This is a genomic window from Pseudooceanicola sp. DL12, assembly GCF_056270665.1.
In genome coordinates this window covers 1437427-1492734 of sequence record NZ_CM149884.1, presented here as the reverse complement: position 1 = coordinate 1492734, position 55308 = coordinate 1437427, and the positions used below count along the sequence as shown (strand labels likewise).

Annotated in this window: 56 protein-coding genes (2 of these 56 cut by a window edge); 32 read left to right on the top strand and 24 right to left on the bottom strand. The window is 63.8% G+C overall.

Features of this window, described 5'->3' with window-relative positions; all coding sequences use genetic code 11:
• Positions 1-454, bottom strand: the start of a protein-coding gene (locus AC0WR5_RS06980; RefSeq protein ID WP_475867828.1) for a carboxyl transferase domain-containing protein. It extends 1151 nt beyond the left edge of the window; 454 of the gene's 1605 nt are visible here — the first part of the coding sequence; the start codon lies at positions 452-454; its stop codon lies off the left edge, out of view.
• Positions 455-650: 196 nt separating this feature from the next.
• On the opposite strand from AC0WR5_RS06980, the gene AC0WR5_RS06975 reads away from it, so the two are divergent.
• Entirely contained in the window at positions 651-1253 is a 603-nt protein-coding gene (locus tag AC0WR5_RS06975; protein ID WP_475867827.1) for an OmpW/AlkL family protein, read from the top strand.
• Positions 1254-1348: 95 nt separating this feature from the next.
• Here AC0WR5_RS06975 and AC0WR5_RS06970 read toward each other — a convergent pair whose 3' ends face one another.
• Both AC0WR5_RS06970 and AC0WR5_RS06965 read right to left on the bottom strand, forming a co-directional pair.
• Positions 1349-2908, bottom strand: a complete 1560-nt coding sequence (locus AC0WR5_RS06970) for an AMP-binding protein (protein ID WP_475867826.1) — start codon at positions 2906-2908, stop codon at positions 1349-1351.
• 10 nt (positions 2909-2918) lie between these two features.
• Positions 2919-4082, bottom strand: a complete 1164-nt coding sequence (locus AC0WR5_RS06965) for an isovaleryl-CoA dehydrogenase (protein ID WP_475867825.1) — start codon at positions 4080-4082, stop codon at positions 2919-2921.
• A 153-nt stretch (positions 4083-4235) separates the two neighbouring features.
• Here AC0WR5_RS06965 and AC0WR5_RS06960 point away from each other — a divergent pair, with 153 nt between their 5' ends.
• Complete coding sequence (locus AC0WR5_RS06960) at positions 4236-4715, top strand: pyridoxamine 5'-phosphate oxidase family protein (protein WP_475867824.1); 480 nt, start codon at positions 4236-4238, stop codon at positions 4713-4715.
• 14 nt (positions 4716-4729) lie between these two features.
• A complete protein-coding gene (locus AC0WR5_RS06955; RefSeq protein WP_475867823.1) occupies positions 4730-5188 on the top strand; it encodes a CreA family protein in 459 nt (152 codons plus the stop codon).
• Positions 5189-5204: 16 nt separating this feature from the next.
• Here AC0WR5_RS06955 and AC0WR5_RS06950 read toward each other — a convergent pair whose 3' ends face one another.
• Positions 5205-6401, bottom strand: coding sequence for a DegT/DnrJ/EryC1/StrS family aminotransferase (locus AC0WR5_RS06950; protein WP_475867822.1), 1197 nt, complete (start codon positions 6399-6401; stop codon positions 5205-5207).
• A gap of 57 nt (positions 6402-6458) precedes the next feature.
• Complete coding sequence (locus AC0WR5_RS06945) at positions 6459-7121, bottom strand: HAD-IIIA family hydrolase (RefSeq protein ID WP_475867821.1); 663 nt, start codon at positions 7119-7121, stop codon at positions 6459-6461.
• A gap of 185 nt (positions 7122-7306) precedes the next feature.
• Between AC0WR5_RS06945 and glmU the strand changes: the two genes are divergently transcribed.
• Genes glmU through AC0WR5_RS06925 form a run of 4 tightly spaced genes read left to right on the top strand, consistent with a single transcriptional unit; the run spans position 7307 to position 11767 of the window.
• Positions 7307-8662, top strand: coding sequence for a bifunctional UDP-N-acetylglucosamine diphosphorylase/glucosamine-1-phosphate N-acetyltransferase GlmU (gene glmU, locus AC0WR5_RS06940; RefSeq protein WP_475867820.1), 1356 nt, complete (start codon positions 7307-7309; stop codon positions 8660-8662).
• 1 nt (position 8663) lies between these two features.
• A complete protein-coding gene (gene glmS, locus AC0WR5_RS06935) occupies positions 8664-10487 on the top strand; it encodes a glutamine--fructose-6-phosphate transaminase (isomerizing) (RefSeq protein WP_475867819.1) in 1824 nt (607 codons plus the stop codon).
• Positions 10488-10517: 30 nt separating this feature from the next.
• Entirely contained in the window at positions 10518-11081 is a 564-nt protein-coding gene (locus AC0WR5_RS06930; RefSeq protein WP_475867818.1) for a pyridoxamine 5'-phosphate oxidase family protein, read from the top strand.
• Complete coding sequence (locus tag AC0WR5_RS06925) at positions 11078-11767, top strand: DNA alkylation repair protein (protein WP_475867817.1); 690 nt, start codon at positions 11078-11080, stop codon at positions 11765-11767. Before AC0WR5_RS06930 ends, AC0WR5_RS06925 begins: the two co-directional genes overlap by 4 nt.
• A 16-nt stretch (positions 11768-11783) precedes the next feature.
• Here AC0WR5_RS06925 and AC0WR5_RS06920 read toward each other — a convergent pair whose 3' ends face one another.
• A complete protein-coding gene (locus AC0WR5_RS06920) occupies positions 11784-12191 on the bottom strand; it encodes a hypothetical protein (RefSeq protein ID WP_475867816.1) in 408 nt (135 codons plus the stop codon).
• An 84-nt stretch (positions 12192-12275) separates the two neighbouring features.
• Here AC0WR5_RS06920 and moaA point away from each other — a divergent pair, with 84 nt between their 5' ends.
• The 3 genes from moaA to AC0WR5_RS06905 are packed head-to-tail and all read left to right on the top strand — an operon-like array spanning position 12276 to position 15715.
• Positions 12276-13283 carry a GTP 3',8-cyclase MoaA gene (gene moaA / locus AC0WR5_RS06915; RefSeq protein WP_475867815.1) on the top strand — a complete coding sequence of 336 codons (1008 nt, stop codon included), beginning with the start codon at positions 12276-12278 and terminating at the stop codon, positions 13281-13283.
• 1 nt (position 13284) lies between these two features.
• Complete coding sequence (locus AC0WR5_RS06910; protein ID WP_475867814.1) at positions 13285-14601, top strand: 3-deoxy-D-manno-octulosonic acid transferase; 1317 nt, start codon at positions 13285-13287, stop codon at positions 14599-14601.
• 40 nt (positions 14602-14641) lie between these two features.
• Positions 14642-15715: a glycosyltransferase family 4 protein gene (locus AC0WR5_RS06905; RefSeq protein WP_475867813.1), complete on the top strand. Its 1074-nt coding sequence runs from the start codon at positions 14642-14644 to the stop codon at positions 15713-15715.
• A gap of 46 nt (positions 15716-15761) precedes the next feature.
• Here AC0WR5_RS06905 and AC0WR5_RS06900 read toward each other — a convergent pair whose 3' ends face one another.
• The 3 genes from AC0WR5_RS06900 to AC0WR5_RS06890 form a co-directional block, all read right to left on the bottom strand.
• A complete protein-coding gene (locus tag AC0WR5_RS06900) occupies positions 15762-16928 on the bottom strand; it encodes a M20 aminoacylase family protein (RefSeq protein WP_475868919.1) in 1167 nt (388 codons plus the stop codon).
• Between the two features lie 4 nt (positions 16929-16932).
• Positions 16933-18099 (bottom strand): acetylornithine deacetylase, encoded by a 1167-nt coding sequence (argE, locus tag AC0WR5_RS06895; protein ID WP_475867812.1) that lies wholly within the window; start codon positions 18097-18099, stop codon positions 16933-16935.
• An 85-nt stretch (positions 18100-18184) separates the two neighbouring features.
• Positions 18185-20020, bottom strand: a complete 1836-nt coding sequence (locus tag AC0WR5_RS06890) for an ABC transporter ATP-binding protein (protein WP_475867811.1) — start codon at positions 20018-20020, stop codon at positions 18185-18187.
• Between the two features lie 255 nt (positions 20021-20275).
• On the opposite strand from AC0WR5_RS06890, the gene AC0WR5_RS06885 reads away from it, so the two are divergent.
• The 8 genes from AC0WR5_RS06885 (at position 20276) to AC0WR5_RS06850 (ending at position 26466) form a co-directional block, all read left to right on the top strand.
• A complete protein-coding gene (locus tag AC0WR5_RS06885; protein ID WP_475867810.1) occupies positions 20276-21982 on the top strand; it encodes a peptide ABC transporter substrate-binding protein in 1707 nt (568 codons plus the stop codon).
• A 92-nt stretch (positions 21983-22074) separates the two neighbouring features.
• On the top strand, positions 22075-23097 hold the full coding sequence (locus AC0WR5_RS06880; RefSeq protein WP_475867809.1) for an ABC transporter permease: 1023 nt from the start codon (positions 22075-22077) through the stop codon (positions 23095-23097).
• Positions 23090-24073 carry an ABC transporter permease gene (locus AC0WR5_RS06875; protein WP_475867808.1) on the top strand — a complete coding sequence of 328 codons (984 nt, stop codon included), beginning with the start codon at positions 23090-23092 and terminating at the stop codon, positions 24071-24073. Before AC0WR5_RS06880 ends, AC0WR5_RS06875 begins: the two co-directional genes overlap by 8 nt.
• A 154-nt stretch (positions 24074-24227) precedes the next feature.
• A complete protein-coding gene (locus AC0WR5_RS06870; RefSeq protein WP_475867807.1) occupies positions 24228-24650 on the top strand; it encodes an EF-hand domain-containing protein in 423 nt (140 codons plus the stop codon).
• A gap of 52 nt (positions 24651-24702) precedes the next feature.
• Positions 24703-24999 (top strand): hypothetical protein, encoded by a 297-nt coding sequence (locus tag AC0WR5_RS06865; protein ID WP_475867806.1) that lies wholly within the window; start codon positions 24703-24705, stop codon positions 24997-24999.
• Positions 25000-25110: 111 nt separating this feature from the next.
• Positions 25111-25716 (top strand): sigma-70 family RNA polymerase sigma factor, encoded by a 606-nt coding sequence (locus tag AC0WR5_RS06860; RefSeq protein ID WP_475867805.1) that lies wholly within the window; start codon positions 25111-25113, stop codon positions 25714-25716.
• Positions 25700-26074, top strand: a complete 375-nt coding sequence (locus AC0WR5_RS06855; protein WP_475867804.1) for a hypothetical protein — start codon at positions 25700-25702, stop codon at positions 26072-26074. Before AC0WR5_RS06860 ends, AC0WR5_RS06855 begins: the two co-directional genes overlap by 17 nt.
• A complete protein-coding gene (locus tag AC0WR5_RS06850; protein WP_475867803.1) occupies positions 26071-26466 on the top strand; it encodes a hypothetical protein in 396 nt (131 codons plus the stop codon). Before AC0WR5_RS06855 ends, AC0WR5_RS06850 begins: the two co-directional genes overlap by 4 nt.
• A gap of 58 nt (positions 26467-26524) precedes the next feature.
• Here AC0WR5_RS06850 and AC0WR5_RS06845 read toward each other — a convergent pair whose 3' ends face one another.
• The 6 genes from AC0WR5_RS06845 to AC0WR5_RS06820 form a co-directional block, all read right to left on the bottom strand.
• Positions 26525-26893 (bottom strand): DUF3422 family protein, encoded by a 369-nt coding sequence (locus AC0WR5_RS06845; protein WP_475867802.1) that lies wholly within the window; start codon positions 26891-26893, stop codon positions 26525-26527.
• A 16-nt stretch (positions 26894-26909) separates the two neighbouring features.
• Positions 26910-27245, bottom strand: a complete 336-nt coding sequence (locus tag AC0WR5_RS06840) for a DUF3422 family protein (protein WP_475868917.1) — start codon at positions 27243-27245, stop codon at positions 26910-26912.
• Entirely contained in the window at positions 27220-27801 is a 582-nt protein-coding gene (locus AC0WR5_RS06835; RefSeq protein WP_475867801.1) for a DUF3422 family protein, read from the bottom strand. Before AC0WR5_RS06835 ends, AC0WR5_RS06840 begins: the two co-directional genes overlap by 26 nt.
• Before the next feature lie 146 nt (positions 27802-27947).
• On the bottom strand, positions 27948-29381 hold the full coding sequence (locus AC0WR5_RS06830) for an NAD(P)(+) transhydrogenase (Re/Si-specific) subunit beta (protein WP_475867800.1): 1434 nt from the start codon (positions 29379-29381) through the stop codon (positions 27948-27950).
• A gap of 13 nt (positions 29382-29394) precedes the next feature.
• The gene (locus AC0WR5_RS06825; RefSeq protein WP_475867799.1) at positions 29395-30969 is read right to left on the bottom strand and encodes a Re/Si-specific NAD(P)(+) transhydrogenase subunit alpha; all 1575 of its coding nucleotides are present in this window, start codon (positions 30967-30969) and stop codon (positions 29395-29397) included.
• Between the two features lie 132 nt (positions 30970-31101).
• Entirely contained in the window at positions 31102-31584 is a 483-nt protein-coding gene (locus AC0WR5_RS06820; protein WP_475867798.1) for a methyltransferase family protein, read from the bottom strand.
• A gap of 188 nt (positions 31585-31772) precedes the next feature.
• Between AC0WR5_RS06820 and AC0WR5_RS06815 the strand changes: the two genes are divergently transcribed.
• Positions 31773-32525 (top strand): SDR family NAD(P)-dependent oxidoreductase, encoded by a 753-nt coding sequence (locus tag AC0WR5_RS06815; RefSeq protein ID WP_475867797.1) that lies wholly within the window; start codon positions 31773-31775, stop codon positions 32523-32525.
• Between the two features lie 17 nt (positions 32526-32542).
• Here the strand turns inward: AC0WR5_RS06815 and AC0WR5_RS06810 are convergent, their stop codons facing one another.
• Together AC0WR5_RS06810 and AC0WR5_RS06805 are read right to left on the bottom strand one after the other, a co-directional pair.
• Positions 32543-33322, bottom strand: a complete 780-nt coding sequence (locus tag AC0WR5_RS06810; protein ID WP_475867796.1) for a gamma-glutamyl-gamma-aminobutyrate hydrolase family protein — start codon at positions 33320-33322, stop codon at positions 32543-32545.
• A gap of 128 nt (positions 33323-33450) precedes the next feature.
• Positions 33451-33636 (bottom strand): hypothetical protein, encoded by a 186-nt coding sequence (locus AC0WR5_RS06805; protein WP_475867795.1) that lies wholly within the window; start codon positions 33634-33636, stop codon positions 33451-33453.
• A gap of 150 nt (positions 33637-33786) precedes the next feature.
• On the opposite strand from AC0WR5_RS06805, the gene pepN reads away from it, so the two are divergent.
• The 3 genes from pepN (at position 33787) to AC0WR5_RS06790 (ending at position 39576) form a co-directional block, all read left to right on the top strand.
• Positions 33787-36357: an aminopeptidase N gene (pepN, locus tag AC0WR5_RS06800; protein ID WP_475867794.1), complete on the top strand. Its 2571-nt coding sequence runs from the start codon at positions 33787-33789 to the stop codon at positions 36355-36357.
• 118 nt (positions 36358-36475) lie between these two features.
• The gene (gene gatB, locus AC0WR5_RS06795; RefSeq protein WP_475867793.1) at positions 36476-37990 is read left to right on the top strand and encodes an Asp-tRNA(Asn)/Glu-tRNA(Gln) amidotransferase subunit GatB; all 1515 of its coding nucleotides are present in this window, start codon (positions 36476-36478) and stop codon (positions 37988-37990) included.
• A gap of 479 nt (positions 37991-38469) precedes the next feature.
• Positions 38470-39576, top strand: a complete 1107-nt coding sequence (locus AC0WR5_RS06790) for a helix-turn-helix transcriptional regulator (RefSeq protein ID WP_475867792.1) — start codon at positions 38470-38472, stop codon at positions 39574-39576.
• A 35-nt stretch (positions 39577-39611) separates the two neighbouring features.
• Here the strand turns inward: AC0WR5_RS06790 and AC0WR5_RS06785 are convergent, their stop codons facing one another.
• On the bottom strand, positions 39612-41168 hold the full coding sequence (locus tag AC0WR5_RS06785; protein ID WP_475867791.1) for a phospholipase D family protein: 1557 nt from the start codon (positions 41166-41168) through the stop codon (positions 39612-39614).
• 168 nt (positions 41169-41336) lie between these two features.
• On the opposite strand from AC0WR5_RS06785, the gene AC0WR5_RS06780 reads away from it, so the two are divergent.
• Positions 41337-41813 carry a thioesterase family protein gene (locus tag AC0WR5_RS06780; protein WP_475867790.1) on the top strand — a complete coding sequence of 159 codons (477 nt, stop codon included), beginning with the start codon at positions 41337-41339 and terminating at the stop codon, positions 41811-41813.
• Between the two features lie 212 nt (positions 41814-42025).
• Positions 42026-42529 (top strand): DUF4177 domain-containing protein, encoded by a 504-nt coding sequence (locus tag AC0WR5_RS06775; RefSeq protein ID WP_475867789.1) that lies wholly within the window; start codon positions 42026-42028, stop codon positions 42527-42529.
• A gap of 147 nt (positions 42530-42676) precedes the next feature.
• On the opposite strand, the gene AC0WR5_RS06770 is transcribed toward AC0WR5_RS06775, so the two are convergent.
• The gene (locus AC0WR5_RS06770; protein ID WP_475867788.1) at positions 42677-42934 is read right to left on the bottom strand and encodes a BolA family protein; all 258 of its coding nucleotides are present in this window, start codon (positions 42932-42934) and stop codon (positions 42677-42679) included.
• Between the two features lie 76 nt (positions 42935-43010).
• On the opposite strand from AC0WR5_RS06770, the gene AC0WR5_RS06765 reads away from it, so the two are divergent.
• Both AC0WR5_RS06765 and AC0WR5_RS06760 read left to right on the top strand, forming a co-directional pair.
• Entirely contained in the window at positions 43011-43643 is a 633-nt protein-coding gene (locus tag AC0WR5_RS06765; RefSeq protein ID WP_475867787.1) for a DnaJ domain-containing protein, read from the top strand.
• A 120-nt stretch (positions 43644-43763) separates the two neighbouring features.
• Positions 43764-44369, top strand: a complete 606-nt coding sequence (locus tag AC0WR5_RS06760; protein WP_475867786.1) for a DJ-1/PfpI family protein — start codon at positions 43764-43766, stop codon at positions 44367-44369.
• 43 nt (positions 44370-44412) lie between these two features.
• Here AC0WR5_RS06760 and AC0WR5_RS06755 read toward each other — a convergent pair whose 3' ends face one another.
• From AC0WR5_RS06755 to AC0WR5_RS06745, 3 genes are all read right to left on the bottom strand, one after another.
• Positions 44413-44562: a hypothetical protein gene (locus tag AC0WR5_RS06755; protein ID WP_475867785.1), complete on the bottom strand. Its 150-nt coding sequence runs from the start codon at positions 44560-44562 to the stop codon at positions 44413-44415.
• 161 nt (positions 44563-44723) lie between these two features.
• The gene (locus AC0WR5_RS06750) at positions 44724-45437 is read right to left on the bottom strand and encodes an anti-sigma factor (RefSeq protein ID WP_475867784.1); all 714 of its coding nucleotides are present in this window, start codon (positions 45435-45437) and stop codon (positions 44724-44726) included.
• The gene (locus tag AC0WR5_RS06745) at positions 45434-45976 is read right to left on the bottom strand and encodes a sigma-70 family RNA polymerase sigma factor (RefSeq protein ID WP_475867783.1); all 543 of its coding nucleotides are present in this window, start codon (positions 45974-45976) and stop codon (positions 45434-45436) included. The genes AC0WR5_RS06750 and AC0WR5_RS06745 overlap by 4 nt, the downstream gene beginning before the upstream one ends.
• A gap of 196 nt (positions 45977-46172) precedes the next feature.
• On the opposite strand from AC0WR5_RS06745, the gene cobS reads away from it, so the two are divergent.
• From cobS to AC0WR5_RS06715, 6 genes are all read left to right on the top strand, one after another.
• Complete coding sequence (gene cobS / locus AC0WR5_RS06740) at positions 46173-47156, top strand: cobaltochelatase subunit CobS (protein WP_475867782.1); 984 nt, start codon at positions 46173-46175, stop codon at positions 47154-47156.
• Positions 47157-47340: 184 nt separating this feature from the next.
• Complete coding sequence (locus tag AC0WR5_RS06735) at positions 47341-47805, top strand: hypothetical protein (RefSeq protein ID WP_475867781.1); 465 nt, start codon at positions 47341-47343, stop codon at positions 47803-47805.
• 49 nt (positions 47806-47854) lie between these two features.
• Positions 47855-48292, top strand: coding sequence for a hypothetical protein (locus AC0WR5_RS06730; protein ID WP_475867780.1), 438 nt, complete (start codon positions 47855-47857; stop codon positions 48290-48292).
• A gap of 57 nt (positions 48293-48349) precedes the next feature.
• Positions 48350-50224, top strand: coding sequence for a cobaltochelatase subunit CobT (gene cobT, locus AC0WR5_RS06725; RefSeq protein ID WP_475868916.1), 1875 nt, complete (start codon positions 48350-48352; stop codon positions 50222-50224).
• On the top strand, positions 50224-52035 hold the full coding sequence (locus AC0WR5_RS06720) for an aminopeptidase P family protein (protein WP_475867779.1): 1812 nt from the start codon (positions 50224-50226) through the stop codon (positions 52033-52035). The genes cobT and AC0WR5_RS06720 overlap by 1 nt, the downstream gene beginning before the upstream one ends.
• Before the next feature lie 82 nt (positions 52036-52117).
• Entirely contained in the window at positions 52118-52459 is a 342-nt protein-coding gene (locus tag AC0WR5_RS06715) for a DUF427 domain-containing protein (protein WP_475867778.1), read from the top strand.
• Between the two features lie 60 nt (positions 52460-52519).
• Here AC0WR5_RS06715 and AC0WR5_RS06710 read toward each other — a convergent pair whose 3' ends face one another.
• Both AC0WR5_RS06710 and recN read right to left on the bottom strand, forming a co-directional pair.
• Positions 52520-54208, bottom strand: coding sequence for a chloride channel protein (locus AC0WR5_RS06710; protein ID WP_475867777.1), 1689 nt, complete (start codon positions 54206-54208; stop codon positions 52520-52522).
• Between the two features lie 317 nt (positions 54209-54525).
• Positions 54526-55308: the final stretch of a DNA repair protein RecN gene (gene recN, locus AC0WR5_RS06705; protein ID WP_475867776.1), read on the bottom strand. It continues 870 nt past the right edge of the window; the window shows 783 of its 1653 coding nt (coding positions 871-1653); its start codon lies beyond the right edge, outside the window — the gene reads right to left on this strand; the stop codon is at positions 54526-54528.

The window sequence follows — 55308 nt, the reverse complement described above, 5'->3', positions numbered from 1 at the left end:
GGTTCGGCAGGTTGGCGCCCCCGCTGTCCACCAGGTAGAGGCATGGCAGGTGGTTTTCCTCGGCGATCTCCTGCGCCCTTAGGTGTTTCTTTACGGAGATGGGATAGTAAGTTCCTCCCTTCACCGTGGCATCGTTGCAGACGATCATCACCTCCTGCCCGGCGACGCGCCCCACCCCGGCAATCACGCCACCACAGGGCGCCGCGTTGTCATAGAGGCCATGGCCCGCCGTCGCGCCGATCTCCAGGAACGGCGTGCCGGGATCGAGAAGGCCCGCAACCCGCTCGCGCGGCAGCATCTTGCCCCGCGACAGATGCCGCTCTCGCGCGGCCGCACCGCCGCCCGCGGCCGCAAGCTCGGCCGCCTCGCGCACCACCGAGAGCGCCTCGAGATGCGCCACGCGGTTGGCCTTGTAGCTGTCGGAGCCCGTCAGGGCCTGCGAGTGGATCTTCATCTGTCTTCAACCTCTTGCATCATGCGCCCACGGACGGGCGATGGCCTTCTGCCGGCATCCCTGCCCCGCGCCCTCGGGCACAGCGGCTTTGGGAAACCGATGTTTTATTTGCATCTTCAACACCTTGACGCAGATCAAGGCGCCGACTCGAACTTGGGTTCACAGGGTCGTGCATGTTCATTCGAAAGGCCCCAAAATGACTACCAAGACCCTCCTGATCACCGCTACCGCCCTTCTCGCCGTCACCGGCTCTGCGGCCATGGCGCAGTCGCAGGGTGATTTCACCGTCGGTCTCGGTGTCGGATACGTCGACCCGAAATCCGACAACGGCACCGTCGCCGGCTCCGAGCTGACGATCGGCGGCGATGCCCAGCCGACGCTGACCCTGGAATATTTCGTGACCGACACCCTCGGCATCGAACTTCTGGCCGCCACGCCCTTCACCCACGACATCAAGCTCGGCGGCACCAAGATCGGCACCGTCAAGGAACTGCCGCCGACCCTGTCGGTGAACTACCACATCAACACCGGCACCAAGTTCACGCCGCTGGTCGGCCTTGGCCTGAACTACACCACCGCGCTCGACGTGAATTCCGATGTCGGCCACCTGACTCTCGATGACAGCTGGGGCGTAGCCGCCCACCTGGGTGTCGACTATGCCGTCAGCGATACCGCTGCCATCCGGGCCGACGTGCGCTGGATCGACATCGACATGGACGCCAAGCTCGACGGCGCGGCCATCGGCACTGCCGAGGTCGACCCTTGGGTCTTCGGCATGTCCTACATCATGACCTTCTGAGGCCAGCCCCTCGAACCCTTGCGGAAGGCGCGCCACTGCGGCGCGCCTTTTTGCTGCGCCTTCAGCGGGATGCCCGGCAAAGCTCGGGCAATGCCTCAGCATGTTTCCCGCACTTCGGCTGCGGCCATGGCCTTCAGTTCCTTGCGGATAACCTTTCCCGTCACCGTCATCGGCAGCGCCTCGAGAAAGGTGATCTCGCGCGGATAGGAATAGGCCGAGAGGCGCGCCTGCACATGGCTTTGCAGGTCCCTGGCGCAGGCCGTCGCCCCCGGTTTCAGCACCACGTAGGCCTTCACGATCTCGGTCCTGAGCGGATCGGGCTTGCCCACCACGCCCACCGTCGCCACGTCGGGATGGGTCATCAGGCAGTCCTCGATCTCGGACGGGCCGATGCGGTAGCCGGCCGAGGTGATCACGTCATCCTCGCGGCCCAACAGGTGCAGGTAGCCCTCGCGGATCACGCCCCGGTCCCCGGTCACCAGCCAGTCGCCCCGGAACTTCTCGGCGGTAGCCACAGGGTTGTTCCAGTACTCCAGCATCATAGAGGCAGAGCCCCTGCGAAAGGCCACGTCGCCCTCGCCGTCGGTCACCTGCCCAGCCTCGTCGATCACCACCACGTCATGCCCCGGCGCCGGCCGCCCCGCCGCCCCCGGCTGCGCCGGATAGAGCACGTTGCATGCGGTGACCGTCATGTTGCACTCGGTCTGACCGTAGAACTCGTTGATCGTGACCCCCAGGGCCTCACGCCCCCAGGCCAGCATCTCTGCCCCCAGCGGCTCTCCGCCCGAGGCGACCGAGCGCAGCCCGCTGAGACCCCGGTTCTCGCTCTTCAGCATCCGCAGCGCGGTCGGCGGAAAAAACACGTTGCGCACATGGGCTTCGTCGATGATCCGCTGGCATTGCGCGGTGTCGAACTTGGCCATCCGCGCCGCCACCACCGGCACGCCCAGCGCCAGCCCCGGCATCAGCACATCGAAGAGCCCGCCGATCCAGGCCCAGTCCGCAGGGGTCCAGAGGCAATCGCCCTCCTGCCCCAGCAGGTCATGGCTCAGCTCGACCCCCGGCAGGTGCCCGATCAGCACCCGGTGCGCATGCAGCGCACCCTTGGGTTTGCCCGTGGTGCCGGAGGTATAGATAAGAAGGGCCGGTTCCTCGGCCCCCGTGTCGCAGGTCTCGAAACGCTCCCCTGAAAGGCTCTCGTCCTCCGGGATCAGCGCCTCGGTGCCCAGTGGCACCAGCATCGCCGCGCCTTCGGCATCCGTCACCGCAAGGGTCAGCCCGCTGTCCCCCACACGGCTGCGCAGGGCATCCTCGCGGAACAGCTTGAAAAGCGGCACGGAAATCGCGCCAAGCTTCCAGATCGCCACATGGGCCGCCGCGCACCAGGGATCCTGGCTGCGCAGCACGCCCACCCGGCCCCCAGGCGTCACGCCGCGCGCCTGCAGTGCATGGGCCAGACCGTCGGCCATGCGTCGCAGCTCCGCAAAGGAGATATCGCGCCGCGTGGCCCCGGTCATGTCGATGATGGCGGTGCGTCCCGGGTCGGTCTCGGCCCAGTCATCACAGGCCAGTGCCGCCATGTTCAGCCGCTCGGGGATCACCCAGGCAAATCCGGACATATCGCCACCCGCATGGGGTTTCATCAATGGTTCCATGACCGCCCCCCTATTGCATGGCGCCCATCAGCTCGCGGCCGATGAGCATGCGGCGGATCTCGGAGGTACCAGCCCCGATCTCCATCAGCTTGGCATCGCGGAAGATCCGCGCCACCGGGGCATCGTTCAGGAAGCCGGCTCCCCCCATGGCCTGCACCGCCTGGTGCGCCACCGCCATGCCCTCCTCGCTGGCATAGAGCACGCAGGCCGCCGCATCCTGCCGGGTCACCTCGCCCCGATCACAGGCCCGCGCCACCTCGTAGACATAGGCCCGTGCGCTGTTCATCTTGGTGTACATGTCGGCAATCTTGCCCTGCATCAGCTGAAAGTTCCCGATGCTCTGACCAAACTGCTTTCGCTCGACCATGTAGGGCATGACCTCGTCCAGGCAGGCCGCCATGATGCCGGTGCCGATCCCCGAGAGCACCACGCGCTCGTAGTCGAGCCCCGACATCAGCACCCGCACGCCCTTGCCCTCTTCGCCGAGGATGTTCTCGAAGGGCACCTCCACATCCTCGAAGATCAGCTCAGCAGTGTTAGAGCCCCGCATGCCCAGCTTGTCGAAATGCGGCGAGGTCGAGAAACCCTTCATCGACTTCTCGATCAGGAAGGCCGTGATACCTCGGCTGCCCGCCTCCGGATCGCTCTTGGCATAGACCACCAGCGTATCGGCGTCCGGCCCGTTAGTGATCCAGTATTTGTTTCCGTTCAGGATGAAGCGGTCGTTCTTCTTCTCCGCGCGCAGCTTCATGCTCACCACGTCGGACCCCGCACCCGGCTCGCTCATTGCAAGGGCGCCCACGTGATCGCCGGACACGAGACCCGGCAAGTACTTCTCCTTCTGCTCGGCGGTGCCGTTTAGACGGATCTGGTTGACGCAAAGATTGGAATGCGCGCCATAGGACAGGCTGACCGAGGCCGAGGCCCTTGCGATCTCCTCGACGGCGATCACATGCGCCAGGTACCCCATGCCGGTGCCGCCATAGTCCTCCTCGACGGTCAGGCCAAGCAGGCCCATCTCGCCCATCTCCTTCCAGAGAGCTGGCGGAAATTCGTTTGTGGTGTCTATTTCGGCCGCCATGGGCCGGACCCTTTCTTGGGCCCAGCGATGGACGGCATCCCGCAGCGCATTGATATCCTCACCCAGATCAAAGCGCATGGAAGCGGTAAACATCGGGCTCCTCCTTCCCGTTATTGAACGCTTGTTCATTACACTACGCACGGCGCCCCGCTCAGGTCAAGCGGGCTGAACGCGCATGTGACGGAACGGAACTCTGCCCCCCGGCAGCCGCGTTGGGTCACTAGAGAAACAAACCGGAGGACGATCATGAAAGATCTCGACACATCGCTCGAAACCGAATTCTGGTCGCGTCTGGGGCATGCCGGGGCTGGCATGCTCGGCGTGAAAGGCGACAGGATCCTGCCGATGACCGGCTTTGCCGACCGGAACGCGCGCTGCCTCTGGTTCATCACGGCCCAGGGGACGGACGCCGATGCCGCGGCGATCTCGAAGATCGAGACCGATTTCACGGTATCCGACGGCCATGCCCGCATTCACACCCGCATCCGGGGCCGCCTCTCCGAGGCTCGGGACCCTGCGAAGCTGGATGACCTGTGGAACGCTTTTGCCGGCAGCTGGTTTCCCGGGGGCCGCGACGATGCTACCGTGCGTCTGCTGCGCTTCGCCCCGATCGAGGCCGAGGTCTGGCTGACGGACGGCTCGGCCCGGTTCCTCTGGGACGTGGCGCGCTCGAGGGTAACCAACCGCACGCCCGAAGGCGGCGAACATGGAGTGATCCAGTTTTGAAGAGCTTTTCGGCGGTGCTGACCGCCTGTCTGATCGGTACCGCCCTGGCCCCTCTGCCCGCTTCGGCCAAGGAGGTTGGCAAGGTCGGTGTCGATTTTGTCGGCAATGACATCGTGATCGAGGCCATCCAGGATCCCGAGGTGCAGGGGGTGACCTGTCACATCGCCTATTTCGATCGCGGCCTTTTCGACCGCGTCACCAAGGGAAACTGGTTCGAGGACCCATCAAACGCCTCCATTGCCTGCCGTCAGACCGGGCCGATCGTCATCGGGGACATTGATCGCAGCGAGGACGGAGAGGACGTCTTCAAGACCTCGCGGTCGATCATCCTCAAGAGCCTGCGCGTAAAGCGCATCTTCGACGAGGAGAACCAGACGCTGATCTACCTGGCGCATGCCAACGAGATCACGAACGGTTCGGCAAAACTGGCAATCTCGACCGTACCGCTCTACCAGCCCCAGGCAGCTGAGTGATCAGCAGACGTCAGCCTCAGGGCTGCGCCTGGTAGACCGCACCGATTTCCGCGCGAATGATCCGCGCGATCAGGGCGCAATCCTCAAGCGAGAACGTCAGCGGAAGCCGCATGTCGAGTATGGCACGCAGGATCCTGTCCGATTTCGGAAGCGCCTCGTGCGGAGCATAGCGCCAGCTGTCGTAGCGGGAAGTATAGCCGTGCGGCTCGGCATCGCCGAACCATTTCAGTTCGACACCCCGCGCCGCGCATCGCCTCAGCACCTCCGCGATCCCCGTGACGTCCCAGTCCTTCAGCAGGAACTGGATCGAGGAGCCGACGAAGCTCTCTGCCTCGGGCCGCTCCACGATGGTCAATCCGGGCGTGCCGCGCAGGCCATCTTCCACGGTCCGGTAGCGCGCGTTCCACGCCTCGCACTGCGCGGCCAGCCGGCGCAGCTGCGGCCGCAGGATTGCCGCGCGCAGATTGTCCATCCGTCCGGAAATATTGGGCGTTTCGTATTTCACCTGGTCATAGGCAAAGGCTTCCGGACCCGCCAGGTGCCGGTCATAGAGCATGTAGCTGCCGGACAGGAGCGTCGCCCGCGCCGCCACCTCGTCGTCGTCGGTGATCAGCAGGCCTCCCTCACCGGAGTTCACATGCTTGTAGGTCTGTGTCGAAAAACACCCCACGCGCCCGTTCCGGCCGCTCGGCGTACCATTCCAGGCCGCCCCCATCGTGTGGGCACAATCCTCGATCACCGTGATGTCAGCGGCGGCACAGATCGCCATCAACTGATCCATGTCGCACAGGTGGCCACGCATGTGGCTGAGCAGCAGCACCCGCGCCTCGCCCATCTTTTCGCTCAGGTCATCCAGGTCGAGCACCAGGCCCTCGGTCACGTCGACATAGACAGGCAGCGCGCCAACGGCGGCAATCGCACCGGGTACAGGCGCCAAGGTAAAGGCGTTTGTCAGAACCCGGTCGCCGGGCTTCACCCCGATCGCCCGAAGCGCCGTTGAGATGGCGTGGCCTCCCGAAGCCACCGCCAAGGCAAAGCGCGCCCCGGTCATCGCCGCGAAATCCCGCTCCAGCAGCGCGGTTTCGCCGGGGTCGTCACCGGCGGTATTGTAGCGGTGCAGCCGACCCGTGCGCATCACGGCCACAGCGGCCTCTATGGCCTCCTCCGGGATCGGCTCCTGCTGGGTGAAAGTACCGGTGAAAACCTCTGTCATTCCGCATCCTTCGCCCGTGCCCGATTGGGCGTCAATCGCACAATCGCATCAGGCTCCTCAAAGGCCAAGAGACGCCACCACGGCTGGCAACTCGTCGAAATGCCGGATCAGCGCCTCGGGCTGCAGGGCAGCCATCTGATAGGCCGCAGGTCCGAACTCGACCAGGATCGACGGCACCCCGGCGGCGCGCGCCGTATTGCGGTCGGTGTCACTGTCGCCCACCAGGCAACACCGTGCCGGATCAGCCCCGGCGCGACGCGCAGCTTCCCGAAGCGGCTCGGGATCCGGTTTGCGAACGGGCAGCGTATCGGCCCCGATCAGGGCATCGAAGGTCTCGAGCACTGCCAGATCGCGCAGCAATTGCACCGCCAGCGCCTCGGGCTTATTGGTACAGATCGCCACCGCATGCCCCGTCCGTTTCAGTTCGATCACGGCTTCCATCGCACCGGGAAACAGCACTGTGCGTCGCGAAATGTCAGCCTCGTATGCCGCTAGCAGCAGCGGATATTGCCGGTCGATCTCCGCCTCATCCTCGCCGCGCCCCACCCGGCTCAGGCCGAGCCGCAGCATCGCCCTGCCGCCTCGAAGCGCGGTTCCGGCATCATCAGGGCCGAGCAGATCGGACAGGCCCATCCCGCGAAAACAGCTGTTGGCCGCTGCCAGCAGGTCACCGCTGGTGTCGGCCAATGTTCCATCCAGATCGAAAATCACCGCGCGCATGGTCCCTCCGGCAGGGTTCCGCTGCCATTGTTTCGGCCCGAAACCCAAGTTGATCCCGGCGCGACCACCCCGGCCTTGCGCCACCCCGTCATCCGGATAAAACGGGCGCACGCAAAGAACAATGGCCCAGGCAACGGTAAAACACCCGCGCGACGCCAAAATCAGAATGACCACACGGGGGCGGAATGAGCACGGCACTGATCATACTTGCAGCGGGCATGGGCACGCGGATGAATTCGGACCTGCCCAAGGTGCTGCATAAGATCGCCGGCGCACCGATGCTGGCGCACGCGATCCACTCGGGCCTGACTCTCGATCCATCCCGCGTGGTTGTCGTGGCCGGACATGGTGCCGAGATGGTCAAAGAGGCCACCGAAGAGGCAATGCCCTTCGCAGAGGTCGTTCTCCAGGAAGACCAGAAGGGTACAGCCCATGCAGTGGACCAGGCACGTGCAGCGCTTGCCGGCTTTTCCGGTGATGCCATCGTGCTCTACGGCGACACGCCCTTTATCCGGCCAGAAACACTAGAGGCTATGAAGAGCGCCCGTGCCCGTCACGATATCGTCGTGCTGGGCTTCGAGGCACGCGATCCCGGTCGCTATGGACGACTGGTAATGGACGGCCATAGTCTCGACCGGATCGTCGAGTTCAAGGATGCCTCAGAAGAGGAACGCAGGATCACCCTGTGCAATTCCGGTGTCATCTGCGCCGATGCCGAGGTGCTCTTCTCGCTGATCTCGGAGGTCGGCAACGAAAATGCGGCCGGGGAATACTACCTGACCGACATCGTGGGCCTGGCCCGAGCCCGCGGCCTCTCTGCCGGGGCCGTTACCTGCGACGAGGCCGAAACCATGGGCGTGAACAGCCGCGCCGAGCTGGCCGTTGCAGAAGCCGAGTTCCAGGCCCGCAAGCGCCTAGAGGCGATGGACGACGGCGTGACGCTGACAGCACCGGAAACGGTCTTCTTTGCCTGGGACACGGTGATCGGGCGCGACACGGTTATCGAGCCGAACGTGTTTTTCGGCCCCGAGGTCACGGTGGAAAGCGGCGCCCGGATCCGGGCCTTTTCGCATCTGGAAGGATGCCATGTCAGCCGTGGCGGGGCCATCGGGCCCTTTGCCCGCCTGCGCCCCGGCGCCGAGCTGGCCGAAGACGTGCATATCGGCAACTTCGTCGAGATCAAGAACGCCCAGATCGATCGTGGCGCCAAGGTCAACCATCTCAGCTACATCGGCGATGCCGAGGTGGGTGAGCAAACCAATATCGGCGCAGGCACCATCACCTGCAATTACGACGGCGTCATGAAGCACAAGACACGCATCGGTGCGCGGGCCTTCATCGGCTCCTCCACCATGCTGGTGGCGCCTGTCTCGGTCGGAGACGAGGCGATGACGGGGTCCGGCTCGGTGATCACTTCCGACGTGGAACCCGGCGCACTGGCCATCGCGCGCGCGCAGCAGGAGACCAAGCCCGGCATGGCACGGAAACTGATGGAAATGTTGAAGTTGAAAAAGGCCCGATTGGCCAAAGAGGCAGAGTAAAATGTGCGGTATCATCGGTTATCTGGGCAATCACGAGGCTTCTCCCTTCCTGGTCGAGGCACTGAAACGGCTTGAATATCGCGGCTATGACAGCGCCGGCATCGCAACGGTGAACGGCGGCACACTCGACCGGCGGCGTGCCGTGGGCAAGCTGGTGAACCTGTCCGATGTCCTCGTCCACACGCCGCTGCCCGGCAAGTCGGGCATCGGCCACACCCGATGGGCCACCCACGGCGAGCCTTCCGAAGTGAATGCGCACCCCCACCGGGTGGGCAAGGTAGCCGTGGTGCACAACGGCATCATCGAGAATTTCCGGGAACTGCGCCGCGAGCTTGCCGAAAAGGGCGCCTTGCCGGAGACGGAGACCGACACCGAAACCGTCGCGATGCTGACCGCGCTCTATCTGGAGGAAGGCCTGAAGCCCGTCGAGGCCGTGCGGAAGACTCTCGGCCGGCTGGAGGGGGCCTTTGCCCTGCTCTTCCTGTTCGACGGGGAGGACGACCTGATGATCGCCGCCCGCAAGGGGTCTCCCCTGGCTATCGGCCACGGGAACGGCGAGAACTTCGTGGGGTCCGATGCCCTGGCGCTCGCGCCCCTGACGGACAGGGTAACCTACCTCGAGGAGGGCGACTGGGCCGTCGTCACCCGCGAGAACGTCACCATTTTCGATGCTCAGGGTAACATCGCCAACCGCGAGATGCGCCGCGTTTCCCTCGACAGTGCGCGCGTCGACAAGGCCGGCCACAAACACTTCATGGCCAAGGAGATCGCCGAGCAGCCGCAAGTGATAGGCGAGGCCGTGAAACACTACCTCGGGCAATCGGGCAACACGATCTCCCTGCCCGGCGAGGGCCTCGACTTCACCGGTGTGGAGCGCCTCGTGATGGTCGCCTGCGGCACGGCATACTACGCCTGCCTGACCGCGAAGTACTGGTTCGAGCAGCTTGCAGGCATGCCCGTCGAGGTAGATGTGGCGTCCGAATTCCGGTATCGCGAGCCGCCAATCACACCGGGCACCGTGGCGCTTTTCGTCAGCCAGTCTGGTGAAACCGCGGACACGCTGGCCGCCCTGCGTTATTGCCGGGACAAGGCCGAAAAGATCGTCTCGGTCGTCAATGTCGCGGAGAGCTCCATCGCGCGTGAGAGCGATCTAGCCCTGCCGATCCTTGCCGGCACGGAAATCGGCGTCGCCTCGACCAAGGCATTCTCCTGCCAGTTGACAGTGCTGTTCATACTCGCGCTCGAGGCCGCGCGCCAGAAGGGACGCCTGGACGCAGACAAGGAAGAGAGCCTTGTCGCGGCCCTGCGCGGCCTGCCCGCCATCCTGGGACAGGCGCTCGACAGCAATGCGGTTGCGCAGACGCTCTCGGTCCAGCTGGCCGAGGCTCAGGACATTCTCTTCCTCGGGCGCGGCCTGATGTATCCCCTGGCGCTGGAAGGCGCGCTGAAGATGAAGGAAATCAGCTATATCCACGCAGAAGCCTATGCATCGGGCGAACTGAAACATGGCCCTATCGCGCTCATCGACAAGCATGTTCCAGTTGTTGTCATGGCACCGCGCGACGGGCTGTTCGACAAGACGGTGTCGAACATGCAGGAGGTCATGGCGCGGGGCGGAAAGGTCCTGCTGATCAGTGATCGTTCCGGGATCGAAGCGGCGCAGGACGGTGTCTGGAACACTATCGAGATGCCCCGCGTAGATCCGCTTATGACACCCATTCTCTATGCCCTTCCGGCGCAGTTGATGGCCTATCATACCGCTGTCGCAAAGGGGACGGACGTGGACCAGCCACGAAACCTCGCGAAATCAGTGACCGTCGAGTAGACTGCCGAGCAAGGGAACAGGGAGCGAGACATGGCAAAGCAGTTCGACCGGATCGACGAAGCGCATCGCCGCTTCATCGAGGATCAGCATATCTTCTTCACAGGAACGGCGGCGCCAGATGGCTATGTGAACGTCTCTCCCAAGGGGATGGACTCGCTTCGCGTGCTGGGCCCGAACCGGATTCTCTGGCGCAATCTCACGGGCTCCGGAAACGAAACGGCGGGCCAGCTGGCACAGTCGAACCGCATGACGCTGATGTGGTGTTCCTTTACCCGGCGCCCGATGATTCTGCGCTGCTATGGCACGGCGCAAACCGTCCATCGACGCGACGACGGCTGGGCCGAGTTGGACGCCCATTTCGAACCTGCCTTCGAAGCCAGGCAGATCTACGATATGACGGTGTCGATGGTACAGACCTCCTGCGGCTATGCCGTGCCCTTCATGGATTATGTCGGTGAACGCGATTCGCTCCACAAGTGGGCTCGCGACAAGGGCGAGGACGGCATCGCAGCCTACTGGCAGGAAAAGAATGCGCACACGCTGGACGGCCACCCAACCGGCATCCTTGCCGGCAATCTCGGAGCCGAGACATGACCATGGATGACGCCCTCGCCCTGCTGAAGGCCGAGGCCGCCCCTGAACGCGCCGCCGGGGCCGCAGCTTATCACAAGGCACAGCGCGTCTATCTGGGCGTTCCCAACCCCGTTCTCAACGACCTCGCACAGGACTGGCGCCACTGCCTTTCCCTTGAGGAGCGCGTGTCGCTCGCCGGCTCCCTGTGGCGCACCGACATCCACGAGGCACGCATTGCGGCCGCCAAGCTGCTGACACAGGCACGCATCCGGCCGGACGCGGCGGTCTGGGACCTGATCTGCAGCTGGGTCCCCGATTTTGACGCCTGGGCCATCGCCGACCATGCCTGCATGGCCGGACAGCGCCGTATCATGGCCGATCTCGACAGGCTCGACCAGGTAGAGGGCTGGACGGTGGCACCCGACATGTGGACGCGCCGCGCCGCTCTGATCATCACGCTGATGCTGACGCGCCAAAATCACCCCTCGATCGCCGAGATGGCGGCACGGGAACGGGTTCTTGGTTGGGCGGCGGGTTATGTGGACGACAGGGAATGGTTCATCCAGAAGGCCGTTGCATGGTGGCTGCGCGACCTGTCGAAACACGATCCAGAGCGTGTTTCGGCCTTCCTGGCGGATTTTGGCGACCGGATGAAGCCCTTCGCCCGCCGCGAGGCCGCGCGCTACCTTGCCGTCCCCGCGGCCTGATCGCGCGACCCTCGGCTCAGACGCCTGCGTGCACGTCGATCTCTGCCAGGGCGGTCAGGGGCAAACCAAGAGCCTGCATCGCCTGAAGCGAAATGCGCGACCCGGACGTTGCCTCGCCCGGTATCGGAATCAATTCGACCTGTACGCGCTTCCCCGTGTCGCTCGCGATCAGGATGCCCTGCTGCCGGGCTGAGACAAGTGGCGTCTTCAGCCACAGGCCGGGTTCCGCCGCGTTGCCCAGCGTCGCAATGGTGGTGCCAAGGGATTGCCCGGCACTCACACTGGCAGGTGGCGTTGGCGAAATCTGCGCCTCGTCCGGAGGTGCCACCGCGGGGGCCTCGGCTTCGGGGGCATCTGCTGTCGGCGTCATTGCGCTGCAGGCCGAAAGGGCCGCCAGCGCGCAAAGGGCAATGATCTGTTTCATGCGCCAATCCTAGCGCAACACCTCGCCACATCAATCTCGGAATGATGCCTTGTCGCCGGGCATCGCCGGCAATAAGTTCCGTCCATGACACCTCAACTCGTCGATCCCTTTCAGCGGGCCATCACCTACCTGCGCGTTTCGGTTACCGACCGCTGCGATTTTCGGTGCGTCTACTGCATGGCAGAGAACATGACCTTCCTTCCGAAGAAGGAATTGCTCACTCTGGAAGAGCTTGATCGAATGTGCTCAACCTTCGTCGACCTCGGGGTGCAGAAACTGCGGATCACCGGCGGCGAACCGCTTGTGCGTCGCAACATCATGAGCTTCTTCCGGGGGATGTCGCGCCATCTGGAGAGCGGCGCGCTCCAGGAACTCACGCTCACTACGAACGGATCCCAGCTTGAGCGGTTCGCGGCTGATCTCGCCGCTGCCGGCGTGCGACGCGTGAACGTCTCGCTCGATACGCTGGACGAAGAAAAATTCGCGCGCGTCACCCGCTGGGGGCGCCTGCCACAGGTGATGCGCGGGCTTGATGCGGCCCAGGCCGCCGGGCTGAAGGTCAAGCTGAATGCCGTGGCCCTTAAGGGCTTCAACGAAGACGAGATCTTTACCCTCACCGAGTTCTGCGCCGCGCGCGACATGGACCTGACCTGGATCGAGGTCATGCCGATGGGCGACATGGGAGCTCTGGATCGGGTCGGGCAATACTGGTCCCTCGATGATGTACGCGCCCGGTTAGCGGAACAGTATCGCCTGATAGACCTTGCCGACCGAACAGGCGGACCCGCACGCTATGTCCGGATCGAGGAGACGGGTCAGAAGATCGGTTTCATCACGCCACTCAGCCATAATTTCTGCGAGAGCTGCAACCGCGTGCGGATGACCTGTACCGGAGAACTTTACATGTGCCTGGGACAGGAAGACATGGCCGACCTGCGACCGGCACTGCGCAACCATCCCGAAGATGACGCGCCGCTTGAGGCAGCGATCCGCCGGGCCATCGGCCTGAAGCCCGAGGGCCACGACTTCGACTATTCGCGCCAGCGCGCCGATGGCCAGGTGTCCCGTCACATGAGCCATACGGGCGGCTGACATGCAGCCCTCGGTGCGCCCGACGCCCTTTTATCATTTCTATCGCCTTGTCTCCCGCGCCGTTGCTCCGATGGCCTGGAGGCGCGTGTCCCACAAGCTCGCATCGGAACACACGCCGCCGGAACGTCGCCGAGAGCGCCTTGGTCACCCGTCAAGAAAACGGCCAGACGGCCCCCTGATCTGGTTCCATGCGGCCAGCGTCGGCGAGAGCGTCTCGGTGCTGGCCCTCGTTTCGACCCTGCTGGAAAGATGCCCGGACGCCCATGCCCTGATCACATCCGGAACCGCTGCATCCGCCAAGGTCCTGGCCCCGCGGCTGCCCGCACGCTGCCTGCATCAGTTCGCCCCATTGGATGCTCCGCGTCCGCTCAAGCGCTTCTTCGAATACTGGCACCCGGATTGCGGCATCTTCGTCGAGAGTGAACTTTGGCCCGGCATGCTCGTCACAGCGAATGAACGCGGCATCCCTCTCGCCCTGCTGAATGCGCGGATGTCGCGCAGCAGCCTGAAGAACTGGGCCCGCTTCGACGAGACGTTCCGTTTTCTTTTCGGCCTTTTCACGCTCGTTCGAACCCAGGACCGGGCAACCCTTGATGGGCTCCTGAAGCTCGGTGCCGATGCAGACAAGGTCGCGCTCGGCGCCAATCTCAAGTCGATGATCCTGCCACCGCCGGTAGCGGCAGAAGACTTGGAAGCGATGCAGGAAGCCTTCTCGGGCGCACCGTTCTGGGCGGCGGTATCGACCCATGAGGGTGAGGAAGAACAAATCATCGCGGCGCATGTTGCAGCCCGCGAGACCATGCCCGGTCTCCGGCTTCTTCTGGTGCCGCGTCATCCGACCCGCTCCGACGAGATTGCCGCCTTCCTGTCTAAACATGATCTGGCTTTCCGCCGCCGTTCCTATGGCGAGCTTCCCGGTGATGCCGAGGTCTATCTCGCCGACACTCTGGGAGAGACGGGCCTGTGGTACGCGCTGTCACCGCTTGTGTTCCTGGGCGGCTCCTTCGGCCCCGCGGGCGGTCACACGCCTTACGAGCCGGCGCTCTTTGGAACCCCCGTCCTGCACGGGCCCAAGGTCGCCAATTTTGCCGAAACCTATGCCGCCTTCGATACGGCAGGCGCCGCAAAAGTCGTGGCAAACGAAAGGGACCTGACCAGGAACCTGACCGAATTGCTGCCCGCGAGCCCCGCTCTCGAGGCCATGTCGACAGCCGCACGCGAGCTGGCTGCCGGGCAGAGCAACCAGCTCGAAGGTATCGCCGAGGAGTTGCTGACCGAACTGGCACCGCACCTTTCACAGGCGGGCGCTTCGGTTTAATCAGGTCACACCTGAGGATTCCGTCAAGAGGGAGACCACCATGACCCAGCAGCGCCCTGTCTCCACGGCCGATCTCGACGTGATCGCTCCGAACTTCAAGAAACGGCTGAGTGGCGTGACGTCCACGGTCGTGCGCCTGGTCCCCCTGCAGGCCCGTGAGATTTCCATCGCAGCGACGGCCCCCATAGACCTGCCAGGTGTCCCGCAGGTGCCCCTCTCCGCCCTTCTGACGATGTCCCGAAAGGGCCCCTCTGGCGCCAGGGTCTGGCATGCACGGCGCAATGTCGAGATGATCGCCGGCCTTGCACTCCGCGGCATCCTTCGCAAGGATCTGAAGCTGCTTTTCACCTCTGCATCTCAGCGCGAACACACGGGGCTTACGAAATGGCTGATCCGCCGGATGGATGGCGTGGTGGCCACTTCGGCACGCACGGCAGGCTATCTGCATCGCGAGGCGGAGGTGATCCACCACGGGATCGACACCGAGGCCTTTTCACCGACCGCGGATCGTGCAGCCCTCCGGGAAAGCATGGGCCTGCCCTCGCATGGGCTTTTGCTCGGATGCTATGGCAGGATTCGGGCCCAGAAGGGCACCGACGTTTTCGTCAAGGCGGCCATGGAGGTGCTGAAGGCAAATCCCGATTCAACGGCGCTTGTCATGGGCCGAGCCACAGACAACCACCGCGATTTCGAGGATGGGTTGAAGGCGGAGGTGGCGACAGCCAGGCTTGGGGACCGCTTGCGTTTCATGCCCGAAGTCCCGGTCTGGCAAATGGCCGACTGGTACCGGGTGCTTGATCTCTATATTGCTCCCCAACGTTGGGAAGGCTTCGGACTGACCACTCTCGAAGCTATGTCCTGTGGCGTACCGGTTCTGGCAACGCGAGTGGGAGCGTTCGAGGAACTCATCGATGAAGGGCACACCGGCCGCCTCGTCCCCTTCGATGACATTCCCGCCTTGACCGAGGCCGCGCTTGAGCTTTGTTCCGACCGGACCAAGCTGTCGGAGATGGGAAAAGCCGCGCGCCAGGAGGCCCTCTCGCGTTTCCGGATCGAAGACGAAGCCGCCGCATTGGTCGCAATCTACCGCCGGCTTCTTTCCACTGCCGAATGAAAAGGGCCGCCCTTTGGCGGCCCTTTTCAATTGAAGTGTCTGTCCCTCAGCTGGCCGGCATGCGCTCTTCGACGATGCCGGCCCACCAGGAGCAGCCCGCCGGAATTGCCTCGTCATTGAAGTTGTATTCCGGATTATGCACGTCGGCCGTGTCGCCGTTGCCCACCAGGATATAGGCGCCGGGCCGTTCCTCCAGCATATAGGCGAAATCCTCGCCGCCCATGGTGATCGGTGCCTCGGTTTCGCAGCTGCCAGCCACGGCACTTGCCACAGAAGCCGCAAAGACCGTCTGCTCCTCGCTGTTGACCATTGCCGGATAGCCCGGGATCCACCGGATCTGGGCTTCGCATCCGAAGGCCTCTGCCGTGGCCTTGGCAATAGCCTTCAATCGCGTCTCTCCCAGCTCCCGGTTGACCTTGGACATGGTGCGGATGGTACCGCGCAGAGTGACATGTGCAGGGATGACGTTGAACGCCTTCGATGAACTCTCAAAAGAAGTTACCGAAACGACAATCTGGTCGTCCGGATCCGAGTTGCGGCTGACGATGCTCTGCAGTGCACTGACAATCTGGGAAGAGGTGACGATCGGATCCACGGCCTGGTGCGGCTTGGCTGCATGCCCGCCCTGCCCCTTTACGACGATCTCGAATTGGTCGGTGGCAGCAAAGAAGGCGCCCGGACGGATCGCGAAGCTGCCCACCGGCAGCTTCGGCCAGTTGTGCATGCCGTAAACTTCCTGGATGCCGAAACGCTCCATCATTCCGTCATCGCACATTTCCTTGCCGCCCCCACCGCCTTCTTCTGCCGGTTGGAAGATCACGACCGCGGTGCCATCGAAATTGCGCGTCTCGGCCAAGTAGCGGGCCGCGCCAAGCAGCATCGCCGTATGCCCGTCATGACCACAGGCGTGCATGGCACCGGGCGTCTTCGAGGCATAGTCGAGACCCGTTGCTTCTTGAATCGGCAGGGCGTCCATGTCGGCCCGCAGGCCGATGACCTTGCCCGAGGTATCCGTGCGCCCCTTGATCACCCCCACGACCCCCGTGCGACCAAGACCAGTCGCGATTTCGTCGCATCCAAACTCCTTCAGTTTTTCGGCGACGAAGGCAGAGGTGCGATGGGTCTCGAAGAGGATTTCCGGGTTTTCATGAAGATCGCGCCGCCAGGCGGCGATGTCGCCGTGCAGCTCGGCAAATCGGTTCTTGATGGGCATGCACTTACCTTTCAGAAAGTTGGTCAAGCAGCCGCTCCATGAAGGCATGGCCGGCGTTGAACTGGTCGATTGTGATGAATTCATCAGGCTGGTGGGCTTGTTCGATGCTGCCCGGACCACAGACCACTGCAGAATACCCATGATGCTGGAAATGGCCAGCCTCGGTACCGTAGCTGACGACGTGGCTGCCATTGTCACCAGTCAGACGGCGGGCCAGCTCCTCGGCAGCACCTTGATCTTCCGGCGCGAGACCCGGTGCAAAGAACTTCTGCTCCAGCTCGATATTGGCTTCGGGGCGGATCGCCTGCATCTCCGCCTCGACGCGCCTGACCTCGGCCTCATAGGCATCGGCGTAAAGCTGTGGATCCTCGCCGGGCACGCACCTGAAAGACATGATGAAATCGCAACGGCCGGCCGTGATGTTATGCGCCGTTCCGCCAGAAATCATGCCGACGTGGGCATTGGTCCAGGGCGGGTCGAACAACGCGTCGGCTCCGAGAGGCGCCTTTGCCGCGTTTGCCGCGTTCACCCCATTGGCCCAGACGACCAGCTTGGCAGCTTCCATGACGGCAGAGACCCCGGTGTGCGAAATCGATGAATGTACCTCAAAGCCGTGGACGACCGTATTGTAGGCCAGGCCGGCCTTGTGCCCTGTGACCGGTTGCATCATCGAGGGCTCGCCGATGATTGCGACATGCCCTTTGGGAAATTTGGCCTCGGCGTCGCGCAAGAGGGGATCAGCCCCGATCAGGCCAACCTCCTCGTCATATGTCAGCGCCAGTTGCAGCGGTGTGGCCAGTTTCCGGCCTGCACCTTCGGCCAGTGCCCAGACCGCGAGAGCATCAAAGCTCTTCATGTCTACGCAACCGCGCCCGAAATACCTTCCGTCGCGCTCGTCTACCGTAAAGGGATCGCTTGCCCACACCTGTCCATCGACGGGCACCACATCCGTATGCCCCGAGAGTACGACAGCGCCCTCCACCATCGGCCCCGCATGTGCCCAGAGCCCTGCCTTCGGTTCACTCTCATGCACGTGCCGAAAGCAGGAGACACCATGCTCTTCTAGGTAAGTCTGCACCCAGTCAATCAACGGCAGGTTCGTTTCCCGGCTGACCGTCGGAAAGGAGACCAGTCTTTGCATGATCTCTAGGGGCGACAGGCGCGATGTCATCGGTATTGCTTTCGTTCCGCCGCTGCGGGCGATGTTGAGGAAGGATCTGGGGGCCGGCGGGACGGCCCTAAAGCGATCCGACAGATCAGTAGCCGCTGTCGGTCAGCAGCATGAAATGATCTTGCCCCACCTGCTCATACAGCGAAGGTTCAGGCTGGTATTCAAGATCGTGGATCGGCGAGGGGATCGGCTTGAAATTCAGTTCGTGTTCCTTCTTGCGCCGCGACGGGTCGGCTATGGGAACGGCCTGCATTAGGGCCTTTGTATAGGGATGGCGAGGATCTTCGAAGATCGCCTCGCGCGAGCCTATCTCGACGATCCGCCCAAGGTACATGACACCGACACGATGACTGACACGTTCCACCACAGCCATGTCATGGCTGATGAAGAGGAAGGACAGCCCCAGGTCCGCCTGCAGCTCCATCATCAGGTTCAGTACCTGCGCCTGAACGGAAACGTCGAGAGCGGACACCGCCTCGTCGGACACGATGAGCTTGGGATTGAGCGCAAGTGCGCGGGCAATGGCCACGCGTTGACGTTGCCCACCGGACAGTTCGTGAGGATAGCGCCGCAGGAAGTTGCGTGGCAATTCCACGCGGTCGAACAGCATTGCGACCCGCTCATGCATGTCCTGCCCCTTGAGCGTGCCGTAATTCTTCAATGGCTCCGCCACCTGATCAGCCAGCTGCATCTGAGGATTCAGAGAGGCAAAGGGATCCTGGAAAATCATTTGCATGTCCAAGCGCGCCTGCCGCAAACCGCCGTCGTTCAGCGCCGTGATATCCTTGCCATCGAGCAGGATCTGCCCCGACATCGGCTCGATCAACCGCAGCAGCGAGCGGCCGGCAGTGGACTTGCCGCAACCGGATTCGCCGACGAGGCTGAGCGTCTGCCCCTTGTTGATCTCAAAGGAAATATCCTCGACCGCGTGGACGTTACCGACCTTGCGACGAAGGAGCCCGCCCTTGACCGGAAACCGCGTGATCAAGTTCTTGACGCTCAGCAGTACCTCATCCGATCCCGGAATGGGCTCGATCTTCTGGTCTTCCGCACCGAAGAGCTTCATCGGCTCGGGGAACTGCTTGCCCTTCATCTCGCCCAGCTTCGGCACCGCTGCAAGCAGGGCCTTGGTGTAATCATGGGCCGGCGTGTTGAAGATCTGCTCGATCGGACCTTCTTCCACCTTGTGACCACGGAACATGACAACCACGCGATCGGCCATTTGCGCCACCACGGCCATGTCGTGAGTAATGAACATCACAGCCGTACCGGTCTCGCGCTTCAACCGGTCCATAAGAGCAAGGATCTCTGCCTGAATGGTCACGTCGAGGGCGGTCGTCGGTTCGTCCGCGATCAGCAGCCGAGGTTCGCACGCGAGTGCCATCGCGATCACGACCCGCTGCCGCATCCCACCGGACAACTCATGAGGGTACTGGTTGATGCGCCGCTCCGGCTCGGGGATCCGCACTTCCCGGAGCAACTCCACGGCCCGCTTGGTCGCCTCTTTCTTGGACATCCCCTTATGCAGGCGCAATCCTTCCGCGAGTTGCCTGCCGATGGTAAAGACCGGGTTCAGCGCCGTCATCGGCTCCTGGAAGATCATCCCGATCTCATTGCCGCGGATAGTCCTCATAAGCCCTTGATCCGCTTTCACCAGATCGAGTTCTTTTCCGTCCTTGCGGTCAAAAATTAGGCGGCCACCCGAAATTTCTCCGCCGCCATACTCGATGAGACGCATGAGAGACATGGAGGAAACGGATTTCCCCGATCCGGATTCGCCCACGACACAAACTGTTTCACCGGGATTGATCTCGAAGGAGACATCCTCGACGCCGTTAACTGGACCGTCCTTTGTCTGGAAAGATACACGCAGATTTTCAATGCGCGCGATGGGTGCTTGGGCGGAGTGAGTATCCAACATTAGACAACCTGACAGAGTAAGGGCTTCCCGACGCTAACGAGGCTTGCAGCGAAATGTCAAACCAGCCGATCAGGTCTCTCAGCGTCACCGGCTGGCAAGACTTGCAATTTGAGCGAATCCGCTTTTCGATGAGCTCACCTGACGGTGACCATCCGTGTATCAACGTGCAGTGGTACGTAAACCGGGGCAGGTCACACCGACAGATTCAACCGGAACCGCGCAAATGGTTCCGGATATCCAACTGGGAGACTATGTATGAAACTCAAAACGGTTTTGCTGGGCGCTGCCGCCACCATGGTGCTGGCCCCGGCCGCCATGGCCGAACGTGGCGAAGACGGCCACGTCAACATTCTCTACTGGCAGGCGCCGTCGATCCTGAACCCCTATCTCTCCAGCGGCACGAAGGACATCGAAAGCTCCTCGATGATCTTGGAGCCCCTGGGAAAATACGACCAGGACGGCGTCATGGTGCCCGCGCTGGTGGATGAGATTCCCACCATAGAGAACGGCGGCGTGGCCGAAGACCTGAAGTCGATCACCTATCACATTACCGACGGGCTGCTGTGGTCCGACGGCAGCCCCTTTACTGCGGATGACGTGGTCTTCACCGCCGAGTATTGCATGCATCCCGAGGGTGGCTGCGCCTTCCTGTCGAAATTCGACGGTGTTGAAAGCGTGGTTGCCGAAGATCCGCTGACGGTCACCGTGCATTTCAAGACCCCGCAACCGAACCCCTACGGGCCCTTCATGGGCGCACAATCCCCGGTTCTGCAAAAGGCCCAGTTCGAGAAATGTCTCGGCGCCAACGCCTCCAGCTGCACGGACGCCAACTTCTATCCCATCGGCACCGGCCCTTTCAAGGTGGACGAGTTCAAGCCGAACGACGTGATTTCCATGTCGGCCAACCCCAACTACCGTGATCCAGAGAAACCCGCCTTTGCGACTGTGACCTTCAAGGGCGGCGGCGATGCAGCGGCGGCTGGTCGTGCCGTGCTGGAAACCGGCGAATACGACTATGCCTGGAACCTGCAGCTTGCACCCGAAGTCATTGCAGAGATGGAAAAGGCCGGCAAAGGTACGACCGTTACCGCCTTCGGCACCCTCGTCGAGCGGATCGAGATGAACCTGACCGACCCGTCCTCCTCTCTCGGGCCGGACGTTCGTTCGACGACTGCCGCACCGCACCCGATCCTGTCGGACGAGCGCGTCCGCCGTGCCCTTTCGATGGCAATCGACCGCGAGATCCTGGTCGAAATCGGCTATGGTCAAGCCGGTCGCCCTACCTGCAACCTGGTCCCCGCTCCTGAGCTATACGCCTCTCCGAACACCGAATGCTTCACGCAGGACATGGAAGGCGCCAAGGCGCTTCTGGACGAAGCAGGATGGACCGATACGGATGGTGACGGCATTCGTGACAAGGACGGCATGAAACTGTCGCTGCTGTTCCAGACCTCCACCAACGCTGTTCGCCAGAATTTCCAGGATGCGATCAAGGCATGGTGGGGCGAGCTGGGAGTCGAGGTCGAGCTGCGCAACATCTCCGGTTCGGTGTTCTTCGGGGGCGACGCCGGCTCTCCGGACACCTTCCAGAAATTCTATGCCGACGTCGAAATGTACGCCAACAACTTCGACGGTACCGACCCGCAGGCCTACCTTGCAAGTTATCGCTGCGGCACCGAACCGAAACCCTCCAGCCAATGGCAGGGCACGAACATCAACCGCTACTGCGATCCGGAATACGATGCGCTGCTCGACGAGCTGCTGCAGACCGGCGAGCTCGAGAAGCGCGGCGAAATTGCCCGCAAGCTGAACGAGATGCTGACCAAGGAAAGCATGACCATTGTTCCGCTCGTAGACCGTGGTCGCGTTTCGGCGCACTCCAACTCCCTGGGTGGCGTTGTCCTGAACACATGGGACAGCGAACTGTGGAATACCGCTGACTGGTATCGCATCGACGAGTAATCGATGCCCACGTCCGGGGGCTGGCCTGTCCGGTCCCCGGTGCCTGCTTTTCGGTGCACAGCACCGCGGCCACCTGACGCCCGGGATCCCCAATGCTGACATTTACGCTCAGGCGACTGCTCATCGCAGTCCCGACCCTCATTATCATTGCCATCGTCATCTTCAGTCTGCTGCAGCTGGCGCCCGGTGATCCGATGGCAAACGTGCCACTCACCGTCCCTCCGGAAGTAAAACAGAAGATGCGCGAGTCCCTTGGCTTGGGGCAGCCAGCCTCGGTGCAGTTCTACAAGTGGATGGTACAATTCTTCTGGATCGAACCGCAGGTCCTGATCGACAATCTCTTCGGCAGCGACCTTGCCGAGGGCAAGCAACGCGTCCTCAGCTGGCAGACCCGTTCGCCCGTGATGGACATCGTGGCACAGCGCCTGCCCCAGACGCTCTGGGTGGTCGGCATGTCCTACGTTGTCGGCATCCTGATCGCCCTGCCGATCGGCATCTATTCCGCCTACCGTCAGTATTCGCTCTTCGACCAGATCGGCACATTCGTCTCGATGATCGGCTTCTCGGTTCCCACGTTCTTCACCGGGGTCCTGCTCATCGTGATCTTCTCGGTCAACATCCCGCGTGAGAGCTTCTGGTGGTTTCCATCGATTTACGACACCACGCATCAGGTGACTGACTGGGCCAGTTTCAAGTTCCAGATCCGACAGATGGTTTTGCCCGTGACTGTCCTCGCGCTTTACAATGCTGCGCAGATCAGCCGCTTCATGCGGGCGTCGATGCTCGACAACCTTAACCAGGACTACGTGCGCACTGCCCGTGCAAAGGGCGTGGGTGAACGTGCCGTCGTCCTGGTCCACGTACTGCGCAACTCGTTGATCCCCGTCGTAACCGTGATCGCCCTCGGCGTGCCCCAGGTCTTTGGCGGCGCCATCATCACTGAACAGGTGTTCAAGGTGAATGGCCTCGGCCAATTGCTGATAGGCGCGATCGAGGCCAACGACCTTCCCATGGTGCAGACGCTGACCTTTATCTTCGCGGTGCTCATCGTGCTCTTCAATCTGATTGCCGATATCCTTTACGGCATCCTCGACCCGCGGATCCGATATGACTGACCCGACCCAACACCCCCAAGAGCCCGAAGACGTCTTTCCGGCCTCCGGCGGCGCCTTCCAGGTCGGCGATATCCTTCAGGGGCCCATCCCGGCCACCCCACCTCGCAGTCAGTGGAAAGATGTCTGGCATCAGTTCCGCCACCACAAGGGCGCCATGATCGGTGGTTTCGTCTTCGTGTTCATCGTACTGGCGGTCTTCCTCGGGCCCTACATCTGGACGCTTGACCCGGCAAAGATCGACTTCCGGGCCCGCAACGAGGGGCCCAGCTGGGCCCATCCCTTCGGTACCGATCAACTGGGCCGCGACATGCTTGCCCGCATGATGGAGGGCGGCAAGATCTCGCTCTCTGTCGGGATCACCGCCATGCTGATCGCCTTGATCATCGGCACGGCCGTGGGGCTCTCGGCCGGCTATTTCAAGCGACTCGACAACTTCCTGATGCGCTCGACAGACCTGTTCCTTGCCCTGCCCCTTCTGCCCCTTCTGCTGGTCATGGTGATGCTCTTCCGCGAACCGCTCGCCGCAGCATTCGGCATCGACAAGGGCATCTTCATACTGATTGTGACGTCGATCGGCATCACGAGCTGGATGCCCACTGCGCGGATCGTGCGGGGCGATGTGCTCGCCCTCAAGGAACGCGAATTCGTCCTGGCCGCACGCTCGATCGGCACAAGGGATCGCATGATGCTGGCTCGTCATATCCTGCCGAACGTGATCTCGCCGATCGTGGTGTCTGCGACTCTGGGAATTGCAAACGCCATCATCACGGAATCCTCGCTCTCCTTCCTCGGGCTCGGGTTTCCGCCAGATTTCCCGACCTGGGGCCGGTTGCTCTATGACGGCATCGACTACATGCAGCAGAACCCCGAGCGCGTAATCATGCCGGGCGTCGCGATTTCGCTCACAGTGCTTTCCGTCAACTATCTGGGCGATGGGCTGCGCGATGCGCTGGATCCGCGCATCCGCGGTAGGTAGCCCCTCCGCCCACCTGCAACTCCGGATGCCCGCGCTTCGAAGGAAGACGCGGGCATTCTTTTTCAGCCTGTCCCCCCAAAAAGTTGGGTGGTCCGCGTAGGAAGTATCTGCGTCCACCGTTTCTCGTATGAAAGCACCGAAGAGGAGATGCTTCATGACGCAGAAAACAACCTTCCTGACGCTGATTGCAACAATGGCGCTTGCTGTCCCGTCTATGGCGCTGGCCCAGGCCGGCTCGCGACAGGCTCAGGCCTTTGCAAAGACGGATGCCAACGGTGATGGGGTCATCACCTTGTCGGAAGTCGCTGCGCGCAAGGCCATGGTCTTTGACCGGGCGGATACGAACAACGATGGTCGGATCGACCAGAAAGAAGCTCAACGTATCCAGCGCCGCATGCAGCAGGCCGTGAGCGCTGCAGGCTTCACCTTCGGCGCCGCCGACAGCAATGGCGACGGCTTGGTGACAGAAGAGGAATTCCTCACCTACAACCCGATGTTCGCCACCGCCGACACCGACGGCAATGGCCAACTGACGCCTTCGGAAATTGACCGGGTGCGAACCGCGATTCAGAACTAGTCGCTTTTCTCTCTTTCCCTTCCCCAATCGAAAAAACCTCGGAGTAGTACTTATGAAAGCCTTTAACCTTTCCACACTTGCCCTGACCGCAACCATGCTGTTGGCGTCCGCCGCCTCCGCACAGAACGTGACGATCTCGAACGGCAACGGTGGCGAAGTCTCCTCGAACCGCGACTGTATCCGCGCCGATGGTCAGGCCATGTGTGAGCGCAGCACCACCGCGACCAACGCCAATGGCGAAAGTACTTCGAAATCGCGTACCCGGATCACCGACGAGAGCGGCACGACCGTCGTCCGCGAGGGCTATGGCGGTGCAACCACGACCAAGAACCGCACCGTGACCCGCTAAGGGCAAACCGATACGACAGGCAGACCGGGCTGGGTGAATTTCTCGGTCCGGCTACAGCATCCCGCTAGGCTGTCGGAGTGTGGAAGATGACAGGACAGGACGGAGCAGGCTTTGGATTTGACGGAGAGCGCGATCGGGGACGCCTCGCTACTCGTACGAATTGCCGCACGCGAAGAAGCCGCCCTTTCAACTCTGATCGGGCGGCATGGCCGTGGCATACGTGGTGTCGCCACACGCTACCTGAACGACGCCAGTGCCGCCGAGGACATCGTGCAGGAAACCTTCCTGCGTGTCTGGACACATGCCGGAAGGTTCGATCCGCAAAAGGGCTCTGCCAAAGCCTGGATCTACCGGATCGCGACGAATCTATGTACCGATCGGTATCGGCGGCAGAAACTCGGATTTTTCTTCGGTTTCGGGCCCGGCACCCCCGAACCGGAGGACGATGTACCCGAGGTGGAGCGGCAGGTCGCCGGCAAGCAGGAGCTTGCCCGCCTGCGCAAGCACATCAATGCCTTGCCCACGCGCCAACGCATGGCGCTGCTGCTGAGCGTCGGCGGCGATCTCGGCACCGAAGATATCTCGCGCGCGATGAACACGAGCAACGGAGCTGTTGAACAACTATTGGTCCGCGCCCGCCGCACGTTGCGGGAGCTGATGGCCGACCAGGATGGGGACTCTGGGAAAAAAGCGAAAGGGGATGAAAGAAATGGTTGATCACAAGGAAAACGAACTGGACGAAAAACTCTTGTCGGCGGTCTTCGAGAACCTGCCGGAGCCGAACGCCGCCCGGACGACGGCCGACGTCATGCGAAGGATCGAGGAACTGGAAGCTCCCGCTGGTCGCTGGGCGCGGCTGCGCGAGGTAGTGCCGTCCCTCGCACCGCCACCAGGGCTGGTGGCCGCGAGCTTTGGCGCCCTTTTGATAATAACACCCATTGCCATCGCCAAGTGGCCAACCGGGACCGACAGCTTCGACCGTACTGTCCTGGCCATGGCGACAGGTGACCCTCTGGCCATGGATTCCAGCCTTTCCTTCCTGCTTGGCAACCGCTCGAAGGAGGCCGGCAAATGAGCCTTCGCCGTCCCTTCCCATTGATCATGTGGCTGGTGCTGGCCATTTCGCTGCTGCTCAACGCCGTGACCATCGGCATCTTCCTGCGCATCAATTCCTTCCGGACCACCCTGAACGGCAACTCCGGCGGGCTGCGCGCGATGAACGAAGACCTCACCACTGCCTTCGTTGTCGCAATCCGGTCCCACAAGGAAGACTTCGAAAGCTCTCTGAACCGGTTGGGCAAGGCAAGGCGCGCCATGTTTGATGCTGCTTCGGCCACCCCCTATGACCCTGCGCGTGTTGAGGCCGCCATGGCCGAAGTCCGCGAGGCAGCCACCGCCCTTCAGTTGCAGGCACAAATGGTACTTCTGGAGGAATTCAACGCCAACGCCGCAAAGAAGCAGAACTAATGCATGCGCCGACGGATGCTGCGGATGGCCAGCCACACGGTCAGAACAACCGCCGGCGTCAAGGTGGCCAGCATGTCGCCCTTTGGCAAACGAAAGCGTCGGCCACCGCGTAGGCCGTACATCGGGCCACAGACACGGCATGGTAGCTGGTCGCCACCACGGAGAGCCCTTCGACCGCCTGTTGCAACGTAGTTACGTATCGGCCGCCGGTCCATGCTGGCCGACAATGCCCGGATCTGGCACTCCGCCCGACGTTGACGCGCGTTCTCAGCAGATCCGCTGCCCTGACCGCGCGATGCGACATCACCTGCAAGCGGGTCCTTGTTACCTCGCCAGCCCGCATCGCAGGATCGAAGCGTCGTATCATGAAACCTTCGAAGGTCTGCCGCCCTCTCAGGCGCTCTGCGCGAAGAATGAATGACAACACGCTCGCGCAGGCTCGCCTAAAAGTCGTGCGTGGCTGCGAGCCCGTACGAGGATCGTGCCGCCATATCTTCCAGTTCCGCGGAAACGCTCAGCAGGCTTTCCAAGGTTTCGGCGGCTAGCGCCTCTCCGCACCGCTTGGCCGCGATCAATCTAGTGCAATCTCCTTCAAGCCGGCTCAATTCCGTATGCAACTCGCGAACGCAGGCAACTCCGAGCATCAACGTCGACTTGTAGGTCTCGATTTTGCGGAGGCATTGCGCAACCCAGCCAATCCTCCGTGCCCACATGGTCGGGCCTGCGAAGACCGCAAAACGCATGTGTCCCGCCTCATCGATGCGAAAGTCCCCGGCAATGCGGGCCTCCTGCTACAGCGCCCGAAGGACGGCGCAACTTTCGCAGACGGAGGAACGGTTCACCTAGCGGAGTGCGTCCTCCCCATCGGTAAAATGGGCAACCCGCATCAGGATGCATGTCACGGGGCTCCTGCGCCCGCCAATTTTCCTGGAAGGCATCGAACCCGCTGGGATCGAAAGGCCGTTCCGGCATCCCCTCTGGCGAGACCGTGAATGTCACGAACTCCGTATGGGTTTCATATTTCGGGCGGTGCCGCGCTATGTCACCGGACCAATGCGTGGCGGCGCCAGGTTGAGGGCGAGAGGCGCCGAAACGGTCCAGCAGAGCAACAATATGCGCGGGCGCTGCCTCTCGAAGACAGCATCCGATGGATGCGTCGCCCCCAAGGTGATCAAGGCCACTGAATATCGAGCAATAAGATTCGGAAAGGGACGCGCGTGCGATTCTCTGGCAAGCGGTTAGCCCAGCGGGTCGTCTTGCAGCGACACTTGAGGCAGCCTGGCCATTGGTGGTGTTCTCGCCCTCCCATGCCGCAAAGATTCGTAAAGAAATCAACTTATCAATTTAAATTAATAGGTTGACCGGATGTCCTTTCATACGGAGCTCTTGTGCTGCAGCGAAGTGCAGACTGTCGTGTCATCCGCCTGTGCAGAAAGGGCCCCGCCGTGGCGGAGCCCTTTGCAATTTTCAGTCCTGTCCGATCAGGAAATCTTTGCGAGAAGATCCCCGATCGACTGCTTGGCGTCGCCATAATACATCCGCGTGTTCTCCTTGTAGAACAGCGGGTTTTCGATGCCGGAGTAGCCGGTGCCCTGCCCCCGCTTGGAGACGAAGACCTGTTTGGCCTTCCACACTTCCAGAACCGGCATCCCTGCGATCGGACTGTTCGGATCTTCCTGTGCGGCCGGATTCACGATGTCGTTAGAGCCGATCACAATAACCACGTCAGTGTCCGGGAAATCCTCGTTGATCTCGTCCATTTCCAAAACGATGTCGTAGGGAACCTTCGCCTCGGCCAGCAATACGTTCATATGCCCCGGCAGGCGCCCGGCGACCGGGTGAATCGCGAACCGCACGTCCTTGCCTTTGGCACGCAGCTTGCGCGTCAGTTCCGCGACGTTCTGCTGTGCCTGTGCAACAGCCATGCCGTAGCCAGGAACGATGATCACGCTGTCGGCTTCTTCAAGCGCCTGCGCCACACCGTCCACGTCAATTGCGATCTGTTCGCCCTCGACCTCCATCGCAGGCCCTGTTGCGCCGCCGAAGCCCCCCAGGATGACCGAAATAAACGAGCGGTTCATGGCCTTGCACATGATGTAGCTGAGGATCGCACCCGAAGAGCCTACCAGCGCACCGACAACGATCAACAGGTCGTTGCCCAGGCTGAAGCCGATGGCTGCTGCCGCCCAGCCCGAGTAGGAGTTCAGCATCGACACAACCACCGGCATGTCGGCGCCGCCGATACCCATGATCAGATGATAACCGATGAAGAGGGCAGCCAGGGTCATGAAGATCAGTGGCAGGATGCCACCGGTGCCGAAGTACCAGATCAGGCAAAGCACCGCGATGGCAGCAGCCGCGATGTTCAGCAAGTGACCACCAGGCAGCTTTTCGGCCTTGGACGTGATCTTGCCGGCCAGCTTGCCGTAGGCGATGACCGAACCGGTAAAGGTCACGGCACCGATAAAGATCCCCAGGTAGAGTTCGACCCTCAGGATGTTCTGTTCGACGGCGGTTTTGTGCGCCAGGATCTCGGCAAAACCGTGCAGGCCCTGCAGTTGTTCCTGTGCAAGCGACAGCACGTGCCCAAGTTCGAAGTGAGCATTAAAGCCCACGAAGACTGCCGCCAGGCCCACGAGCGAGTGCATGGCCGCAACAAGCTGCGGCATTTCGGTCATCTCGACCTTCATTGCCACGTACCAGCCTATGATGCCGCCGCCCGCAATCAGAATGAGCGACAGCAGCCACAGGCCCGACCCCGGGCCGATGAGCGTGGCAAAGACAGCCAGTGCCATGCCGGTGATGCCGTACCAGACGGCGCGTTTTGCGCTCTCCTGCCCCGAAAGGCCACCGAGCGAGAGAATGAAGAGAACAGCCGCGACCACGTAAGCCGCCGTTGTGAATCCGAATTCCATGTGTCTCGGCTCCTTAGGATTTCTGGAACATGGCGAGCATGCGCCGTGTCACGAGGAAGCCACCGAAGATGTTGATCCCCGCCATGAAGACCGACAGCGCCCCGAGGATGATCACCAGCCAGTTGCCGGACCCGATCTGGGTCAAGGCGCCAAGAATGATGATCGACGAGATCGCGTTGGTGACGGCCATCAGCGGTGTGTGAAGGCTATGGCTGACGTTCCAGATCACCTGGAAACCAATGAAGACCGAGAGCACGAACACGATGAAGTGCTGCATGAAGCTGGCTGGGGCGACGAGGCCGACAGCCAGCAGCAGGAATGCACCGATGCCGATCAGCGTAACCTGGTTGCGGGTCTGCTTCTTGAAGGCAGCAACTTCAGCGGCGCGCTTTTCCTCAGGCGTCAGCTCCTTGGCCTTCTCCTTGGGTTTCTGGGCTGCAATCGCCTGAACCTTGAGGGGAGGCGGCGGGAAAGTGATCTCGCCTTCGTGGGTCACCGTGGCAGAGCGGATCACGTCGTCGTCCATGTCGTGGTTGACTACGCCGTCCTTCTCCGGGGTCAGATCCGTCATCAGATGACGGATGTTGGTGGCGTAGAGGCTCGACGATTGCGTCGCCATGCGGCTCGGGAAGTCGGTGTAGCCAATGATGGTCACGCCGTTGTCGGTCACGACCTTCTCGTCCGTTACCGTGCCTTCCACGTTGCCGCCACGCTCTGCCGCCAGGTCGACGATGACGGAGCCACGCTTCATGCTCGCGACCATGTCCTCGAGCCACAGCTTGGGCGCTTCGCGGTTCGGGATCAGCGCAGTGGTGATCACGATATCCATCTCGGGCGCGATCTCGCGGAACTTCGCGAGTTGTGCCTCGCGGAATTCCGGCGAGGAAACAGATGCATAGCCGCCGGTAGCCGCGCCATCCTGCTGCTCTTCCTCGAAATCGAGATAGACGAATTCCGCGCCCATGGATTCGACCTGTTCAGCCACCTCGGGCCGCACGTCGAATGCATACGTGATCGCCCCGAGAGAGGTCGCCGCACCGATGGCGGCAAGGCCTGCCACACCTGCACCGACCACCAGCACCTTGGCTGGCGGCACCTTGCCCGCAGCCGTGATCTGACCGGTAAAGAACCGGCCAAAGTTGTTGCCTGCCTCCATCACAGCGCGGTAGCCGGCAATGTTGGCCATGGACGACAGGGCATCCATCTTCTGGGCGCGGCTAATGCGCGGGACCATTTCCATGGCCAGCACAGTTGCTCCCTGTGCCTTGCACAACTCGAGCAGATCCGGATTTCCGGCGGCATTGAACATGCTGATCAGGGTTTGCCCCTTGCGCAGCATTTTTGCCTCCTCCTCCGACGGAGCCCGAACCTTGGCCACGATATCGACGGTGTCGTAAAGGGCCTGCGCGTTCGGAAGCACGGTCACACCGGCTTCCTCATAGGCGGCATCCGAGAATTCGGCCAGCGCACCGGCCCCTGTCTCGATATAGCATTCGTGCCCCAGCTTCTGCAGCTGGAGCGCCGAGTCCGGCGTCATGGCAACCCGCGCTTCACCCGCGAAGGTTTCCTTTGGCGTTCCGATTTTCACCTGTGTCGTCCCCCTTCTGAACAACTGGCCTCTGCAATTAGGCCGGGAAATTTCCCGGCCATTCTCACTTTGATCTGCGCAAGATTATTGCGCAACCATTGCCGCTCGATTTGCCTTGAATGGTGGCGGGTGTCAAACCCAACGGCGTGTCTTTTGCGCATAACGTGCGAAATCCGCCCGAAATTTCCTGCGCAGATAGTCCTCTTCCCGACGAATGAACCTTGTCTCCAGCACCCAGAACAGCAGGGGGATCAAAGGCAGCGCCAAGGCCGCTTCCCACTTCAGGATGAATCCGGTGAGCACCAGAACATCACCAAGGTAGATCGGATTGCGGCTACGTGAAAAGATGCCGGTGGTGACGAGGTGACTGACCTCGGCGCCCGGGATGATCGTCGTCTTTTGCCGGCGCATTTCATAGGCCGCCAAGGCCATCAGCAAAAGGCCCCCGCCGACAAGTAGCCCTCCGATCAGCGACGTCCACGCGTCAGTCGAAGTGAAGTCACAAGTGCTGAGCCGCGCAAGCGCATAGGCAAGTGCCAAGGCCCCTGCAAGCCAGACAGGTGGCATGTCGATCCATTTCAACATTGGGTCAGCCGGAATGATGCGCGTCAACATGAGCGACAATCTTAACAAGAGGCAGAGGCAACACCAGAGAGAACCAGTGCACAACCGGCACCTGCGGCTTCGCTCTGCTTAAATTGCCCAACGTCGTGCCATTTTCCCCACATAGTTGCACTAACAGTCCATTTTGACATTAATAGACCGCTTTGCAAAAGTTAATTCCGCAAATGGAGGAGAATCTGATGATGCTGGATGGGAAACACGCGCTTGTCACGGGAGGCGGAACGGGGATCGGCTTGGCCATCGCCCGGACGCTGGCAGAGCATGGCGCGACGGTCACGATCACTGGTCGACGCGCTGAGGTGCTTGCCGAGGTCGCAGGGCCGGGAATGACGCCAATGGCCATGGACGTAACCGACGAATCCGCGGTACGGGACTGTATCGCCGCCGCAGCCGACGCCAATGGCCCTATCCAGATCTGCGTAGCCAACGCCGGTATCGCGGAAGGGCGTAAACTACACAAGACCGACACCGAAATGTGGCGCAAGATCATGTCCACGAACCTGGACGGCGCCTTCTTTACTGTCCGCGAAAGCCTGCAAAGCATGCTGAGCACCGATTGGGGCCGCGTGATCGCCATTTCCTCCATCGCTGGCGTCAAGGGCACCGCCGGCGCCGGCGCTTACTCTGCCTCGAAGCACGGCGTGATCGGCATGATGCGATCCTTTGCCGAGGACTTCATGGGCGGGCCATACACCTTCAACTCGATATGCCCTGGATACGTCGACACGCCCATCGTCACCCGCAACACCGATGCAATTGCACAGCGGGCGGGCGTGTCAGAAGACGAAGCACGCGAAATGATGGTAGGGCTGAACAGACATAAGCGGCTGATCACCCCCGAGGAAATCGCGGCGACGGCCCTTTGGCTGTGCAACCCGGTCTGCGAGAGCGTGAACGGTACAGAGATCCGAATAGCGGGCGGCCAGATCTGAGCGAAAATTGAATGGCGTCAGGCACTCTTCAGGATCGGCTTGCCGGCCTTGCCGGAGCGCCAGGCGCATGCCGCCTGTCCCAGCCCCTCGAAGAGCGGCCTCGACACCGGATCACAGGCGGCGTTGAACTCTGGATGCCATTGCACCGCAAGGGTGAAGCCGGGCGCATCTTCGACGTAGGCGGCCTCTGGGGTGCCATCTGGCGCAAAACCATCAATGAAGAAACGCTTGCCCGGGCGGACCACCCCCTGTCCGTGCAGCGTATTGGTCATCACTTCGGGGGCCCCCATCAGCCGGTGATAGACCCCACCCTCAGTGAAGGTCACCTTGTGACGCAACGCGAATTTCTCTTCGATCGTGCCATCGGGTGGCATGCGGTGGTTCATGCGCCCCGGCAGATCCCGGATTTCCGGGTGCAGCGTCGACCCCATGGCAACGGCGACCTCCTGAAATCCCCTGCAGATCCCCAGGAAGGGTTGCCCGCGCTCGACGCATGCACGGACCAGAGGCAGCGTGATAGCATCCCGTGCCCTGTCGAATGCGCCATGGGCCTCGGTCTCTTCCTCGCCGTATTCGGAGGGATGCACGTTCGGCCGGCCACCGGACAGGACAAAGCCGTCGAAGGTTTCCAGCAGTTCCTCGACCGTCACCAGTCGCGGGTCGGCAGGAATGAGCAGAGGAACGGCGTGGGCGACATCCGCCACCGCTTCCGAGATCATAACACCGCCCGCGTGCGTCCGGTAGCTGGAGTCGACAACGTGGAGATTGGTGATGATACCGATACGGGGTCTTGTCATGATACGCCTCTAATCCTGCTTGCTACTGTACAGGCGCACGGCGCGGATTTGAAACGAAAACGATGTGCGCTGATGCACTGCAAGAGGGCCCCGCCTGAGATATTGGCAGAATCGACCGCACATCGCCCTCAATGGCCGGCTGCGCTTGCCCCGGCAGCGGTTTCCGATACGAGAGCCGGCTCTGTCGCCATATCCAAGGCGTAGGTCGCCCCGGCCAACGCCACGAAGAGAACCACGAGGGCGGGGATCCAGATCGGCTTTGGCCCGCCATGCTTCTGAACCGCTTCGTTGTGGGTAGATTGCTGATCAGTCATCTGACGCTCCTTTCCATTCTGTCAATGGCATACGCCTCTCGCCAGAGGCCTTCCACCGGTTTTGAAACACACCGGCGTGACTCCGCGGGCCTTGCAATTCCGGGCCACGCAGCGAAGATCACCGGAACAAATAAACAAAGGACGCATGTCATGAAGGACGCCGCCGCAGACCACAGTTCTGGCACGATCTACCTCGCCGACTACACGCCGCCAGGCTGGCTGATCGATGATGTGCACCTGACCTTCCGTCTAGCGCCAGAGACGACAAGGGTCCTTTCCAAGATCACGTTCCGACCGAACCCCGAGAGCCCTCAGGACACGTTCTTCCTGCATGGTGAAGACCTGAAACTGATCAGTGCGAGCATCGACGGCCAAGCCGTCAGCCCGGAACTGACGCCTCACAGCCTGACCTGCGTTGTCCCCGACGGCCCCTTCACCTGGGAAGCCGAAGTCGAGATCGCTCCGGCAAAAAACACCGCACTGGAAGGGCTTTACATGTCGAACGGCATGTATTCGACCCAATGCGAAGCGGAAGGGTTCCGCAAGATCACCTACTATCCCGACAGGCCAGACGTGATGGCAACCTTCACCGTCCGGATCGAGAGCGACATGCCGGTCATGCTGTCGAACGGCAACCCGGTGAGCCGCGGCGAAGGCTTTGCCGAATGGCACGATCCCTGGCCGAAACCGGCCTATCTCTTTGCCCTGGTCGCAGGCGACCTGGTTAACCATCCCGACCGCTTCACCACCATGTCCGGCAAGGAGGTCGAACTGAACATCTGGGTCCGTCCCGGTGACGAGGGGAAATGCGCATTTGGCATGGAAGCCCTTAAGAAGTCGATGAAATGGGACGAGGAAACCTATGGTCGGGAATACGACCTGGACATCTTCAACATCGTTGCGGTCGACGATTTCAACATGGGCGCGATGGAGAACAAGGGCCTCAACATCTTCAACTCCTCCTGCGTTCTGGCAAGCCCGGAGACATCGACAGATGGCAACTTCGAGCGGATCGAAGCGATCATCGCGCATGAGTACTTCCACAACTGGACAGGCAACCGCATTACCTGCCGGGACTGGTTCCAGCTGTGCCTGAAGGAAGGTCTGACCGTCTACCGCGACAGCCAGTTCACCGCCGACATGCGAAGCGAGCCGGTCAAGCGGATCAGCGACGTGATTGCGTTGCGCGCCCGTCAGTTCCGCGAGGACAACGGCCCGCTCGCCCACGCAGTGCGCCCCGAGAGCTTTCAGGAAATCAACAACTTCTATACGGCCACCGTCTATGAGAAAGGCGCCGAGGTCATCGGAATGCTGAAGCGCCTCGTGGGGGATGAAGCCTACTACAAGGCGCTGGATCTCTACTTCGAGCGTCATGACGGACAGGCCTGCACGATCGAGGACTGGCTCAAGGTCTTCGAGGACAGCACCGGCCGTGACCTGTCTCAGTTCAAGCGCTGGTACAGCCAGGCCGGCACCCCGCGCCTGCACGTGACGGAGGAATGGCACGAGGGCAGCGGCAGCTATACCCTGCGCTTCCGCCAGGAGACGCCAGCCACGCCCGGGCAGACCGACAAGGCCCCCCAGGTGCTTCCGATTGCCGTGGGGCTGATCGGCCCCAACGGCGATGAGGTCGTCAGCACCACGCTTCTCGAGATGACCGAGGCAGAGCAGACCTTCAGTTTCAATGGTTTGGGCGCGCGTCCCGTGCCCTCGATCCTGCGCGGTTTCTCGGCCCCCGTGATCCTGCACCGCGACATGGACAATGCCGAGCGCGCCTTCCTGCTGGAGCATGACACAGATCCCTACTGCCGATGGGAGGCCGGCCGGGCCCTGGCGAAACAGGCACTGATGGAAATGATCGTTGACGATGCGCCCGCCGACCCGGCCTATCTCGGGGCGCTCGGCACTCTGTTGTCGGACGAGACGGTAGACCCCGCCTTCCGGGCGCTTGCCATGGCCCTGCCGTCCGAGGATGACCTGGCACAGACGCTCTTCGAGAGCGGCCACGTGCCTGACCCGCAAAGGATCTGGGCAAAACGCGAGGAAATGCGCGACGCGATGGCCAAGGCGCTTCCCGATCTGCTGGCCACGCTCTTTGCCAGCCACCAGGTGCCCGGGATCTATCAGCCCGATGCAGCACCGGCCGCGGCACGAGCCCTTGCCAACTCGGCCCTGGCACTGCTGAGCCGCCTCGACGGCGGCGAACGGGCCCGGCAGCAGTACGGCGAGGCGGACAACATGACCCAGCAGCTGGCCGCGCTGAGCTGCCTGCTGAGCATCGGCAAGGCAGATGCCGAGTTGAAGGCCTTCTACGCGCAATGGCAGCATGACCGCCTTGTCGTGGACAAGTGGTTCTCGATGCAGGTGGCCCATGCCGCACCGGAGAAGGTCGCCGAGACCGCCGAGGCCCTGGCCGGTCACCCGGATTTCGACATGCGCAACCCGAACCGTTTCCGTGCCACCTTTGGCGCCCTGGCGATGACGCCTGCGGGTTTCCACCACAAATCCGGTAAGGGTTACAAGGTGTTGGCCGACTGGCTGATCAAGCTGGACAAGCTGAACCCGCAAACCACCGCACGGATGTGCACAGCCTTCGAGACATGGAAACGCTTCGACGCGGACCGGCAGGCAATGATCCGGGCCGAGCTGGAACGGATCGCCGGACAGGAAGGCCTGAGCGGCGATGTGACGGAGATGGTGAGCCGTATCCTGAAGGCTTGAGGCGCCTTTGCGACAAAGGCAGCGGGCGTTTCGGGGCAAGAGTGGGCAGACCCCTCTTGCCCCCCAAACCGCCCTGCCCTAGAAACCGTGGCCAAGCCATTTCCGGAAAGGACGGACCATGCTGGACCTCACGTACGAGACCCCCAAACCCAAGGTGATCGCCGGCGCGAAGCACGATTGGGAACTGGTGATCGGCATGGAGGTGCATGCCCAGGTTTCCTCCAGGGCCAAGCTCTTCTCCGGCGGTTCGACACAGTTCGGCGCCGAGCCGAACTCCAACGTGGCCTTCGTGGACGCGGCGATGCCGGGCATGCTGCCGGTGATCAACGAGTTCTGCGTCGAACAGGCGGTCCGCACCGGGCTGGGCCTGAACGCGCAGATCAACCTGATGAGCGCCTTCGACCGCAAGAACTATTTCTACCCCGACCTGCCGCAGGGCTACCAGATCAGCCAGCTCTACCATCCCATTGTCGGCGAAGGAGAAATTCTGGTCGACATGGAGCCGGGCGTGGCCCGGCTGGTGCGCGTGGAGCGCATCCACCTCGAACAGGACGCGGGCAAGTCGATCCATGACATGGATCCGAACATGTCCTTTGTCGACCTGAACCGGACCGGCGTGGCGCTGATGGAGATCGTCAGCCGGCCGGACATCCGTGGCCCGGAAGAGGCCGCAGCCTACCTGGCGAAGCTGCGCCAGATCCTGCGCTACCTCGGCACCTGCGACGGCAACATGCAGAACGGCAACATGCGCGCTGACGTCAACGTCTCGGTCTGTCGCGTGGGGCAATACGAGAAGTATCAGGAAACGCAGGACTTTTCGCACCTCGGCACGCGCTGCGAACTGAAGAACATGAACTCCATGCGCTTCATCCAGATGGCGATCGACTATGAGGCACGGCGCCAGATCCAGATTCTGGAGAGCGGCGGCGAGATCGAACAGGAAACCCGCCTGTATGATCCGGACAAGAACGAGACCCGCTCGATGCGGTCGAAGGAAGAAGCGCATGATTACCGCTACTTCCCCGATCCCGACCTGCTGCCGCTGGAGATCGAGCAAGCCTGGGTAGACGATATCAAGGCCAGCCTGCCGGAGCTGCCTGACGCCAAAAAAGCCCGTTTCGTCAAGGACTTCGGCCTGTCCGAATATGACGCGAGCGTGCTGACCGCGGAAGTGCCGAACGCCGTCTACTTCGAAGCCGTCGCGGGCATCTGCGGCGATGGCAAGCTGGCGGCGAACTGGGTGATCAACGAGCTGTTCGGCCGCCTGAAGAAGGACGATGCCGACATCGAGGACAGCCCGGTGAACCCGGAGCAACTTGCTGGAATCATTACCCTTATCAAGAAGGGTGACATCAGCGGCAAGATCGCCAAGGACGTCTTCGAGATCGTCTATACCGAGGGCGGCGACCCGGCAAAGATCGTCGAGGAAAAGGGCCTGAAACAGGTGACCGACACCGGCGCCATCGAAGCAGCCGTCGACGAGGTGATCGCGGCCAACCCGGCGCAGGTGGAAAAAGCCAAGCAGAATCCGAAGCTTGCGGGCTGGTTCGTGGGCCAGGTCATGAAGGCCACCGGCGGCAAGGCCAACCCCAAGGCGGTCAATGACCTGGTGGCGGCCAAGCTGGGCCTCTGAGACCGAAAACAGTGCAGATCATGACGCCGGGGCCCAGCCCCGGCGTTTGCATTTCCGCCCCCGAAAAACGGCCGAAAAGGCCCCAACAAATTCCAAACCACGCATATCTTCAACCCGTTGAAATCGCCGGATTCCAACGTCGGTATTACGTCGGTATCGCGTCGGTATCGCGTCGGTGCGAAAATGGCCCTGCCATGGCCCCCTGAGCGGCCGAAAACCGGCCTCGGACCAGCGCCCCTACGGCCTCTCTGCCAAAAGGGGAATGGCCCAAGGGACGGGTTGCGAATGCTGCACGGCTGTGCACAGCTGACCCGGAAGTGCGATCTTTACCTATAGGTAACGCGAAGAGGTTTGCCTGCCTTCCCGCAACGGTATACCCGGACAACGAGGCCGCCGAACGGCCCGCCGTTATCGTGTACCAGTGATCAGCCAGTTCCCAGCCAGCCGCGTCCTGACGTACCAGTAGAATTCTCTCTCCCATGCCTCCCCGCCCCGCCTTCTCGCATCACGAGATCTATGACGCCGCGCTGGACGCAGAGGCATTCGCCGCCCTGCCCGGACGATTTGCCGCCGCCCTCGGGGTCAGTTCCTGTTTCATGATGTGGTACCACCCCGGCGCCCGGCGGGATTTCGTGGCCGATACCCATGACGAGGTGAACGCCACCTACGAGGCGGAATTCGCGGACCACGACCTGTGGTTCAACGAGGGTTTCAAGCCGGCCAACCTGGGACGGGTGCTGCGGCTGTCGGAGCTGGTGCCGGAGCAGACCTATCGCCGCTCGGTCTATTACAACGAGTTCATCCGGCCGAACCGGCTCGACAAGGTCTGGTGCATGGCCATCGGCACCCCCACCCGCGACGGCACCGGGGTGATCGCCCTGCACCGCGGCGCGGCCGAGGGCGATTTCAGCGACGCGGACGCCGATTTCCTGCAACGCCATGCCCGCGACATCAACCGGATGATGGAGATCCGCCGCGAGCTGGAGCGGAACCTCTTCGAAGAGATCACCGCGACCCGCCGTACCCTGAGCGAGGGCATGCCGAGCTTCGAGCTCGACCCGGAGGGGCGGCTGCTGCGGCTGAATGGCGGCGGCGAGACCCTGCTGCGGGCCCATCCTGCCTTTCGCCTGAGCCGGGACCGGCTGCGCTTTGATCCCCGGCTTGCCCGTGCGCTGGACGCGGCGCTGCACCGGGCCACGCGGGCCGACCATGCCGAGGCCTCGGTGCTGGAACTGCCGCCCACCGTGGCGCCGCACCGCCCCCCGGAGGCGATGTTTCCGGCACTGACGCTGAACGTGCTGCCGCGCACGGGCGGCGGCTGCAAGGCACTGCTGGTGGTGACATCGGAAGAGCCGCTGGAACTGTCGAGCGGGCTCTACCCGATCGAGGAGCGCGCCCGGCTGAGCGCACGGGAAGTCATGGTCTTGACGCTGACAAGCGAGGGCATGCGCCGCGACATGGTGGCCCATACCCTTGGCATCTCGATGCCGACGGTGGACATGCACCTGAAGAACGCCCGGCTGAAGCTGGGGGCATCGACACTGGCCCAGGCGGTGCGCAACGGCATCATGCTCGGGGTGATCTGAGGGGCGCCCCTGCCGGACGCGCCCCTAGAACGGGACTACAGCACCCACTCGATCGGCAGCCAGGACATCACCCGCACCAGGCCGCGCTTGAAGATCGAGGTGTTGGGGTCGTGATCGTAGGTGACGGTCACGTTGCCGTCGGCGTCCTTTTCCTGCCAGAGCAGGTTCCCGTCGGGGCCGCGGACCACGTAGTAGGAATTGGTGGTGGAATTCAGCGCCTCGGTCAGGGCGCTGGCGATGCTGGGGCTGTCGATGAGGAAGCCCATCTCGGTGTTGAGATGCGCAGACCGCGGATCGAAGTTGAAGGAGCCAATGAAGCTGTCCTGATCGTCGATCGAGAAGGTCTTTGCGTGCAGGCTGGCGGTGGAGCCAGACAGGATCGAGGAGACGAAGGATTCCGGCGCCGCATCGGGTTCGGCGCGCAGCTCGTGCAGCTCGATCCCGGCATCGACCAGATCGTCGCGGTATTTCAGATAGGCCGAGTGGACGGAAGAAACGTTGTTGGATTCCAGCGAGTTGGTCAGGATGCGGATCTTGACCCCCTTGTTGGCCAGATCGATCAGCGTCTCGGCCCCGAGCGCGCCGGGGATGAAGTAGGCCGAGACGAGATCGAGCGAGGTATCGGCGGTGTTGAGGATATCGGGCAGGCTGGCGATCAGCAGCTGATCGTCGGCCGCAAGCCCCAGGCCCTTGGAGGGATCGTCGACATAGAGGGTGACCGTGGTCCATTCGTGGGGCGATTCGCCGGCGATGACCTGGGACATGATGGGCGAGTTCTGCATCGCCTCGACATATTCCTCGCCGCGGGCGGAATGGCGCGCGGCCTCGCCATGATCGCGGATCGACTGCAGGCCGGCCTCCGCACTCTTGAGATTGACCACGGAGCCGATCGGATAGGCGCTCTCGCTGGCCCAGTAATCATCGAAGGTTTCGCCGACGATGGTGGCGGCGGGGCCGGCCGCCAGCACGTCGTAGTCGAAGTGATGCGCACCCTCGCCGTAGTCGAAGTAGACGTCGCCGATGTTGCGGCCACCGATGATCGTGGCGGCGCCATCGGCAGTCATCGACTTGTTGTGCATGCGGCGGTTGAGACGGAAGAAGTCGAAGGCATAGGCGAATTGCTTCCACCAGCGGGTCTGGTAGGGATTCCAGAGGCGGACCTCGACATTGGGCAGGCTGTCGAGGGCGGCGAGCTCCTGGTCGAGGCCGGGGATGCCGTTGTCGTCGAGCAGCAGGCGGATGCGGACACCGCGTTCGGCCGCGTCGAGGTATTCATCCAGCAGCGCCCAGCCGGTCGTGTCGGTCTCCCAGATGTAATACTGGGTGTCGATGCTCTCCTGGGCGGTGCGGGCCATCAGGATGCGCGCCGCGAGGGCATCGCGGCCATCGGCCAGCGGCAGGACGCCGGAGACACCGGGGCTGTCCTCCATCATGCCGAGGACGCCGCGCCCGAGGTAGGTATCGGCCGAGAGGGCGGTATGGGTGGATTCGCTGCGGTTGTCGTTGTCGGGCAGGGCAAAGATCAGTCTGAGGCCGAAGATGATCACCACGACGATGACGATGAAGATTGCCAAGTTTCTGAGGAACCGCATTCGAGAGACCCGCCCGCAATTGGAATTTGAATTCCCCGAAATGTTTAACCACTTTGGCGCGCGAAGGAAGAGCAAGCCGCGCGGGCGGCACCGGGAAGGCCGGGGCGATGCATTTCGCCCACGTTTGCCGCGACCGGTGACGGGACCGCGCGCAGGAAGGGACTGGACATGAGCGTTTTCATCTCGGGGCTGCTGGACGTGCGGCCGGAGTGGACGGACTACAACGGCCATATGAACATGGCCTATTACGCGGTGATCTTCGACCAGGCGGATGACCAGTTCAGTGCCCGGGTCGGGCTGGACGAGGCCTATCGCCGCGACAGCGGGCACACGACCTATGCGGCGGAATTCCACATCCGCTATCTGCGCGAGCTGCATGCGGGGGCAAGGGTGCGGGCGAGCGTGCAGCTGATCGAGGTGGGGCCGAAGAGCTTCCACTTCTGCCAGCAGATGTGGCACGAGGAGGGCTGGCTCGCCGCGACGGCCGAGGGGATCAGCCTGCACGTGGACCAGGCGGGGCCGAGGGTGGCGCCCTATCCGCCCGGCCGCCTCGCGGCGCTGGAGGCGGCGCTTGCGGCGCAGGGGGATGCGCCGGTACCGGAGTGGGTTGGTCGCCCGATGGGCATTCGGCGCCGCAATCGGTAGCAAATCGCCGCGCAGCGCCGCGCGGGCGCGGCCCGTGTTGCGGGGCGGCCCGCGGACCATTATGAAGGGGCGCCGGCAGGACGGGAAATCCCCACCCGCCGGACAAGGATTTGCAGCGCGCGATCTGCGGCCAGTCCCGGGCCCGGCAAGGCCAGGACGCGAGCCGGACGCGGACCGAGCAGTAGCAGGCGCCAGACAGGAGACAGGCCCGCATGACCACCTATGAATACAAGGTCGTCCCCGCCCCGGCCAAGGGCGAGAAGGCGAAGGGGATCAAGACGCCCGAGGGGCGCTTTGCCCGGGCGCTGGAAGCGGTGATCAACGAGATGGCCGCCGCCGGCTGGGAATACATGCGCGCCGAGACCCTGCCCCACGAGGAACGCTCGGGACTGACCGGCTCGGCCAAGACCTTTCGCAACGTGCTGATCTTTCGCCGCAGCACAGGCGTGGACGCCGACTGGGCCCAGGCGGTGCCGGGCGGCTCGCTTCAGGTGATGACGTCGGATGTGCCGGCAGAGGCGCCGAAACCGGCGCTGACCGCCAGCCGTGGCAGCGGCCCCGGCACCGGCAGCGGAAAACCCGCCGAAACCCCGGCGGCAGCCGGCCACCGCGAACCGCCGCTGAGGAAGGAGCCGGCCATGAGCCCGGCCCCCGAAAAGGCTGCGGATGACACCGTGGAGACCACGGAGGACGACGGGAGCCGCAAGACCGAGTAAGTTCCGCGCCCGCCGCGATGCGCCCTTGAAGACGCAGGGAAAATGCCCATATCGGGCCTCTGCCCGTGCCCGAGGCGGCACGGGCGGGATCCGTGGCCGACGGCAGCTGTCGCTGGCGCCCTGACGGGGCGCAACAGGGCGCGGCCGTCAGACCTCGAGTTCGAGGGAGAGGGCGTGGATCTTGCCGATCAGCTCCGGGCCGAGGGCGGCGTGGACGGCACGGTGCCGGGCAATCCGGCTCTTGCCGGCAAGGGCCGGGCTCTTCATGCGGACGCGGAAATGGCTCTCGCCGCCCTCCTGATAGCCCGCGTGGCCACGATGCTGTTCACTCTCGTCCAGCACTTCCAGCACTTCAGGTGCGAATTCCTGCTGCAACCGGGTACGGATCTCTGCCGTTCTCGACATATTTTTTTCCTCTCGCCTCTTCAATCTGGCGCCACACAGTCTAAACTGCAGCGCCTGACTCGGAAAGGACCGCTTGATGCCCAAACCTGATCCCTTCGGTTTCGATATGTCCATCTCTTCTGCAAAGAAGAAAACCAACCGCGGCCGGCGCGGCATGTCCGGCGCCTCCGAGACCTCGACCCGGGTCTGCGAGCACCCCGGCTGTGAGCAGCCGGGCAAGTATCGTGCGCCCAAGGCCCCCGACGTGCTGGACGACTACTACTGGTTCTGCAAGGACCACGTGCGCGAGTACAACCAGAAATGGAGCTTCTTCGACGGCAAGACCGAAGCCGAGATGAATGCGCAGATGAGCGACGACAAGGTCTGGGACCGCAAGACCAAGCCGCTGGGCGATCCCGAGGCACGGGCCTGGGCGCGGCTGGGCATCGAGGACCCGCACCAGGTGCTGGGCGCCAATGCCACCCAGAACCCCGGCCGCAGCAAGAACAACGGCGCCCATACCCGCCGCCTGCCGCCCACCGAGCGCCAGGCGATCGACATCCTTGAGGCCAAGGACCACTGGAGCAAGGCCGAAGTGCGCAAGGCCTACAAGGCGCTGATCAAGGTGCTGCACCCCGACATGAACGGCGGCGATCGCAGCCAGGAAGAGCAGCTGCAGCAGGTCGTCTGGGCCTGGGACCAGATCAAGGACAGCCGCAACTTCAAGTAGGTGCTGCTTTGCAGCGCAGGGACATGGGACGGGTCGCCACAGGCGGCCCGTTTCGCTTTTCAGCGCGTGAAATCGGGCAGATAGTGGCGGCGTTGCGCACAGCCCGAGGAGGCCTGTCAGATGTCGCGGAAGACCATCGCCATCGTGATCTTCGACCTGGTCGAGGAGATGGATTTCACCGGGCCATGGGAGGTGCTGACCGGCGTGATCGGCGCCTCGGAGGACTGGCGCGTCGAGCTGGTGGCCGAACGCGAGGGGCCGGTGCTCTGTGCCAAGGGCATGCGGGTGCTGCCGACGGCGCTGCTGTCGGAGTTGCCGCATCCCGAGGTGGTGATCGTGCCCGGCGGCAAGGGCGCGCGCGCCGAGGTGGCCAACCCGGCGATGACCGCCTGGCTGCAGGCGGCAGCGCCGGGCTGCGACTGGCTGATGAGCGTCTGCACCGGCGCCTTCCTGATCGCGGGCGCGGGGCTGGCGGGCGGCCGCCAGATGACCACGCACCACGATTTCTGTGCGGCGCTGCGCGAGACAGGGCGCGTGGGCGAGGTGCTTGAGGGAATGCGGATCGTTCGTGACGGCACCCTGGTGAGCGCGGGCGGCGTGATGTCCGGGATCGAGATGGCGCTCTGGCTGGTGGCGCGGCTGTTCGGCGCCGAGAGCGCGGAGGCGGCGAAGAACGATATCGCCTATGGCTATCCTCCCGCAGGGGCGATCAGCGAGCGCGACTGATCCGCCACCGCTCCGCTACCGTGCCCGACGGGCGGCGGGCCTGTCAGTGACGGGAGGCGAGAAAGCTTGCCGCGGCCTCGGACCGGCCGGGCTGTGCGGCGTCGCCCTGAACGTAATGCGCAAGACCCGAGAGCAGGAACATCAAGAGGACGGCGAGGCCAGCGGTGTTGCGGCGGCTGTAGAAGGTGAACATGCGTTTCCCCGGGCAGCGACGTGAAGATTGGCACCCGCCCCCGAGGGACGGATGCGCAGGGTTCTGCCACAGAGGTTTGGACAAAGCGTTAACCCCGCCCTGACGGAACGTCCGGTGCCCCTGCCCGTCCGCCGGTGAAGGCCGAAGGGCAAGGCAGAGGATCAGAGCTGCTGGCTGACGACCTCGCCCGTGGCCACGACCGGGCCGGTGGGCTGACCGGTGGGCGAACCGCCTTCGGGTTCCTCGGAGACCGCGAGCACGGCGCCCGGAAGCAGCGCGCCCATGTCGGCGGGCAGCGCGATCTCTTCGGTGCGGGCATCGGCGGGCCAGACGATCAGCGAGACCGGCGCATCGTTGCCGGCGATCAGCCAGAGCTCGAACGAGCGGCCGGCGGGGGCGGGTTGCCCCTGCTGCTGCAGCCGGAGGGTGCCGCTCTCGGGGTCGTAGCCGGCGAGGAAGCGCACCGGATCGGCCGGGGCGCCGATCTGGGCCACGAAGCTGGGCGCGGGCGGTGCCAGCAGGTCGGACTGATAGACCAGGAAGGCCAGGCCCGCGGCCACCAGCGAGCCCACGAGCACCTCGCCCAGGCCCCAGCGGCGCCAGAGGCTGACCTGTTCGGGGGGTGTTTCGTCCCAGAGCCGTTCGGTGATCGCCTGCCAGACACGGGGCGGCACGGCCTCTTCGGCGATCGTGTCGGTCATGGCGGCGAAATCCTCGGCCCAGGCGGCGACCAGCGCACGGAGCGCCGGGCTGCGCCCCATCTCGGCCTCGAAGGCGGCGCGTGCCTCGCCCTCCACGAGGCCGAGAACGTATTCCGCGGCACGGATGCTCTCCTCCTCGCCGGGGGTCGGCGGTATGATGTCATCGTCGCTCATCGCGTCAGACAATCCTTCAGTTTCAGCAGGCTGCGCCGGAGCCAGCTGCGCATGGTGTTGAGCGGCACGTCGAAACGCGTGGCCAGCTCCTGATAGGTGAGCCCGGAGAGATAGGCGCCCCGGACGGCCTCGGCCCGGTCGGCATCAAGCTCCTGGAGGCAGCCCGCGAGCCGGGCGCGCTCCGAGCTGGCGATGGCCGCGGCCTCGGGGGTTGGGCCGGCATCGGGGATGGCCTCGGCCTCCGACATCTCGGCGCCACTGGCGCGGCGCGCCCGCAGCCTGTCGATGGCGGTGTTGCGGGCGATGGTGATCAGCCAGGTCATCGGGCTGTAGCCGCCGGACTGATAGCGACCGGCATTGCGCCAGATCTTGACGTAGGATTCCTGCACGGCCTCTTCCGCTTCGCTTCTCGTGCCCAAGACACGCAGCGAGATGCCGAAGAGTTTCGCGGAGGTCAGCTGGTAAAGTCGTTCGAAGGCGGCGCGGTCCGCAAGGGCGGTGCGCGCGATCAGCTCCTCGATGTCCTCCAGGGTCGCCATGGGCCCCGTCCCTCCCCTTTTGCGTCCCTGGCGGGCGTCCGGTTGCCTCTACCGTGGTCTCCGCGGCGTCGCCCCTGCCTGCTCTGGCGCGGCGGCGGCGTTTTTGCCCTTTCCCTCGGCGTCTGCTTCGATATGTTGCCCGGAGAACCGCCCGGCCCGGCCGGGTACGCGAAGGAACGACAAGGACACACCGACCATGGCCGACGGATCGCTCGATATCAACGCCAAACCGACCGAGGAAATCTCGGTCCGCGAAGTCTTCGGCATCGATACCGATATGACCGTAAAGGGTTTTGACGCGCCCACCGACCGCGTGCCGGAAGCCGATCCGACCTATCGCTTCGACCCCGACACGACGCTGGCGATCCTTGCGGGCTTCAGCCACAACCGCCGCGTCATGGTGCAGGGCTACCACGGTACGGGCAAGTCGACCCATATCGAGCAGGTGGCAAGCCGCCTGAACTGGCCCTGCGTGCGCGTCAACCTGGACAGCCACATCAGCCGGATCGACCTGATCGGCAAGGACGCCATCAAGCTGCGCGACGGCAAGCAGGTGACGGAATTCCACGAGGGCATCCTGCCCTGGGCGCTGCGCAACCCCACCGCGATCGTTTTCGACGAATACGATGCCGGCCGCGCCGACGTGATGTTCGTGATCCAGCGGGTGCTGGAAACCGACGGCAAGTTGACGCTGCTCGACCAGAACGAGATCATCACGCCGAACAAGTATTTCCGCCTCTTCGCCACCTCCAACACGGTGGGCCTGGGCGATACGACGGGCCTTTACCATGGCACCCAGCAGATCAACCAGGCACAGATGGACCGCTGGTCGCTCGTGGCGACGCTGAACTATCTCAGCCATGATGCGGAAACCGCGATCATCCTGTCGAAGGCGCCGCATTACAACACCGAGAAGGGCCGCAAGACCATCGCGCAGATGGTAACGCTGGCCGGTCTGACCCGGACCGCCTTCATGAACGGCGACCTGTCGACCGTCATGAGCCCCCGTACCGTGATCAACTGGGCGCAGAACGCCGAGATCTTCCGCAACACGGGCTATGCCTTCCGCCTGACCTTCCTGAACAAGTGTGACGAGCTGGAACGCCAGACCGTGGCCGAGTTCTATCAGCGCTGCTTCGACGAAGAGCTGCCGGAGAGCGCAGCGGTGGCCGCCGGCTGAACCCTTACGCAGAGCAACAGATTGCAACGGCGGCTCCGGAAACGGGGCCGCCGTTTTTTCTTGGCCATTTTTGGTGGCGGGTGGCCCTGCCGGCGCCCCTCCCGGGCGAGCCATGAACGAAATGGCAACACCTGACGGCCTAGCCTGACGACAGACCGCAGCAGCGGTGCGTCGGAGGTTTGCCATGAAACGGGTGCAAAACGGACTTTTCCGCCTGATGATCTGCCTGACGGCCCTTCTGGGGGCTGCCCCCGGGCTGACCCTGGCCGGCCCCCTGGATCCGCTGACACGAGAGTTCGCCACCTGCGCCGGCCGCCTCTCGGCCCTGATGGAGCATCAGTGGCTGATGTCGGACAGCCGGTCGGAGGACACGCGGGCACAGCGCGCCGCGATGCTGGACCTGCTTCAGGCGGTGATGCCCGAGGATGCGGGCCGGCAGGCGCTGGCCCTGCGGATCGAGGCGAAATTTGCCCAGCAGCAGCTGTTGATGCAGACCGATTTCGGCGGCACCGCGCCCGAGCGCCAGCGCAGCGCTGCGGCCCGCTCCAAAGAGATGCTGAGGCACTGCGCCCTGCTGATCGGCGCGGAGGCCGGCCTGAGGACGGGCCAGAGCCCGGCCATGGGCGACACGGCGCGCGAATCCGGCTGACGTCGCGGCGCGACTATCCCCGGGCGCGCGTCGATGGCAAACTCCTGTCATGACACGGATTTCCCAAGCCATTGTGCCTGCCCTACGGGCCTTTGCCCTGCAGGGAGCTCTATATGGGGCTCTGTCTGCCCCCCTCCTCTCTGCCGGGGCGCTGCCGCTGCAGGCGGGCACGGCGCCCGACCCGGCGGAATGCGCGGCGCTCTGGCTGGGCATGCTCGATGTGGCAGACGAGTACCCCGGCTATTTCGGCGACATGACCAACACCCGCGCCCTGGCGCAGGCCTTCGAGGATCAGGCCGGGCCGCAGGCAGCGGAGCAGATCGCCGAGGAGCGCCACGACATGGCCCTGATTGCCGAGGCCAAGGTGCTGGGCCAGGACGGGATCTCGACCGGGCTGTTCGACCGGCTGGCCGGGCGCTGCTCGGAGCTGGAAGAGGCGCCCGGCGCATCCCCGCAGGCCGAGGGCGCCGCACCCGCGGAGGAATAGCGCACCCGCATGCGCCAGAGACTTGCCGAGCCGCGCGCAGAGTGCTTTACCATCCCCATGAGCAAGTCCAGCGACAACCCCGCCGATCCGTTCAAGAAGGCCCTGGCCGAGGCCACCAAGGTCATGGCCGACGACCACGACCTGAACGTGCAATACACGGTCGACCCTTCGGGCAAGACCGCGGATTCCCTGCGTCTGCCGCAGATCAGCCGCCGCCTGTCCAAGGAGGAGGTGCTGCTGGCCCGGGGCACGGCCGACGCGCTGGCGCTGCACCACCGCTATCACGACGCCAAGACCCACGCGCGCTATGTGCCGCAGGGCCAGATGGCGCGCGACCTCTACGAGGCGATGGAGACGGCGCGCTGCGAGGCCATGGGCGCGCGCGACATGCCCGGCACCGCCGGCAACATCGACCACAAGATCGCCGCCGAGGCCAAGCGCGGCGGCTATGCCGGGATCAAGGAGATGAAGGACGCACCGATGTCGGTCGCGGCCGGCTACCTGATCCGGCACCTGGCCACCGGGCGCCCGATGCCCGAGGGCGCCGACAACGTGATGGAGCTGTGGCGCGACTTCATGCAGGGCCGCGCGGGCGAGACGCTGGAAGACCTGCAAACCAAGCTGTCGGACCAGAGCCAATTCGCGAAATTCGCGCGGCAGCTGATCGACGATTTCGGCTATGGCGACCAGCTCGGCGATGATCCGGACCAGATGGACGACGAGGCCGAGGACGACGCCCAGGACGGTGAGGAAGAGGAACAGGATCCCGATTCCACCGGCGAGGACGAGAGCGAGGACCAGCCCGAGACCAGCCCCGAGCAGAGCCAGGACGAACAGCAGGACCAGTCGGAAGCGCAGGTGAGCGCCGACGAGATGGCCGACCAGGAGGCCGGCGAAGAGGCGGAGATGCCCGAGGGCGAGGCCCCGATGGAGCCCCCCGCCCCGGCCCCCGTCAGCGAGGCCGACCCGAATTACATCGTCTATACCCGCGATTTCGACGAGGAAATCGCCGCCGAGGACCTGGCCGATGCCCAGGAGCTGGAACGGCTGCGGGCCTATCTCGACCAGCAGCTGGAACCGCTGAAGGGCGCCGTTGGGCGTCTGGCCAACAAGCTGCAGCGTCGCCTGCAGGCACAGCAGAACCGCAGCTGGGAGTTCGACAAGGAAGAGGGTGTGCTCGACGCGGGGCGGCTGGCCCGCGTGGTGGCCAACCCGACCACGCCGCTGTCGTTCAAGGTGGAAAAGGACATGGAGTTCCGCGACACCGTGGTGACGCTGCTGCTGGACAACTCCGGCTCGATGCGGGGGCGGCCGATCTCGATCGCGGCGATCTGTGCCGACGTTCTGGCGCGGACGCTGGAACGCTGCAGCGTCAAGGTGGAGATCCTGGGCTTTACCACCCGCGCCTGGAAGGGCGGACAGAGCCGCGAGAAATGGCTGAACGATGGCCGTCCGCAGGCCCCCGGCCGGCTGAACGACCTGCGCCACATCGTCTACAAGCAGGCCGATGCGCCCTGGCGGCGGAGCCGCGACAACCTGGGCCTGATGATGAAGGAAGGCCTGCTGAAGGAGAACATCGACGGCGAGGCGCTGGAATGGGCGCACAAGCGGATGGTGGGCCGGCGCGAGGCGCGCAAGATCCTGATGGTGATCAGCGACGGCGCCCCGGTGGACGATTCCACCCTGAGCGTGAACCCGGCGAATTTCCTCGAGAAGCACCTGCGCGACGTGATCGCCATGGTCGAGAAGAAGAAGCTGGTGGAGCTGATCGCCATCGGCATCGGCCACGACGTGACGCGCTATTACCAGCGCGCCGTCACGATCACCGATGTCGACCAGCTGGCCGGCGCGATGACCGAGCAGCTGGCCTCACTCTTTGACAACGACCCGCGCGCGCGGGCCCGCATGATCGGCATCCGAAAGGCAAGCTGATGTTCCAGACATTCGAAAGCCCCTCCTCTCCGGAACAGGGGCCGCCGCGCCTGGCTGACCTGCGCGCCGAACTGACACGCCGCGGCCTCGACGGGTTCATCGTGCCCCGCGCCGATGCCCATCAGGGCGAATACGTCGCCGCCCGTGACGAGCGGCTGGCCTGGCTGACGGGGTTCACCGGCTCGGCCGGGTTCTGCGTGGTGACGGGCGCCCGCGCCGCGGTCTTCGTCGATGGCCGCTACCGGGTTCAGGCCCGGGCACAGGTGGCCGAGGATTTCGAGAAGGTCGCCTGGCCCGAGACCGGCCTGGGGGCCTGGATCGCCGGTGCCCTGGCGCAGGGCGGCGTGATGGGCTTTGACCCGATGCTGCACACCCGGGCCGAGATCGACCGGCTGAAGACGGCGCTTGCCGGCAAGGGCGTGGAGCTGCGCGCGGTGGAGGACAATCCCCTCGACGCGGTATGGCCCGATCAGCCGGAGCCGCCGATGGGCAAGATCAGCGTGCAGCCGATTGAATTTGCGGGCGAAACCTTGGAGTCGAAATGCCAGCGCCTGGGCGCTGCCATGGCCCGGCGCGGCGAGGAGGCGGTGGTGCTGACCCTGCCCGACAGCATCGCCTGGCTGCTGAACATCCGCGGCAGCGACATTCCCCGCAACCCGGTGCCCCATGCCTTTGCCGTGCTCTTTGCCAATGGCGAAGTGGCGCTCTTTGCCGAGGACGAGAAATGCGACGACGCGCTGATCGACCACCTCGGCCCGGATGTGACGGTGGAATCCCCCTCGGCCTTCGGGCCCTCGCTGCAGGCCATTGCCCAGAAGGTGACGGGCGCGATCCGGCTGGATCCGGCGGCCTGCCCGATCTGGGTCGAGGCACAGCTGAAGGGCGCGACGATCAGCTGGGGCGAAGATCCCTGTGCCCTGCCCAAGGCCTGCAAGAACGAGGCCGAGATCGAGGGCACCCGCGAGGCACACCTGCGCGACGCGGTGGCGATGTGCAACTTCCTGGCCTGGTTCGACGGCGCCAGGCAGGAGAGCCTGACCGAGATCGACCTGGTGACGCGGCTGGAGATTTTCCGCCGCGAGACCAACGCGCTGATGGAGATCAGCTTTGACACCATCGCGGGCGCGGGGCCGAACGGTGCCCTGCCCCATTACCGCGTGACCCACGAGAGCAACCGGCAGCTGGAAGCCGGGCAGCTGATCGTGGTGGACAGCGGCGGCCAGTACCTGGACGGCACCACCGACATCACCCGCACCCTGCTGGTGGGCGACGAGGCGGGCGCCGAGGAAAAGGCCGCCTATACCCGCGTGCTGAAGGGCATGATCGCGATTTCCCGCGCGCGTTTCCCCAAGGGGATCGCCGGGCAGCACCTGGACGCGCTGGCGCGTTATCCGCTGTGGCTGGCCGGGCAGGATTACGACCATGGCACCGGCCACGGCGTGGGCAGCTATCTGTGCGTGCACGAGGGTCCGCAGCGGATCAGCCGCCTGAGCGACGTGCGCCTGCAGCCCGGCATGATCCTGTCGAACGAGCCGGGATATTACCGCGAGGGAGCCTTTGGCATCCGGATCGAGAACCTGATCGTGGTCAAGGAAGCCGATGACGTGGCGGGCGGCGATGACCGCGCCATGCTCGATTTCGAGACGCTGACCTGGGTGCCGATCGACACCCGGATGATCGACACCGCCCTGCTGACCGCAGATGAGCGGGACTGGATCAACGCCTATCATGCTACGTGCAGAGATATGCTCTCCCCGCGTCTGGACGGCGCCGCCCTGATGTGGTTGGATCGCGCGACTGAAAAACTCTGACACCGCCGGATCCAGGACCGATGTGACATGATGATGTTACATCGGCACGGCAGGACTGAGACGCCTTTTGGGGGGCTGACACATGACCGATATCACCATCCGCGCCGCTGCGGGAAACTGGAGCGTTCGCGCCGGTGGCGCCATCCTGGCCGAAAGCCGCAACGCACTTGAACTGAGCGAACCGGGCTATCCCGACATCATCTATTTCCCGCGGGAAGACATCGCGATGGCCTTCCTGGACAAGACCGACCACGTCACGACCTGCAGGAAGAAGGGCGATGCCTGCTACTTCTCCATCGTGACCAAGAGCACAACGCTTGAGAACGCCGCCTGGAGCTATGAGGCGCCGAAGGAAGGCATGGAGCGGATCAAGGACCACGTGGCCTTCTATGCCACCGACTTCGTGACCATCGAACAGATCTGAGATCCTGCCACGGGCCGGATCAGCGGCGCGGTGCCCCCCGGGGCCCGCGCCGTTTTCATGTCAGCTGTGCTCTTCGGCGGCGGTATCGGCCAGGGCACGGTTGTAGACCCTGAGCGCATCGACGTGGAAGAGCGCCCCGCAGAGCATCGCCTCGCCCTCGGGGGTCTCGCGCTCCACCACCGGCAGGCAGGGCTGAAGCGTGCGTTCGAAGGTCTGGAAGGCGCTCTCCAGGGTCTGGCCGGCGTCGATTGCCTGCCCTGCGTCAATCAGCCGCTGCAGCTCCTCGAGCGGGGGCACGCCTGCGGCGTCGGGCTGTCGCATGACGTCGCGGGCGCGGAACATGCCCATCAGATAGGCCTGTGGCCCGGCCGAGATATGCAGGCCGCGACGCTCGAGCTGGGTCAGGAAGAAGGAGCGCTTGACGAATTTCGTGCCGATGGCGGTGGAGATGGAGACGGTCACCAGAACGGCCATGGCCATGTCCCAGTCGCCGGTCATCTCGAAGACGATCAGCGTGGTCGAGATCGGCGCGCCAAGCACCGCCGCCGCCACCCCGGCGAAGCCCGCCAGCGCGTAGTAGCGCACCTCTCCGGACATCTCGGGGAAGAAGCTGGTGGCGACGAGGCCGAAGGCGAGCCCGGTGAGCGAGCCCATCATCAGCGCGGGAGAGAAGACGCCTCCGCCCATGCGCCCGCCATAGGTGATGGCCAGAGCCAGCGCCTTGACCATGGCGAAGATGATCGCCTGTGACAGCAGGAGGTCGCCGCTGAGGGCGCGGCTGGTCGTCTCGTAGCCGACACCGATGATGAAGGGGAAGTAGATCGCGATGCCCCCCAGCAGCCCACCGGCGACACAGGGGCGCAGCCAGCGCGGAATGGAGAGTTTCTCCTGCACGCGGTTGCCGAAATCCTCGGCGAAAAAGAGCGCCAGCATCAGGATCCCCGCCACCACGCCGCAGACCACGCCGAGCAGCAGGAAGGCCGGCAGCTCGAGGTAGAATTCAAGCCCGTCTGTATTGGGCAGGGCAAATTCCGCCGCGCCACCATGGGCCAGGCGGTTCATCACCGCGCCCATGACCGAGGCCACGACGATGGGGGCGAAGGCATGGATGGCGAAGTGGCGCAGCACCACCTCCAGCGCGAAGAGCGCCCCGGCGATGGGCGCGTTGAAGCTGGCTGCGACGGCGGCCGCCACGGCACAGCCGAGAAGGTCGCGCCCGGTGACGCCGTCGGCCTTCATCCAGTCGAGCACCCGCGTGGAGAGCACGGCGCCCATGTGCACCACCGGCCCCTCGCGCCCGGTGGAACCGCCCATGCCCAGGGTGATCAGCGAGGCGAAGGCCGAGGCGACACCGGCGCGCATCTCGACCCGGCCATTGTCGAGGGCCGCGCCCTTGATCACGTCCGACACGGACCGTACGCGCCCGTCGGGAGTGAAGAAGTGCAGGATCAGCCCGACGATCAGTCCGCCGATGATCGGCACCATGAGCATGACGTACCAGGCCACGCCTTCGCCCTTGGGGGCGAGCCGCCCCTCCTCATTGGCACCGTAGGAAAACAGCTGGAGATAGTAGATCGCCTCTCGGAAGAGGAGGGCCGCGCCCCCTGCCGCCACGCCGATGCAGAGGGCGATCAGCCAGAACTGGAACTGGTTCGGGCCGCGGGTGCGGACGATGTTCCAGCTGCGCCGGGCCTGAAGGTGGCAGGTTCGGAGGAGTCCCTGAGTGACCTGATTGTCCTCTGTGGCCATCCGCCTGTCCCTTGTGCCTGTGCATTGGCTCCGCGCGGGCGGCACGGGCGTCTTTCAGAGGAGGCGCGGCGCCGCCGCCAGGCGGAATCTCCCCCCGGTGATAGGGGATCGCGGCGGCGACGAAAAGACCCGGCCTGTGGGCGCGGGCCTGCGGGTGGCAACCTGTGGCAGCTCTGCCTGCGGGAGCGACGCCAGATCCGACATTCGGCCGCCCCTCGATCGGGGTACAGGGTGCAGGCCCGGGCGTTGTGACACGAATTGGTTGCCAATTTCTGAAAATCCGCCTGCGCGGTTTGGCCCGACGTTGGCGGGATGCCTCAGTCGGCGGAGATCAGGCGGCGCGCGGCGGCGCGGGCCTCGTCCGTCACCGCATCACCGGAGATCATCCGCGCCAGTTCGTCGACGCGGTCATCCGGCGACAGCGCGGTGACGGTGGAGAGCGTCATGCCATCCTCGACGCGCTTGGCGACCTGCCAGTGATGCGAGCCGCGAGCGGCCACCTGTGGCGAATGGGTGACGACGAGCACCTGCCCCCCCTCTGCCAGCCGCGCCAGTCGGCGCCCCACCGCATCGGCGGTGGCGCCCCCTACCCCGCGATCGATCTCGTCAAAGATCATCGTGAGGCCCGAGACATCCCCGGCCAGGCAGACCTTGAGCGCCAGCAGGAAACGGCTGAGTTCGCCGCCCGAGGCGATCTTGGCCAGGGGGCCGGCCGGGGCGCCGGGGTTGGTGGCAACCGTAAAGGAGACCTCGTCCAGGCCGTCGGGGCCCGGATCGGTCGGGGTGATCGCGGTCCGGAACCGCGCGCGGTCCATCTTGAGCGGCGCCAGCTCGCCTTCGACCGCGCGGTCGAGACGCGTGGCGGCCTCCTGCCGGGCCGTGGTCAGCGCACCGGCGGCCTCGCCATAGCTGGCCTCGGCCGCGCGCATGTCGCGCTCGAGCGTTGCGATCTGCTCGGTGCCGTTGTCGATGGCGTCGAGGCGGGTGCGCAGGTCTTCGGCGAGGCTGGCGAGATCATCGGGGCCGACGTCGTGCTTGCGCGCCAGGGCACGCAGTGCAAAGAGACGCTCTTCGGTGGCTTCCAGTTCCAGCGGGTCGAA

Excerpts from the sequence above, each read along its gene's own strand:
- AC0WR5_RS06975 (WP_475867827.1), top strand. The coding sequence starts at position 651 with ATGACTACCAAGACCCTCCTGATCACCGCTACCGCCCTTCTCGCCGTC.
- AC0WR5_RS06970 (WP_475867826.1), bottom strand. The coding sequence starts at position 2,908 with ATGGAACCATTGATGAAACCCCATGCGGGTGGCGATATGTCCGGATTT.
- AC0WR5_RS06965 (WP_475867825.1), bottom strand. The coding sequence starts at position 4,082 with ATGTTTACCGCTTCCATGCGCTTTGATCTGGGTGAGGATATCAATGCG.
- AC0WR5_RS06960 (WP_475867824.1), top strand. The coding sequence starts at position 4,236 with ATGAAAGATCTCGACACATCGCTCGAAACCGAATTCTGGTCGCGTCTG.
- AC0WR5_RS06950 (WP_475867822.1), bottom strand. The coding sequence starts at position 6,401 with ATGACAGAGGTTTTCACCGGTACTTTCACCCAGCAGGAGCCGATCCCG.
- AC0WR5_RS06945 (WP_475867821.1), bottom strand. The coding sequence starts at position 7,121 with ATGCGCGCGGTGATTTTCGATCTGGATGGAACATTGGCCGACACCAGC.
- glmU (WP_475867820.1), top strand. The coding sequence starts at position 7,307 with ATGAGCACGGCACTGATCATACTTGCAGCGGGCATGGGCACGCGGATG.
- glmS (WP_475867819.1), top strand. The coding sequence starts at position 8,664 with ATGTGCGGTATCATCGGTTATCTGGGCAATCACGAGGCTTCTCCCTTC.
- AC0WR5_RS06930 (WP_475867818.1), top strand. The coding sequence starts at position 10,518 with ATGGCAAAGCAGTTCGACCGGATCGACGAAGCGCATCGCCGCTTCATC.
- AC0WR5_RS06925 (WP_475867817.1), top strand. The coding sequence starts at position 11,078 with ATGACCATGGATGACGCCCTCGCCCTGCTGAAGGCCGAGGCCGCCCCT.
- AC0WR5_RS06920 (WP_475867816.1), bottom strand. The coding sequence starts at position 12,191 with ATGAAACAGATCATTGCCCTTTGCGCGCTGGCGGCCCTTTCGGCCTGC.
- moaA (WP_475867815.1), top strand. The coding sequence starts at position 12,276 with ATGACACCTCAACTCGTCGATCCCTTTCAGCGGGCCATCACCTACCTG.
- AC0WR5_RS06910 (WP_475867814.1), top strand. The coding sequence starts at position 13,285 with ATGCAGCCCTCGGTGCGCCCGACGCCCTTTTATCATTTCTATCGCCTT.
- AC0WR5_RS06905 (WP_475867813.1), top strand. The coding sequence starts at position 14,642 with ATGACCCAGCAGCGCCCTGTCTCCACGGCCGATCTCGACGTGATCGCT.
- AC0WR5_RS06900 (WP_475868919.1), bottom strand. The coding sequence starts at position 16,928 with ATGCCCATCAAGAACCGATTTGCCGAGCTGCACGGCGACATCGCCGCC.
- argE (WP_475867812.1), bottom strand. The coding sequence starts at position 18,099 with ATGACATCGCGCCTGTCGCCCCTAGAGATCATGCAAAGACTGGTCTCC.
- AC0WR5_RS06890 (WP_475867811.1), bottom strand. The coding sequence starts at position 20,020 with ATGTTGGATACTCACTCCGCCCAAGCACCCATCGCGCGCATTGAAAAT.
- AC0WR5_RS06885 (WP_475867810.1), top strand. The coding sequence starts at position 20,276 with ATGAAACTCAAAACGGTTTTGCTGGGCGCTGCCGCCACCATGGTGCTG.
- AC0WR5_RS06880 (WP_475867809.1), top strand. The coding sequence starts at position 22,075 with ATGCTGACATTTACGCTCAGGCGACTGCTCATCGCAGTCCCGACCCTC.
- AC0WR5_RS06875 (WP_475867808.1), top strand. The coding sequence starts at position 23,090 with ATGACTGACCCGACCCAACACCCCCAAGAGCCCGAAGACGTCTTTCCG.
- AC0WR5_RS06870 (WP_475867807.1), top strand. The coding sequence starts at position 24,228 with ATGACGCAGAAAACAACCTTCCTGACGCTGATTGCAACAATGGCGCTT.
- AC0WR5_RS06865 (WP_475867806.1), top strand. The coding sequence starts at position 24,703 with ATGAAAGCCTTTAACCTTTCCACACTTGCCCTGACCGCAACCATGCTG.
- AC0WR5_RS06855 (WP_475867804.1), top strand. The coding sequence starts at position 25,700 with ATGAAAGAAATGGTTGATCACAAGGAAAACGAACTGGACGAAAAACTC.
- AC0WR5_RS06850 (WP_475867803.1), top strand. The coding sequence starts at position 26,071 with ATGAGCCTTCGCCGTCCCTTCCCATTGATCATGTGGCTGGTGCTGGCC.
- AC0WR5_RS06830 (WP_475867800.1), bottom strand. The coding sequence starts at position 29,381 with ATGGAATTCGGATTCACAACGGCGGCTTACGTGGTCGCGGCTGTTCTC.
- AC0WR5_RS06820 (WP_475867798.1), bottom strand. The coding sequence starts at position 31,584 with ATGTTGACGCGCATCATTCCGGCTGACCCAATGTTGAAATGGATCGAC.
- AC0WR5_RS06815 (WP_475867797.1), top strand. The coding sequence starts at position 31,773 with ATGATGCTGGATGGGAAACACGCGCTTGTCACGGGAGGCGGAACGGGG.
- AC0WR5_RS06810 (WP_475867796.1), bottom strand. The coding sequence starts at position 33,322 with ATGACAAGACCCCGTATCGGTATCATCACCAATCTCCACGTTGTCGAC.
- AC0WR5_RS06805 (WP_475867795.1), bottom strand. The coding sequence starts at position 33,636 with ATGACTGATCAGCAATCTACCCACAACGAAGCGGTTCAGAAGCATGGC.
- pepN (WP_475867794.1), top strand. The coding sequence starts at position 33,787 with ATGAAGGACGCCGCCGCAGACCACAGTTCTGGCACGATCTACCTCGCC.
- gatB (WP_475867793.1), top strand. The coding sequence starts at position 36,476 with ATGCTGGACCTCACGTACGAGACCCCCAAACCCAAGGTGATCGCCGGC.
- AC0WR5_RS06790 (WP_475867792.1), top strand. The coding sequence starts at position 38,470 with ATGCCTCCCCGCCCCGCCTTCTCGCATCACGAGATCTATGACGCCGCG.
- AC0WR5_RS06785 (WP_475867791.1), bottom strand. The coding sequence starts at position 41,168 with ATGCGGTTCCTCAGAAACTTGGCAATCTTCATCGTCATCGTCGTGGTG.
- AC0WR5_RS06780 (WP_475867790.1), top strand. The coding sequence starts at position 41,337 with ATGAGCGTTTTCATCTCGGGGCTGCTGGACGTGCGGCCGGAGTGGACG.
- AC0WR5_RS06775 (WP_475867789.1), top strand. The coding sequence starts at position 42,026 with ATGACCACCTATGAATACAAGGTCGTCCCCGCCCCGGCCAAGGGCGAG.
- AC0WR5_RS06770 (WP_475867788.1), bottom strand. The coding sequence starts at position 42,934 with ATGTCGAGAACGGCAGAGATCCGTACCCGGTTGCAGCAGGAATTCGCA.
- AC0WR5_RS06765 (WP_475867787.1), top strand. The coding sequence starts at position 43,011 with ATGCCCAAACCTGATCCCTTCGGTTTCGATATGTCCATCTCTTCTGCA.
- AC0WR5_RS06760 (WP_475867786.1), top strand. The coding sequence starts at position 43,764 with ATGTCGCGGAAGACCATCGCCATCGTGATCTTCGACCTGGTCGAGGAG.
- AC0WR5_RS06755 (WP_475867785.1), bottom strand. The coding sequence starts at position 44,562 with ATGTTCACCTTCTACAGCCGCCGCAACACCGCTGGCCTCGCCGTCCTC.
- AC0WR5_RS06750 (WP_475867784.1), bottom strand. The coding sequence starts at position 45,437 with ATGAGCGACGATGACATCATACCGCCGACCCCCGGCGAGGAGGAGAGC.
- AC0WR5_RS06745 (WP_475867783.1), bottom strand. The coding sequence starts at position 45,976 with ATGGCGACCCTGGAGGACATCGAGGAGCTGATCGCGCGCACCGCCCTT.
- cobS (WP_475867782.1), top strand. The coding sequence starts at position 46,173 with ATGGCCGACGGATCGCTCGATATCAACGCCAAACCGACCGAGGAAATC.
- AC0WR5_RS06735 (WP_475867781.1), top strand. The coding sequence starts at position 47,341 with ATGAAACGGGTGCAAAACGGACTTTTCCGCCTGATGATCTGCCTGACG.
- AC0WR5_RS06730 (WP_475867780.1), top strand. The coding sequence starts at position 47,855 with ATGACACGGATTTCCCAAGCCATTGTGCCTGCCCTACGGGCCTTTGCC.
- cobT (WP_475868916.1), top strand. The coding sequence starts at position 48,350 with ATGAGCAAGTCCAGCGACAACCCCGCCGATCCGTTCAAGAAGGCCCTG.
- AC0WR5_RS06720 (WP_475867779.1), top strand. The coding sequence starts at position 50,224 with ATGTTCCAGACATTCGAAAGCCCCTCCTCTCCGGAACAGGGGCCGCCG.
- AC0WR5_RS06715 (WP_475867778.1), top strand. The coding sequence starts at position 52,118 with ATGACCGATATCACCATCCGCGCCGCTGCGGGAAACTGGAGCGTTCGC.
- AC0WR5_RS06710 (WP_475867777.1), bottom strand. The coding sequence starts at position 54,208 with ATGGCCACAGAGGACAATCAGGTCACTCAGGGACTCCTCCGAACCTGC.